This window comes from Luteitalea sp., from assembly GCA_009377605.1.
Lineage (GTDB): Bacteria > Acidobacteriota > Vicinamibacteria > Vicinamibacterales > Vicinamibacteraceae > WHTT01.
In genome coordinates, this window is record WHTT01000048.1 from 1 (window position 1) to 50,352 (window position 50,352).

The 50,352-nt window shown below is 65.7% G+C and carries 37 protein-coding genes; 27 read left to right on the top strand and 10 right to left on the bottom strand.

What is annotated here, in order from left to right; all coding sequences use genetic code 11:
* The 5 genes from GEV06_16365 to GEV06_16385 all read left to right on the top strand — a co-directional run.
* Positions 1-1,359 (top strand): AcrB/AcrD/AcrF family protein (locus tag GEV06_16365; GenBank protein ID MPZ19471.1); only part of this gene is annotated, 1,359 nt, incomplete at its 5' end.
* Between the two features lie 62 nt (positions 1,360-1,421).
* A complete protein-coding gene (locus tag GEV06_16370; protein MPZ19472.1) occupies positions 1,422-1,610 on the top strand; it encodes a DUF2892 domain-containing protein in 189 nt (62 codons plus the stop codon).
* 139 nt (positions 1,611-1,749) lie between these two features.
* Positions 1,750-1,977, top strand: coding sequence for a hypothetical protein (locus tag GEV06_16375; protein ID MPZ19473.1), 228 nt, complete (start codon positions 1,750-1,752; stop codon positions 1,975-1,977).
* Positions 1,904-2,389, top strand: coding sequence for a hypothetical protein (locus GEV06_16380; GenBank protein ID MPZ19474.1), 486 nt, complete (start codon positions 1,904-1,906; stop codon positions 2,387-2,389). The genes GEV06_16375 and GEV06_16380 overlap by 74 nt, the downstream gene beginning before the upstream one ends.
* A gap of 464 nt (positions 2,390-2,853) precedes the next feature.
* Complete coding sequence (locus GEV06_16385; protein MPZ19475.1) at positions 2,854-3,684, top strand: helix-turn-helix domain-containing protein; 831 nt, start codon at positions 2,854-2,856, stop codon at positions 3,682-3,684.
* Between the two features lie 151 nt (positions 3,685-3,835).
* Here the strand turns inward: GEV06_16385 and GEV06_16390 are convergent, their stop codons facing one another.
* The 3 genes from GEV06_16390 to GEV06_16400 form a co-directional block, all read right to left on the bottom strand.
* Complete coding sequence (locus GEV06_16390) at positions 3,836-4,462, bottom strand: hypothetical protein (GenBank protein MPZ19476.1); 627 nt, start codon at positions 4,460-4,462, stop codon at positions 3,836-3,838.
* Positions 4,463-4,609: 147 nt separating this feature from the next.
* Positions 4,610-5,902, bottom strand: coding sequence for a hypothetical protein (locus GEV06_16395; protein MPZ19477.1), 1,293 nt, complete (start codon positions 5,900-5,902; stop codon positions 4,610-4,612).
* 132 nt (positions 5,903-6,034) lie between these two features.
* Positions 6,035-6,247 carry a hypothetical protein gene (locus tag GEV06_16400; GenBank protein ID MPZ19478.1) on the bottom strand — a complete coding sequence of 71 codons (213 nt, stop codon included), beginning with the start codon at positions 6,245-6,247 and terminating at the stop codon, positions 6,035-6,037.
* Positions 6,248-6,552: 305 nt separating this feature from the next.
* On the opposite strand from GEV06_16400, the gene GEV06_16405 reads away from it, so the two are divergent.
* The 6 genes from GEV06_16405 to GEV06_16430 all read left to right on the top strand — a co-directional run bounded on the left by GEV06_16405 (position 6,553) and on the right by GEV06_16430 (position 12,134).
* Complete coding sequence (locus GEV06_16405; protein MPZ19479.1) at positions 6,553-7,056, top strand: hypothetical protein; 504 nt, start codon at positions 6,553-6,555, stop codon at positions 7,054-7,056.
* Between the two features lie 607 nt (positions 7,057-7,663).
* Positions 7,664-7,990, top strand: coding sequence for a hypothetical protein (locus tag GEV06_16410; protein ID MPZ19480.1), 327 nt, complete (start codon positions 7,664-7,666; stop codon positions 7,988-7,990).
* A gap of 653 nt (positions 7,991-8,643) precedes the next feature.
* Positions 8,644-10,002: a hypothetical protein gene (locus GEV06_16415; protein MPZ19481.1), complete on the top strand. Its 1,359-nt coding sequence runs from the start codon at positions 8,644-8,646 to the stop codon at positions 10,000-10,002.
* Between the two features lies 1 nt (position 10,003).
* Complete coding sequence (locus GEV06_16420; protein MPZ19482.1) at positions 10,004-10,549, top strand: FMN-binding protein; 546 nt, start codon at positions 10,004-10,006, stop codon at positions 10,547-10,549.
* Positions 10,550-10,594: 45 nt separating this feature from the next.
* Complete coding sequence (locus GEV06_16425; GenBank protein MPZ19483.1) at positions 10,595-11,080, top strand: hypothetical protein; 486 nt, start codon at positions 10,595-10,597, stop codon at positions 11,078-11,080.
* A 1-nt stretch (position 11,081) separates the two neighbouring features.
* Positions 11,082-12,134 carry a hypothetical protein gene (locus tag GEV06_16430; protein MPZ19484.1) on the top strand — a complete coding sequence of 351 codons (1,053 nt, stop codon included), beginning with the start codon at positions 11,082-11,084 and terminating at the stop codon, positions 12,132-12,134.
* Between the two features lie 494 nt (positions 12,135-12,628).
* Here GEV06_16430 and GEV06_16435 read toward each other — a convergent pair whose 3' ends face one another.
* From GEV06_16435 to GEV06_16450, 4 genes are all read right to left on the bottom strand, one after another.
* The gene (locus GEV06_16435) at positions 12,629-15,841 is read right to left on the bottom strand and encodes a TonB-dependent receptor plug domain-containing protein (protein ID MPZ19485.1); all 3,213 of its coding nucleotides are present in this window, start codon (positions 15,839-15,841) and stop codon (positions 12,629-12,631) included.
* Positions 15,842-15,924: 83 nt separating this feature from the next.
* Entirely contained in the window at positions 15,925-17,235 is a 1,311-nt protein-coding gene (locus tag GEV06_16440) for an aminotransferase class I/II-fold pyridoxal phosphate-dependent enzyme (protein MPZ19486.1), read from the bottom strand.
* A 39-nt stretch (positions 17,236-17,274) separates the two neighbouring features.
* On the bottom strand, positions 17,275-18,078 hold the full coding sequence (locus GEV06_16445) for a hypothetical protein (GenBank protein ID MPZ19487.1): 804 nt from the start codon (positions 18,076-18,078) through the stop codon (positions 17,275-17,277).
* 75 nt (positions 18,079-18,153) lie between these two features.
* Entirely contained in the window at positions 18,154-21,465 is a 3,312-nt protein-coding gene (locus GEV06_16450) for a hypothetical protein (protein MPZ19488.1), read from the bottom strand.
* Positions 21,466-21,542: 77 nt separating this feature from the next.
* On the opposite strand from GEV06_16450, the gene GEV06_16455 reads away from it, so the two are divergent.
* The 16 genes from GEV06_16455 (at position 21,543) to GEV06_16530 (ending at position 45,481) form a co-directional block, all read left to right on the top strand.
* The gene (locus GEV06_16455; protein ID MPZ19489.1) at positions 21,543-22,397 is read left to right on the top strand and encodes a hypothetical protein; all 855 of its coding nucleotides are present in this window, start codon (positions 21,543-21,545) and stop codon (positions 22,395-22,397) included.
* Positions 22,398-22,403: 6 nt separating this feature from the next.
* Positions 22,404-23,906: a sodium:solute symporter family protein gene (locus GEV06_16460; protein ID MPZ19490.1), complete on the top strand. Its 1,503-nt coding sequence runs from the start codon at positions 22,404-22,406 to the stop codon at positions 23,904-23,906.
* Entirely contained in the window at positions 23,903-24,178 is a 276-nt protein-coding gene (locus GEV06_16465; protein ID MPZ19491.1) for a hypothetical protein, read from the top strand. Before GEV06_16460 ends, GEV06_16465 begins: the two co-directional genes overlap by 4 nt.
* Positions 24,175-25,503: a hypothetical protein gene (locus GEV06_16470; protein ID MPZ19492.1), complete on the top strand. Its 1,329-nt coding sequence runs from the start codon at positions 24,175-24,177 to the stop codon at positions 25,501-25,503. Before GEV06_16465 ends, GEV06_16470 begins: the two co-directional genes overlap by 4 nt.
* A 162-nt stretch (positions 25,504-25,665) precedes the next feature.
* Positions 25,666-26,685: a hypothetical protein gene (locus tag GEV06_16475; GenBank protein MPZ19493.1), complete on the top strand. Its 1,020-nt coding sequence runs from the start codon at positions 25,666-25,668 to the stop codon at positions 26,683-26,685.
* 89 nt (positions 26,686-26,774) lie between these two features.
* Positions 26,775-27,653 (top strand): SIS domain-containing protein, encoded by an 879-nt coding sequence (locus GEV06_16480; GenBank protein MPZ19494.1) that lies wholly within the window; start codon positions 26,775-26,777, stop codon positions 27,651-27,653.
* Positions 27,548-31,255 carry a hypothetical protein gene (locus tag GEV06_16485; GenBank protein ID MPZ19495.1) on the top strand — a complete coding sequence of 1,236 codons (3,708 nt, stop codon included), beginning with the start codon at positions 27,548-27,550 and terminating at the stop codon, positions 31,253-31,255. Before GEV06_16480 ends, GEV06_16485 begins: the two co-directional genes overlap by 106 nt.
* 76 nt (positions 31,256-31,331) lie before the next feature.
* The gene (locus GEV06_16490; protein MPZ19496.1) at positions 31,332-32,654 is read left to right on the top strand and encodes a hypothetical protein; all 1,323 of its coding nucleotides are present in this window, start codon (positions 31,332-31,334) and stop codon (positions 32,652-32,654) included.
* Positions 32,651-33,745, top strand: coding sequence for a gfo/Idh/MocA family oxidoreductase (locus tag GEV06_16495; protein MPZ19497.1), 1,095 nt, complete (start codon positions 32,651-32,653; stop codon positions 33,743-33,745). Before GEV06_16490 ends, GEV06_16495 begins: the two co-directional genes overlap by 4 nt.
* 40 nt (positions 33,746-33,785) lie before the next feature.
* Positions 33,786-35,537: a sodium/solute symporter gene (locus tag GEV06_16500; GenBank protein MPZ19498.1), complete on the top strand. Its 1,752-nt coding sequence runs from the start codon at positions 33,786-33,788 to the stop codon at positions 35,535-35,537.
* Between the two features lie 171 nt (positions 35,538-35,708).
* Positions 35,709-37,487: a hypothetical protein gene (locus GEV06_16505; GenBank protein MPZ19499.1), complete on the top strand. Its 1,779-nt coding sequence runs from the start codon at positions 35,709-35,711 to the stop codon at positions 37,485-37,487.
* 103 nt (positions 37,488-37,590) lie between these two features.
* Positions 37,591-39,255, top strand: coding sequence for a family 10 glycosylhydrolase (locus tag GEV06_16510; GenBank protein MPZ19500.1), 1,665 nt, complete (start codon positions 37,591-37,593; stop codon positions 39,253-39,255).
* Positions 39,252-42,491 carry a hypothetical protein gene (locus tag GEV06_16515; GenBank protein MPZ19501.1) on the top strand — a complete coding sequence of 1,080 codons (3,240 nt, stop codon included), beginning with the start codon at positions 39,252-39,254 and terminating at the stop codon, positions 42,489-42,491. Before GEV06_16510 ends, GEV06_16515 begins: the two co-directional genes overlap by 4 nt.
* Positions 42,488-43,714, top strand: a complete 1,227-nt coding sequence (locus GEV06_16520) for a prolyl oligopeptidase family serine peptidase (GenBank protein MPZ19502.1) — start codon at positions 42,488-42,490, stop codon at positions 43,712-43,714. Before GEV06_16515 ends, GEV06_16520 begins: the two co-directional genes overlap by 4 nt.
* Positions 43,711-44,712, top strand: a complete 1,002-nt coding sequence (locus tag GEV06_16525; protein ID MPZ19503.1) for a hypothetical protein — start codon at positions 43,711-43,713, stop codon at positions 44,710-44,712. The genes GEV06_16520 and GEV06_16525 overlap by 4 nt, the downstream gene beginning before the upstream one ends.
* The gene (locus GEV06_16530) at positions 44,552-45,481 is read left to right on the top strand and encodes a sugar isomerase domain-containing protein (protein MPZ19504.1); all 930 of its coding nucleotides are present in this window, start codon (positions 44,552-44,554) and stop codon (positions 45,479-45,481) included. The genes GEV06_16525 and GEV06_16530 overlap by 161 nt, the downstream gene beginning before the upstream one ends.
* A gap of 147 nt (positions 45,482-45,628) precedes the next feature.
* Here the strand turns inward: GEV06_16530 and GEV06_16535 are convergent, their stop codons facing one another.
* From GEV06_16535 to GEV06_16545, 3 genes are all read right to left on the bottom strand, one after another.
* Entirely contained in the window at positions 45,629-46,378 is a 750-nt protein-coding gene (locus tag GEV06_16535) for an FAD-dependent oxidoreductase (GenBank protein ID MPZ19505.1), read from the bottom strand.
* Positions 46,379-46,469: 91 nt separating this feature from the next.
* The gene (locus tag GEV06_16540) at positions 46,470-46,979 is read right to left on the bottom strand and encodes a hypothetical protein (GenBank protein ID MPZ19506.1); all 510 of its coding nucleotides are present in this window, start codon (positions 46,977-46,979) and stop codon (positions 46,470-46,472) included.
* Entirely contained in the window at positions 46,975-47,448 is a 474-nt protein-coding gene (locus GEV06_16545; protein ID MPZ19507.1) for a hypothetical protein, read from the bottom strand. Before GEV06_16545 ends, GEV06_16540 begins: the two co-directional genes overlap by 5 nt.
* Positions 47,449-50,352 lie beyond the last annotated feature (2,904 nt).

Sequence of the window (50,352 nt, forward strand, 5' to 3'; positions counted from 1 at the left end):
CGCCAAGCGCCGCACATGGCCGACCTGCAGGTAAACCTGAGGCCGAAGTCGGATCGCCGCACGCAAAGTCACGCCATCGCTGGGCGCGTCCGTGAGCGCATCACGCCGATGGCAAGGCAGCTCGGCGCGCGGATCCAGGTGGCCGAGGTCCCGCCCGGTCCGCCGGTCCTCCAAACGCTGGTGGCCGAGGTCTACGGACCGGATCCCGATCAGCGCGTGGCACTGGCCAATACCGTGCGACAGACCTTCGAGACGACGCCGGGCGTCGTCGATGTCGATTGGTACGTCGAGGAAGAACCACCGAAGTCGATCTTGCGCGTCGACGAGGAGAAGGCCGCCGCGGCAGGCGTCAGTGCGGGAGCCGTCGCATCCGTCGTCAACATGGCAGCGAGCGGCGAGGTCGCGGGCCTACTGCATGACGAGCGGTCGCGGGAAGACGTTCCGATCGTCCTGCGTCTGCCCCGCGCACTGCGGGACTCGGTCGACACCATTCGCGCGGTTCGGCTGGCCGGCTTAGCGCCCGCTGGCCCAACACTGGCTGGCCCAGAACCAGCTGGCCCAGATCCAGCTGGCACTGGGCAGGTGGCCGTGGGTGAGCTCACGGCACTCGTCGCAGGCCGTGAGGCGCGCAGCATCTACCACAAGAATCTCCGCCCGGTCACGTATGTCACGGGCGACGTCGCGGGCGGCCACGAGAGCCCCGTATACGCAATTCTGCAAATGAACCGTTCGCTTGCCACGGTAAGCACGCCAGACGGGTCCACCTTCGAGATCTACAACACACGCCAGCCAGAGGACAGCGCCTGCTACGCGATGAAGTGGGACGGCGAATGGCACATCACCTACGAGGTGTTTCGTGATCTCGGCCTCGCATTTGCCGTGGTGCTCATCCTCATCTACATCCTCGTGGTGGGCTGGTTCCAGTCCTTCACCACACCGCTCGTTATCATGGCGGCCATCCCGTTCTCGCTCGTGGGGATTCTTCCGGCGCACGCGGCGATGGGCGCCTTCTTCACCGCCACGTCGATGATCGGGTTCATCGCGGGCGCAGGCATCGTCGTACGAAACTCGATCATCCTGGTGGACTTCATCGAGCTGCGCCTGCGCGACGGAATGCCGCTGGCGGACGCCGTTGTCGACGCCGGCGCCGTTCGCTTTCGGCCGATGGCCCTGACCGCCGCCGCCGTCATCGTCGCGGCCACGGTCATCCTGTTCGATCCGATCTTTCAGGGCCTCGCCATCTCGCTGATGGCCGGCGAGGTGGCCTCGCTGCTGCTGTCACGGATGACCGTGCCCGTCATCTACTACCTGGTGAACCGGCGGCACCTCGTCCAGCAACCAGCCACGACCGCTGCGTAAGGTCGCGAAATTCTTACCGTGCTGAAACACAGACGGAACCCAAGGAGGGCGTGATGGAGAATATGAACATCGAACGGATGCTGCGGCTCATTGCGGGCTTCTTCGTCGCGGCCAGCGTGCTCGCCGGTATCTACGTGCACCCGTACTTTTTCTGGTTCACCCTGTTTGTCGGCTCGAACCTGTTCCAGTCGGCCTTCACCAACTGGTGCCCGATGATGGCCCTGTTGAGGCGGGCTGGCGTTCGGGGCTAGTCCCAATGCTGTTCACTTAGCGCCCGACCTAAAGGTCGGGCCTACACAAGTCAGCGGCAGATCGGGCAAATGTAGGCCCGACCTTTAGGTCGGGCGTCTGCGTCAGTACCTAAAATGAACAGCATTGCGGTTAGGGGAGATGGCCGCGGTCGTGGCCCACGAGGTCAAGAACCCGCTCGCGGGTGTTCTGGGGTCCCTGCAGATTGTGCGGACGCATCTGGTCTCTGAGGGATCGGATGCGCAGGTGGTCGAGCTGATGGCCGCGCGCCTGCGGGCGCTCAACGCGATGGTGGATGAACGTCCTGAAGTGTGCGCGCCCGAAACCGCCCACGTTCGCGAGCGTCTGCGTGCACAGGCTGCTGCGTGATACCGCGTGGTTGTTGCGAAGCGAAGAGCGCCTCTCCGGTGTGACCGTCGATATCCAGGGCCACGATGACGTGGTGCTGCCCGCAGATTCAGAGCAGCTCCAGCAAGCGTTTCTCAACCTGTTCATGAATGCTGCGCAAGCCATGGGCAACAGCGGAGTGATTCGAGTCACGGTTCAGGCAAAGGGCGACCGGTGCGAGGTCGCGATTGCGGACCACGGCCACGGTGTGCCCCGCGATCTGCGCGACAGGATCTTCGAGCCGTTCTTCACCACCAAGACCCGCGGCACCGGCCTTGGGCTCGCCATCGTCAAGCGAATCGTGGAGCGCCACGGCGGCAGCGTCGATCTCGCCTCCTCGTCCGAGCGCGGCACCACGGTCGTCGTGACACTTCCTCTGGCGCCCTCCGTCTGAGCACCTTGCACCGTGCACCGATTCGACAGCACGGTCGACCTTCAGGTGGGTGCGACGCCCGCGCGCTCGTTGTTCCGGTGTCAGGGTCATGGTCGCATGCTTGCGGTGCCCGGCCGAACAGGACTGCTGATCGAAGGCTGCCTTCCAGGTCCGCGTTACGATCAGCACGTCGGTCGGGTCCAAAACAATATGGATGTCGACGTCCGGAGGGAGCATCCACCGGCGATGCGATGTGTTCTGTATAAGACAAGCAAACAGCGGAAATACGTTCTATTATGTGAGATTAGTACTGTACAACAGAACGGCCTCCGTACCGGCCGAGGTACAGAGCATGAGCGGGCAGGCGGCATCGTCTGCGGTGTAGCGACATCAGTCCCGATGGTCCGGCGTTTCAATATGGGTCGCGGGCAGGCCGCGCCGCGAGTGCGCACCGGCTCCGACTCCAATGGTATGTTGACCGTCACATGCGTTCCTCCAGGCAGAATCATCAGCCGCTCGGCTACAACATTGAAGTCATCGACAAGCTCGTCCGCGTTCTAGAGATCCTTCGCGACGCGCCCGGCGGCCTGACGCTGCAGGACATCACCCTGCAAACGGGCTATGTGAAGAGCTCGATTCACCGGACGCTCGGCAGTCTCAAGTGGCACGGCTACGTCGAGCAGCCGATCCCTGGCGGGCCGTACCAGCTGGGCATCAAGTGCCTCCTGCTGGCGCGCGGCTTCACGGCCAACGTGGAGCTGCTGCCGTTTGCGAGGCCGTATCTGCGCGAGATCGTCGATGCATTCGACGAAAGCGCGTACCTCGCGATTCTGCGGGCTGGTCGCGGCATCTTCGTGGACGTGTGTGAGCCCCGGCGCCGCAATCTCCGGCTCGTGGGCCCGCTGGGCGCCGACGTGCACTTCCACGCGACGGCCGCCGGGAAAGTGCTCGCCGCCTATCTTCCGGCGTCGGTGCGGGCCCGACTGCTCTCGCAGATTCAGCTCGACCCGCTCACGCCACGGACCCTGACAAGGCGTGCCGAAGTCGAGAACGAATGGGAGAACGTGGCGCGGCGGGGCGTTGCCTTCAACCAGGAGGAGACGATCATTGGAGCGATCTTCTTAGCCGGCCCGATCTTCGACGCTGAGCGCGCCGTCTGCGGCTGCATCAGTGTGGGGATTCCGAAAGTCCGCTACTCGCGTGCGCTCGGACAACAGGTCGCAAAGGTGCTCAAGGACTCCTGCCGGCGTCTGTCCGACATGCTCGGCGCGGCCGCCTACGTCCACGAGGATCGCCAACTCCACGAGTTGCACTGACCGGAGCGCAGCCACCGAAAGGCCTGGCCGCATTTCGGCTTCAGAAGGCAGCTCCAAGGCTGTCTGCGTGAGCCGGTCTGCTGCTGCCTGCAGGCCGCCCGTCGGAACGTGTCTGACATCCCCGCGGCGTACACGCACTCCCCGCCCACCGTTACCAAGGGACGAGATACCCGTAAATCTCGATCCAGTCGAGTCGCGAGCTCGCCGGTGTGCCGCCCCCGCGCATCACGTCGGTGAAACCGGTGGCAGCGATACGCTCGAGCGGTGGACGTTTGACTGGCCGTCCTTCGCTGATTGTCGCTGCGTCGAGTGTCCGCCACGTCAGGTCGGCCACGTCGAGCTCACGCACACGCCAGTCATCCGAGGCGGGCTCTGACTGGTCGCTGACCAGCCACCCGCCATCCGCGAGTTGGACGATCAGGTGCAAGTTGCGAAAGCCACTCTGCCGGCTGCGCCACCGGATCGATCCGCCCCGGCTGAGATCGACAAGTCCGGCCCGGTGTCGCAGCCCGACCGCCCACGTGTCTAAGGCTTCGCCGGACCAGACGTAGTACGGGTCATCGGCTGGCTGGTCGTGATGGCTCTTCTTGATCCTGGCGTTGCCCGGTCCGAACAGCAGGAGCCTGAGGTCGGGATGCGCGACGTGTGCCTGCGTGACCGGCCGTGCAGCGGGCGTCTCCCGCCAATCTTCGCGCGCGAGTAGCGGCGCCCGCTGGATCCCGTCGGTGTGGGCAGGTAGAAACAGGGCTAGTAAAACGCCAATCAGGCGAGGGGACACAGGACCTCCTCCGGCGCCTCTCCAGCAGCGTGATACGCGAGCCATCGCGCCCAGCGCATGAGATCACCTACCGCATCCTGCCTTCTGTGCGATGGGCCAGACGACATCGTTCGGTGGCCTCCTCAGTCGCGCGGCCCCCTGCGCCGGTCAGGTCGCTGTCGCGACCGGAACGCGCGTACCCGACGCGATCGCCTGGTTGGCGGCCAGGCACGCTGCGGCGATGTGCGACGCCATGTCCACGCCACAGCGAAGATCTGTTCCCACCCGGATGGCCGAACAGAACGTCTGGATCTCGAGCCGATAGGGCAACAGGCGGTCTTCATCGCCGCCGTTGCCGACCTGGGCTCGTTCGACGGTCTCGCCGCGCGCGTCGGCAAGACGGCTCTCGGATGCCTCCACGACGGCGTTGTCGTCGCGTGGTGTCGTCTTGAAGCTCGTCGGCTCGTCGTCGTCGGTGAACAGCATCGCGTCGCCTTCCCGGCCGAAGATGAGCGTCCCCTTCGTCCCCATGAACTGCTCGGTGATGTGGTCGAAGTCGTTGGATTCGATCGACGAGAACGTGACCGTCCGCCCACCGGGATACTCGAAGATCACGTACACGTGATCGTTCACTTCGCGATCCGTGAAGCGGTGGATGCCGCCGCTTCCCAAGGCGGCCGTCGGCACGCTGTCGAGGAACTGGCATGTTGTGCCGATTTGATGGCCACCGAGCTCGGCGACGAGTCCCTGGGAGTACGTGCGGTACAGTCGCCAATTCGCGAGGTGGTCCCAGGTTGGATAGCCCCACCGCGCGGGACTGTAGTCCGGGGAGGGCGGCTTGATGTCGCGTCGCCACGATCGGTTGCGATGGTACATCAGCCGGACGTGATAGATATCGCCGATCAGGCCAGGCTTGATCACGTGCCCATAAGCCGCCTGATAATGCGGCGCGTAGAAGCGGTTGTACCCGATCTCGAGCACGCGCCGCTGCCGCCGCGCCTCCTCCGCCATGCGCCAGCAGCCTTCCAGGTCGTACGCCATCATTTTCTCGACGAGCACGTGATGTCCTGTCGCAAGGGCCCCCACGGCGATCTCCGCGTGCGACCAGAGGGGCGTCGCGATGAGCACCGCTTCGAGATCCTCCTTCGCCAGCATCTCGCGCCAGTCCTCGTACAGCGCGGGGCGGGGCCAGCCGAGCGTGACGAGCGCATCAGCCGCTTCCTGCCGATGGTGAGGGTTGATATCGCAGATGGCGCGCAGATCGACGAAGTTGGGCCGGCATTGACCGAGGAGCACTTTGCCCTGCCGGCCAGGGCCGATGATGCCCGTGCGCACTGGTCCGCCCCTGAGCGGGCCCCGCAAAGCGGCCGTCGCGCCCAAGGTCGCGAGCGCGGGCACTCCGGCCATCGCCTTCAGGAAGTTGCGACGCCCGCGCGCTCTCTGTTCCGGTGTCAGTGTCATGGTCACGCTCCCTTCCGGTGTTCGTCCGCGTAGGCTTCCCGGCGCAGGGCAAGCCTCCAGCGCCTGCGTTTCACGGCCTCGACGAAGTCGAGGTGGAGCAGAAGTCGGACGGCCCCTTGCCGACTCATGTGCCTATCCAAGCTCCGGTCCCATGATCACGAACAGGCAATTGCTGTGGCGCGGCCAGCTCCACGCGCCGCGGTACAGGCGAATGAACGGACGCCGTATCCTGAAGCCTGCGGATTGCAGCCAGGCTTGGAGCTCGGTGGCGGTATCCGGCACGTCGACGTCGCGCGTCTGCACGCGACGGGGCGATTGGCCACGGACCGACGCGCGCATGTTCATGGCAGGCTCCGCGAGTAGAGCGGTCTTGCATTCTGTACCACAGAAAGAATTCTAATAGAGCCCTTGCTGCCACTGTATTGCCGACTACAGTGCGATGTCAAACAATCAAATACCGGGGAGACTGGGTTGGAACCGACGTCAACCAACCTGGATTGTTTTGTGTTGATAGGAGAAATATTATAGACAGAAAGTCAGACGCGTCGGTATTCGTTCTGTCAAACAGAATGATTGCTGTTAAATAGAATTTGTGCTTGACGCGGCGCCGGGCCGGTGCGACATGGGGCCTATTGAGACATCGGTCTGGGGTGAACCGCAGTGCACGGGTCGATCCGGCGCTCGCCGTCGGCACGGCGGTCGAGAGCGTCGAGGTCGTCGGCGATGCGCCGCTGGTCGACACGCGCCACGTGGCGCTTGGACGCACGGTGACGCAGACGGAGATCCTGAATCTTCCACTCGTCGACCGTGACGTGTATGCGCTGCTCGATCTCACCGCCGGTGTCGACGATTCGACCTCGAATAACCTGTTCGGGATTCCCGGTCAGGAGACGCTCGTCAACGGATCCGCCAACGCGGGGACGGGTGCGGTGAACTACAACCTGGACGGCGGCGCGAACACGAGTGGCCTGCGCCAGACCGGCAACATCGCGCCGAACCCGGACGCGGTGCGCGAGTTCCGCGTGCAGACCAACAACTATTCGGCCGAACACGGCCGGTCGGAACAACTTCGGGGGAAGCCTCGGCGGGCCCGTCGTTCGGAATCGCACGTTCTTCTTTGCCAGCTACAACGGCATTCGACAGACCACCGGTGAGTTCGAGAACGGCGCGCGCGTTCCCACCGCGCTGGAACGGCAAGGGGATTTCTCCCAGAGCCTCGACGACGGTGCGCTCGTGGTGATCCGGGATCCGCTGACGGCTCAACCTCGGGTTGCGCTACGACCTGCAGCTCGCGCTCACAGACCCGCAGAACCGCAAGTTGACCTTCGTACCCGGCCGGATCGATGACGAGCGTCCGCGTCGCCGGGTCGTACGTGTTTGCTCGCATCATCTGCGTCAGCCGCTCGCGCAGTGGTGCCTGCGCTTCAGGCACGAGCTGCGCATAGCCCCGCCCGTGCGCTGTCTGTGCCCACCGATCGAGCGCGAATGTCACCTCACGATGGAGCCAGTCGGCGGTCCAGTCGGGCGCGACATAGCTCCCGTGTCCCCACACAGAGCCGAGCTCCATCCCGCCCAACGACTGCCAGACGTTCTGACCCTCGTGAATCTCTCCCGGGCCTAGGACGATTCGACCGTCGCTTGTGACAACGCGCTCGGGCACCGGCGGGGCCTGCTGGTAGATGCGGACGCCGACGGCGCCCAGCACCGTGAACGACACGACAATCACAGCGGTGAACGCGAACCATAACTTGCGCATACGCCATGTCTCTCACGATTCCCGCCATCCCCCACGCCGGGAAGAAGCTGGGCGAACTGCCGAAATTTCGACGGCTCGATGAGGGAATAGCTCGCTCTCCGCAGGACGCTTGCGACGGGCAAACGCGGGGGACGCAGCCAGCGGAGCAGGCACGGGTCTTGCGGTACCTCGCACGGGGCACAGATTACCTAGGGCTGGAGACATGGGAGACGACCACGACCGAGCAAAAGGCTCGCCTGATGGCCTCCACGGAGTCGCTCATGCCTGCCCGTATGGAATGGGGCCCCATGCCAGTCCCGCCCGTGGCGATACCGGGACAAGCCACGCCGTAATGGCGTCCAGATTGCTGGACGCAATCGTTCTTCGTTGCGTTCGAATGATTGACAGCGGTTTCGTCACGCTAGATAATTCAATATCCTCTCCACTTCCAGGCCCCGCCGTCGGTAGCCGACCGACAGCGGGGCCTCTCCTTTCCTCCTTGCGATGTTGTTCTCCCCGAGTGTTTCCCTCCCTCGGCTGCTGGGTGCGGCACTGGCTGCACCCAGTCCCATCACGCCGAACTGCCAACGAAAGTGTCCACGATCCTGGAACAAGAGGCCTCGACCGCAGGTCATCCGCTTGCGGGGGCGGTTCAGCCCACACTAGCCTTTTACACATGGCGGTTTGACGGTGGACGCGTTGCAGCCGCCGCCGCTAGCGTGTCGTTCGGAAGCCGCCAATGTTATGGGAAACGAGAAGCGCTGCAAGAGGCGAGGTGCCCGATTGGTTCTCGCAACCGCTCTAGTCTGAACGCCGAGCCTAACGCTGCGCCCTATCCTCAAGCGCTCATGATGTGAGGGACTTCACCCCTGGCAGACCGGTCGCCTGCGTCGTCGTCGGTAGATGGACCTTGACCGACCAAACCGGTCGCATATAGAGTTCTGGAGGTGGAATTGAGACTCAGTTTCATTTTGTCGTTATCCCGTCGCGGATGAAGAGCCCGCTCATGACGAATGCCTCACACCTTCGGGCTGGTTCCGTGGCACCCTCTGGCGTCTGCCATCTGTGCCTTGCTGCGGCCATTGCCTGTGTCCTCACTTGGCCTGGTAGCGTACCGTGCGTGTACGCCGCCGCCTCTGACCAGTCCGCGGATGCACCATCGAATACCAACTCGCAGTCAGCCGACCAGCGCACCGAAGACATCGAGGAGCTGAAACGGCGGCTCGAGGTGTTGGCGCAAGAGGTGGAGAGGTTCCGCAGTGGCGAAGAGGAGCGCGAGCTGACCGCCGAGGAAACGCGCGCGCTGGGGTTGGCGCCCTCCGCGGCTTCGGCGTACACCAAGCGGCAAGGCATCTCCGTCGCCGGCTATGGCGAGGCGCTGTACGAGAACTTCGAGGGCGATCGCACCTCTCAATTCGACTTCGTGCGCGCCGTGATCTACACGGGCTACCGCTTCAGCGATCGGTTCGTGTTCAACTCCGAGATCGAATTCGAGCATGGTGGTGATGAACTGGGCGTCGAGTTCGCGTACGTCGACTACATCGTCAACCCCAGGGTGACCGTGCGCGGCGGGCTGCTCCTCATGCCGTTGGGGCTTGTCAACGAGTTTCACGAGCCCAACGTGTTTCTCGGCGCACGGCGTCCTGCCACGGAGTCGCAGATCATTCCCTCGACATGGCGCGAGAACGGCGTGGGTGTGCTCGGCACCGTTGGTCGGTTCAGCTATCGTGGCTACCTCGTGAACGGATTCGATGGCTCTGGCTTCACGGCGGACGGGCTGCGCGGTGGCCGCCAGAACGGCGGCGAGGCGAAAGCGGATGATTTGGGTGTGGTTGGTCGTCTCGATTACGCACCGGGCCCTGGAGTGTTCGTGGGCGTTGGCGCGTACAGAGGCGGCGCGGACCAATCGGCACCCACGACCGGCGGCGGCGAGCTTCATGTGACGACGACGATCGTGGAGCTGCATGGGCAGGCACAGTTGCGCGGCTTCGATGTGCGTGGCCTGTTCGCACACGCGGAGGTAGATGGCGCGGAGGCCCTCAGCGTGGCCAACGATCTGCCGAGAGACGAGGCGGTGGCCAGCACGATGCGCGGCGTCTATCTGCAGCTTGGCTACAACGTGCTTGCCACCGTCACGGAGCGCCTCCGTCTCACGCCGTACTACCGCTTCGAGGTCGTGGATACGCAGCGGGACGTGCCAGCAGGCTTCATTCGCGACCCGGCTCGCGACGTGACGGGTCACGTGATCGGTGCCGAGCTCCGTCCCATCTACAACATCGTCGTGAAGGCCGACTACCAAGTGACGGACAACGATGCCGGCACGGGACGCGACCAGTTCAACATCGCCCTCGGCTATGCGTTTTAACGTGGGAAAGCTGGTTGCGATTGTCGGCCTGCTCGCGATGGTTGGAGCGATCGCACGGGTCACGGCGCAGCGCATGATCAGCCGAGATGAAGCGCTGCAGCTCACCTTTCCCGGCGCCGCGATTACCTCGTCGACCGTGTTTCTGACGGAGGCGCAGCAGGCGCGCGCCGCGAAGCTCGCCGGCGAGGCGCTACCCAGCCCCCTCATCGCGCGCTATGTTGCGCGCGTTGATGGTCGTATCATTGGCCGCGCCTACGTGGACACACACGTGGTTCGCAGGAAGCGCGAGAGCTTGTTGATCTCGCTCGACAGCCGTGGTCGCGTGAAGCGCATCGACGCGACCGCGTTTCTCGAGCCGCCGGAGTACCAAGCACCTGATCGCTGGCTGGAGCAATACGACAACCGCGCGCTTGGCCCTGAGCTGAGCCTGCAACGGAGCATTCGCGGCATCACCGGTGCGACACTGACAGCCATGGCGACCAATGCCGCCGTGCGCCGAGTCCTTGCGCTCGACCAGGTGCTCGAAGCCGCGGCAGACCAGCGCTAGGACGACAGGACGACGGCCCTCATGGAGGGTCGCCAACGAGTCACCATGCCAGCTTGGGAACGACGGTCACTCCACGTGCTGACGGTCTTGGTCACGCTCACCGGCGTCGTCTATCTTTGGATGAAGTACGCCATGGCGACCGACGACCCCTTCGCCGTCGTCAACCATCCACTCCAACCGCTCGTCCTTGCTGCACACATTCTGGCATCCCCTGCATTACTCTTGGTCTTTGGCCTGGTGTTGCAATCCCACGTGCTTTGGCAGATTCGCACCGGTGGAACGCCGAACCGGAAGAGCGGCTACGTGATGCTGAGCAGCTTCGGTGCCATGGCGCTCTCTGGTTACCTGCTGCAGGTCGTCACGGCTCCGGCGATTCTCGAGACGATGATCGCGGTTCACGTCATCGCGGGCGTGCTGTTTGCCGTGGCGTACCTGGTCCACCTGATCATCAGTGCTCGTCTCACACGAGAGCGGCGCACAGCGGTGCCGCGGCGCTCACGCGACGCAACGGCGGTTGTGGCGGGGAAATAGCATGGGCCCGTGGCGCCGAACGATCATCGCGACACTCCTCGTAGTGGTCTCGCCTCCCGCACTCAGCAGCTCCACGAAGGTCAGCCACGTACTGGTGCAACGCCACGCGTATCTGATGGGCACGTCCTGTCGTCTTGTGACCTACGCACCCAACCGAAGCGTGGGGCTCGCGCGGCTCGAAGGCATGCTTCGCGCGCTGGAGACGAGCGAAGAGCAGCTCAGCACATGGCGTAACGACACAACGCTCGCGCGATTGAATCGCCAACCGGTGGGACACCCTGTCCAGATCGGCCCTGACGCCTGCGGTCTCTTGCGGACGCTGAGACGTTGGTGGGACCAGACAGGCGGCGCGTTCGATCCAGCGATTGGGAGTCTCATCGATGCATGGGGCCTTCGCGCCGGCGGCCGCACGCCCCGGGCCGCCACACTCACACAGGCGCGTGCGCGTGCGGGGTTCAAGCACATCGCCGTCGACGCAGGCTGCCGTCTCACACGCAGGCGACCGGTCACGCTGGAGGAGGGGGCATTCGGCAAAGGCGTTGGGCTGGACCGCGCAGCGGCCGTAGCGACAGGTGCGTCTTGGCTCATTGATCTCGGCGGGCAGGTCATGGTGGGAAGCTCGCCGCCAGACGCGGCGGGCTGGGATGTTGCGCTGGCGCACCCGCTGGCACGCGAACGCCCGGCCCTCGTCGTCTCGCTCGCGTCTGGCTCACTTTCGACCAGCGGTGGTTCGGAACGTGACGTAAGCGGGGATGGCCGGCGCATCGGCCATATATTGGATCCACGCACAGGGCGACCTGCCACGTTCACAGGATCGGTCACGGTGTGGCATTCACAGGCGCTGGCCGCCGACATCCTGTCCACCGCGCTTTACGTGATGGGAACGGAGGCCGGCCTCAGGTGGGCCGAGGCGCACGATGTTGCCGCGTGCTTTCTTGTCCCGCGGCGCGGGGGCTCGGTGCAGGTTGTGAAGAGCGCAGCATTCAAGGGGCGCTTCGATCGAGGTTCGGTCGGAACAGCCGGGCTGGTCACCCAAGGTGAGGTCTGTCACTGAGATGCCACCCGCCATTCGCGCCGGTCAGGCCAGCAGAAGATCGGTCGGTCGATCAAGGGTTGGCCAAGTCGCTTCAACTCGATGTCCGAAACGCCGCGGCACACATGATCCTCGGACGCAGTCTGATGGTCATCGGGAGATTCGAAGCGGCGCGGGTCGAGTTCGCTCACGCTATACCAGCCGGACCCCGCGGAGACTCACAAGGACCTGGGCAAGCTCCATTCGATTCAGGACCTCGGTGACGAGCAGCTCGCCAACGTGTTGACGTACATCCGCCGCGAGTGGGGCGCGGCTAGCACTCCGGTTGGCGCAGCGACGGTCGAGGCGGTTCGGGCGCTGAAGGCGGGCTGTACGCGCCCATGGACCGATGATGAGTTGCTGGCGTTGGCAGTAGCGGGCCGAAGTGGGCGGCGACACTGCCCCTGACCGCTGCTCCTGACTATCTGAGGCTCAATCTCGCAGAACCGCCTCGAACAGTTCGTACGCGGCTTGGCTCAGAAGATGAACTTCAGCCCGAGCTGAATGTCGCGCGCGGTGGACGCGGAGGTCAGCGCTCCGAACGTTGCGCTATCGACCACGTTGCCAGGAATGCCGAAATTGGTGTGGTTGAACAGGTTGAAGAGCTCCGCTCGGAGCTCGAGTTGTCTGGTCGCGCCAAGGTTGACGCTCTTGATGATCGACAGGTCGACGTTCTTGAACGATGGGCCGATCATCGTGTTACGGCCGAGGTCGCCGAAGTCGCCGACGGGGTTCGCAAACGCGTCGGTGTTGAAGAACCGCTCGAGGGTTCGATCGGCGATCGTGGGATCGCCCACGAGGTTTGCACGGATTCGACCACTGCCGACGTTGGCTGGATCTCCCAAGGCGAACACGGTGAAAGGATAGCCGGATCGCAGCGTCGCGATGCTCGCCACCCGCCACCCTCCAATCAGGTGACCGAGCAGCCCGGTGGCGCCGCTGCCGAACGCCTGGCCCGGCCCAAAGGGCAGCTCGTACACGAGGCTCCCGGTGAAGCGGTGGCGCACGTCCTGGTTGCACGGTCCGTAGTCTGAGCGGAGATCGCGCGCGTGTTGAAAGCCGGCGCCCGCTTCGGCAATGAAGGTGCCTGGTGTATCGTCGAGGCAACGGGCGAAGGTATACGCCGTCAGGAAAGCTAGGCCGTTCGAGTAGCGTTGCTCGGCCTGCAGCTCGAGGCCGTGATAGCTCGCGCGACCTCCCGTGTCGAGCATGTTGATCGTGCCGAAGTTCGCAAACGGGCGCCGGCTCTGAACAGAGCCCGGTCCTGGCGCGGCCTGGTTGATGTCGTAGGCCCGGGCCATGTCCGTCCCTTTGTTCCCCACATAGGCAGCCTGCAGGACGAGGTTGGGAGCGAGCTGAAATTCGGTCGTGAGATGCCACTGCTGCACGTAGCTGTCGCGCCACTGGCGGTCGATGGCAAACACGAGCAACGGGATGTCCTCGACGTCGGCGAACGCGCGCCGGAGCTCGAAGCCAGGCACATCATCCGGCTCCAGGATACGAAGCGTCTGGCGTACGAACGGTGGATTGATCGCAATGTCAATCCAGGTGTTGGCCGACTCCTTCTGATAGAAGACGCCGTAGCCACTGCGAATGACCAGCCGCCTGGTCGGGTTCCAGGCCAGGCCGATCCGCGGCGCCACATTGTTCCAGTCCTCCTCGACGAGCGCCCGAGGGTACCCGAACTGTTCGTGCTCGGTCGCGGGCACCAGCGTCGCCTGTTCGCCGGAGAAGTCCACGGTCGAGATCGTGTTGGTCTTGGAAGCGGGCCGCTGATGAAACTCGTACCGCACACCCAGGTTCAGCGTGAGGGATCCACTGATCCGCCAGTCATCCTGGATCCAGGGGAACAATGCCCAGCTTCGAAAGTCTGGCGCGAAGATATCGATGCTCCGCTGGCTCGTCCGCGGAATGCCCAGCAGGAAGTCGGCCATGGACGTCTCGATGTTCGGTTGACCACTGGGATGGGTAAAACGGCCATCGAACGTGAACACGCCCCGGGGAAAGATCGCCTCCGGGAAGTCGTCGAATAGCCGCTGCACCCTGGCGCCGAATTTCAGGTGATGGCTGCCCCGGACATACGACATGCTGTCGCTCAGCTCGTAGATCTGGTTCACCCATCCTCGCGGGCCGGACACGACCTGGCCCTGCCCGTGCTCGCCGAAGCTCGCGAAGCCGGTCGCGCTCATTTGAGGCAGGCCCCAGCAAGCGGGGTCCTCGGTGCAGAGGCCTTCCAGGGCCAGCTCGGAGACGACATCCCGCTCGAAGGCCCGGGACACGAGCTCGTCCTGGACGAACCGGTTGTAACTGAACCTGAGCTCGTTCAGGAGATGGCCGCCGAGGGTGCGCGTCCATCCCACGGTCGCGTTCTGCCCGCGACCGTCCTGGCTGAACCCGTCGGTGGGGAAGGTCTTGGCGCTGAGATTGTGAAAGTCCTCGACAATGTAGCGCGCAAACAATTGGTCGGTGCCCGAGGGGTTGTAGTCCACGCGCGGAAGCAACTGGTGAGTCTTGATCGTGGCCGTGTCATTGCGCTGCCAATTGAGCGCCTCATCCGGGCGATTCGGCAGGGGCACGAACTCTTCCAGCAGGGCGCGTGCCACCGGGTTGATCCGATGGCCCGGAATCACGTTGCCAGGAAAGGGGTGGCCGGTCAGCGGGTCGACGATTTGCAGGCCCTGTCCGAGCAGGTCGGAGAAGTCGCCCGCGCGCATCTCGGCGTCGGGCACACGCTCGTTGAACGTCACCCCTCTCCCGATGCGCCCGCCTTCGTAACTGGCGAAGAAGAACAGCTGATTGCGCACGATGGGCCCGCCGAGCGTGCCGCCGAACTGGTGGCGCTGGAAGTCCGGTTTGTCGGACGCAAAGAAGTTGCGGGCGCTGAGCTGGTGCCCGCGATAGAACTCGTGCATCGAGCCACGGAAGTCGTTCGTGCCAGACTTGGTGACGATGTTGACGTGCGCCCCAGCTTCGATCCCGAACTCAGCGCTGTAGTTACTGGTCTCCACCCGAAATTCCTCGATGGCGTCGATCGAGGGGCTGAGGGCCGGGCTTTCGTGTTGGTACTCCTTGACCGTCGCGCCGTCGATGATGTAGCCGTTGTAGTTGGACCGTTGCCCGTGAACGCTAAAAGCAAGGCCCGATCCGCGATCACCACCGAGATGAGATCCCGCCGCATTCCCCGGCGATTCCGCGACGCCAGCCACCTGCACGGCCAGCTGCGTGAAGTTCCGGCCGTTGAGCGGCAAGTTCACGACCTGGACATTTTCGATGAGCGTGCCGATCTGCGAGTCGTCGGTGTGTAACAACGCAGGGATCCCCGAGACGACCACCGTATCCGTGATGTCGCCTACTTGCAACACGAAGTCCACACGGACCGTTCGGTTGACCGCGAGGCTGAGCGGCTCGGTGACTTGCGTGCCGAACCCGTCGAGCTCCGCCGAGACCGTGTACGTCCCGACGGGCAGCGAGGCGACTGCATAGCTTCCCTGGTCGTTGGTGACCGTGGAGCGAGTCAGCCCGGTTTCGCGGCTTGTCACCGTGATGCTGGCGCCCGGCATCGTCCCGCCTGTCGCGTCGGTCACCGTGCCCACGACGGCGGCCGTCTGTTGGCCGTACACGAGACCCGGCAGCAAGGTGAGTAGGGCCAATCCCAAGGGCACGGGTCCCGCAATCCGTTGACGTGTCATGGTCACACTCCTCTCGTGGCGGTACGCGAGCTCTCCGTCGCTGCGAAGAGCCTGTGCAGCTCTCCGGCAAGCAGGAAGGTCAGCTACGCTGTGGCCAGACGGGCCGCGTGCCGCTGAACCTTGCGGATGGCCTCCGCAATCTGATCCATGTCGCCGCGCGATCCGAGCAGCATGTTCTGCGTGAGCCACACCGCCTCGTCGCACAGGCGGTCGTTCTTCGGGCACCGATTGCGCTCCTCGAGCTCGGCGATCTGCTCGGCCGAATAGATCACCCGATAGCCACGCCCGGTCAGCGTCGCTTCGAGAAACGGCTCCTTGTTCAGCGGTGCGTACCCCCCCGACGCCGGGACGCCTTCAGCCGCCAGTGCCTCGAGAAACGCAGTGCGCGGCAGGCCAGCGAACTGCTCCGCCTCGTACCGAAACATGTACAGGTGGTACCCGTTTCGCGTGCAACCCTCGTACATCCGCGCCGTGGTGATCCCGGGAATATCCTTCAGGAGGCGAGTCAGATACACGGCATTCTCGTCGCGGACACGCGCTTGGGCCTCCAACCTCGTCATCTGGGCCATCAGCAGGGCCGCCTGGAACTCGGTGAGGCGGAGATTGGCCCCCGCGCTTCGGTACGAGAAGTCGTACCCGCTGGTCTTCCGCCCGCGGCTGTTGTTGTGGAACGCATAGCAGGCCTCCATGAGCTCGCCATCGTCGCTCAGCACGGCGCCACCCTCGCCTGCCGTGAGGTTCTTGCTCGCCTGAAAGCTAAAGCAGCCGGCGCGGCCGTACGTGCCAACCTTACGGCCTTTCCACTCGGCAAGGTGCGCCTGGCAGGCATCCTCGACGACCGGGATGTGACGTGCGCGCGCGACCGCGAGAATCGTGTCCAGATCGGCAGCCGCACCGCCAAGGTGAACCGGGATGATGGCGCGCGTGCGATCGGTGATGGCAGCGTCGACCTCCGTTGCGTCGATTTGGAAGGTCTCGATGTCGGTGTCCACGAACACCGGCAGCGCGTGCGCCAAGAGCACCACGTTGACGGTCGCAATGAACGTATACGGCGGGACGATCACCTCGTCGCCAGGGCCGACGCCGAGCGCTTGAAGCGCGGTCATCAGGGCGCTGGTCCCGTTGGCCGTGGCCAGGCAGTGTCGCGCTCCGGTCAACTTGGCGTACGCCGCCTCGAAGCGATTCACCTCCTCACCGCTGCCGCGGAACCAGTGGCCGCTCTGAACCACCCTCGCGAGCGCCTCCGTCTCACGCGTGTCTGCGACGGGCCACGTCGGAAACGGCTCCCGGCGCACGGGCGTTCCACCGAGCAGTGCGGGCGCCGACGTGTCGCCTCCTGCGGCGCGACGGCTGAAGAGCACCGCGCTGCCCGCGGTGATCGCGCCCATGAACATCCGACGGTTGAGATCGCCCTTCACCGCTGTCCTCCGTTCTCACCCGGTTGCGCGGGTGACGGTCCGCATGAGATCGCCGACCTTGTCGTAGATGCGCTCTTCGACCGACGCGGCGAAGGCGCTTGGCTTGCCGTAGTAGATCATCGCTCCGCCCCCCTCGTAGCCGCCCTCCTCGAGCACACGTCGGGAGGGGACGTAGGCGAAGACGTCATTGCTGTACCCGGCGACCCACATCCGCGCTGGCCCGTATGTCCTCTTCAGCCGCAGCGCGTAGTCGACCACCACTTCTCCACCGAGTGCCACGAGGGTGACGTCGTCACCCAAGCGCCAGATCTGGACCGGCTCTGGCTGGGCCGCGGGAAGCGGAGCTCCAGCGTGCCGCGCGGCTTGGGGTTCGCACCGGTACCGCCGCTCGAGCGCCGCCTGCGCAACCCCGGCGTCGTCTCCGTGAAACTGAACGAAGTCGTGGCCGAGCGTCGTCCACAACCGGGCCACAATGCGTATGGCTGGCGTTGAGCAACAGGCGCGCCCGCGGCAGGCCGTAGCGTCGCTCGGCGGCTGCGGCCACACGCTCGGCAATCCGGTCGTAAACCCGAGGATGTCGGCTGTGACCAGCACCGCGCGCGTACCATGCTCGTCTTCAAGCGCGAGCGCCTTGGCATGAAGCGGCATGGCCACGCCCTGCGATGGCAGCGTTCGCGCCGCATACCCGGCCATCCAGATCTTCGCCGCAGGCGTGATGTCCACAGCGGCTACCGCCGCGCTCCATGCCGGCCGTCGGCTACACGCAAGCGCCGCGCCCACCGATCCGCCGATGAGCGTCAGGAGAGTTCGCCGGTTCATCACCGCCTCTTTGCGCCTTCATTCGGGGTGCCGCGCCACTACCTGCAGCGCGTGCGTCCGGTCAAAGCTCCGCGCTCAAAAGAGGACCTTCACGCCGAGCTGCACCTGCCGCGGGTCGCCGGCGCCGAAGATCCGGCCGACGGTCGAGGGCACCGAAATGTTGGCCGCCGGGTTTCCGACGTTCGCGTGGTTCGGCAGGTTGAAGAACTCCGCCCGGAACTGCACCGTCACATCGTCGCCAATCCTCGTGTTCTTGATCACGCTCAGGTCGACCACGACGTCGCCGGGGCCGAACAGCACGTTGCGCGGCGAGTTGCCGTAGGTGAAGGGCGCCGGCACGGCGAACGCCGCAGGATTGAACCAGCCGTCGATCGAGCGATCCCTGCCCGGGAGCGTCGGGTCGCTCGCGAGATCGGCGCGCCCCGAGAACCAGCCGGGCTGCGTCGCACCGAACGTCACGGAGAAGGGGGTGCCGGAGCGCACGTAGGTGACGCCCGCGAGCTCCCAGCCCCCAATGAGCTGGCCGACGAAGCCGGTGACGTTCCGCCCAAACGACTTCCCCGGACCGAACGGCAGCTCGTAGCTGTAGGCCAGCGTGAAGATGTGCCGCCGGACCTGATCGGAGTTGCCCCAGTCGGCCCCCGGATCGTACGGATTCTGGGGACCGCCGACGATCGGCGCGTTGTCGCGCGATCGGGTCCAGGAGTATTCCGCCTGGAACGCGAGCCCGCTCGAGTAGCGCTTGATCGCCTCGAGCTGCAATTGATGGAGGGTCGATCGTCCGTCGCTCGAGAGCACCAGGATGTTCGACCACGGCTGGAACGGCCGGTGCGGCTGCACGGCCCCGGGCGCCTGTTCCCGCGGCACGTTGATCGAGTTGTTGAACCAGGGCAGATGCGTGGTCTCGTTGCCGACGTACGAGACCCTGACCCCCAGATTCCGTCCCAGGTCGCGCTCGACGGTCACGTTCCACTGCAGCGAACGGGCGTTCTGGATGTCGCGCTGGACCGCGTTGATCGCCGGGTTGGGTGAGATCTCTCCATCGCCGGGGAACGGCCGCGCCAGCGTCAGCGACGGCGTGGCACCAGGCGCGGCCTCGAAGGTTTCGGCCAGCAGGAAGGGCGGGTTGCTGAATCCCAGTTGGCGGAAGCCGATGTAGAGCGGCAGCGTGTTGTAGAAGAGGCCGACGCCACCACGAACCACCGTCTGATCGTTCTCGAAGGGGCGGAACGCTACGCCAGCACGAGGGCCGAGGTTGTTCCAGTCCGTCTCGATCGCCCGGTCGGGGGCGCCAGCCTGCCCGGACGTGACAATCGGATACGCCTGGACGAGGCGCGCCTGCGCCTCGGGCGGCAGGCGATCGCCGGGGATCACGAGCTGATTCGAGGCGGAGTCGAAGTTGGCGACGTTGCCGTCCCGCTCCGTCCACGGTGTCTGCACCAGGTAGCGCAGCCCGAGGTTCACCGTGAGCCGCGGCGTTACCTGCCAGTCGTCCTGCGCATAGAAGCTGGCGCGCGTCTGCTTGAAGACGAGCCCCGGGCTGGGCGTGGACCGGTAGGTGAAGACCGGGTACCCCAAGAGGAAGTCGGCGAAGGCGTGCGCGGGCTGCGCCGCCGCCGACGGATCATGGTTCGTATAGCGTCCGTTGAAGTCGAAGCGTCCAAGGCCGGCGTTCTGCGCCAGCCCCGACAGCATGCCGAAGGTCTGCGGCGGTGAGTCGACGCTGTAGAACCCGGCGTCGACGCCCGTCTTCACGGTGTGCCGGCCGAACACGTAGGTGAAGTTGTCGATGAGTTGGTGCGTGAACTGACCCCCGCCGCGAAAGCCACCGTAATCGCCGATCGAGACGTGGCCGGCGACGTTGACGTTCGGCAGCCCGCCGATGGCAAGCGGCCCATGGAGATCGGGGAAGATCGACCGCGGGTCGAAGTCCGTGTTCATGCCCGTCCGCACGCTCGTGTGCCCGAACCACCCGTAGCGCAGCTCGTTCACCGCGCGGGGAGACAAGGTCCGCGTGTAGGTGAGGTTGACATTCCGCGTCTCGTAGCCCCCATCGCTCCAGCTCCCGTACGCCGGCGGAAAGTTCTGCGCGATGAAGTAGGGCGAGCCCTTCGAGTAGTTGACGCTGCCCCAGAGGGTATCGCGCGCGCTCAGCTTCTGGTCTACCCGTCCGCCGAAGCGGTTGATGTCGGACACGTTCTCCACGGTGACCCTGTAGTTGTTGAGGGTGCCCGCAGGACCCGCGCCCGGCTCGTTCGGGAGCGGAACGTGCTCGAGGAGCGCCTGGGTGCGCGAGTCGATCCGGGCGGTGGGGATGCGGTTGTCCGGGAAGCGACGACCGGTCTCCGGATCGATGATCGTTGGCAGCCCCGAAAAATCGCCCTGTCGCATGGCCGCGGTCGCTACCGACAGGCTGTTGACGCGGGGAAAGCGCTCGCGCAGACCCTCGTAGCTTCCGAAGAAGAACGTCCGATCGCGGCGGACGGGGCCGCCCAGCGTGAAGCCGAACTCGTTGCGGTTGAAGGGCGGCTTCGGCAGGTGGGTCGCAAAGAAGTTCTTCGCGGCGAGCGCCTTGTTGCGGTTGAACAGGAAGGCCGAGCCATGCAGCTCGTTGCTGCCGGATTTGGTGACGACGGTCACCGACGCGGAGCCCTCGAACTCCGCTTTCTGGCTATTGGAGTCGATCTTGAACTCGGCGACCGTGTCGATCGAGGGCAGTGTCGCGGCGCCGTTCCGGAACGAATAGGCCGCGCCGCCGTTGCCGGTGTCGTTGTAGCCGACCCCGTCGACGTTGAAGTGAATTCCGCCCCAGTAGGCGCTGCCCGCCACACGCGGGTTCGACGCGCTGTCGGTCGTCACCCCGGCCGAGATCCGGATGAGGCGGTCGATGGTGCGGCCGTTCAGCGGAAGCGCGGTGATCGTCTGGCTTTCCAGGACGTTGCCGATCGTCGCGCTCTCGGTGTTGATGACCGGCGCCCCCGCCGATACCTCGACCGCCTCGGTGACCGCGCCGGGCTCCAGGACGAGATCGAGGCGGACGGTGCGGTTGGCGAGCAGCCGGAGCCCTTCGACGACCTTCTGCTTGAAGCCGTCGACCTCCGCCTGCACGGTATAGGGACCTGGCGGCAAGCTCGGGGCGAGGTAGGTGCCGGTGTCGTCGGCATGCACGACGCGCTGCGCGTTGGTCTCGACATGGGTCAGGCGCACGATGGCGCCCGGGAGGATGCCGCCGGCGCTGTCGGTAACGAGGCCCACGAAGCCGCCAGTCGTGGTCTGCGCGGCTCCGACGGCGGCGGTCGCAAGCGCCGTCAGGACGAACAGGGTTCGGATGAGGGGCGTGTGTGCGCGCTGCCCGTGTGGGCGCGGCGAGCGAGGATGAGCGGTCATCTGACACCTCCCCAGGGTCGGGGCAATGCGGCCGACGAACGCGCGCGAGGCGGTGCGATACGTTCTTAACTTGACGAATGGTGGATAACTACTCCAAACTAGCGGCGCTTGTCAAGCGGCCGCGACACCATCTCTGGAGGGCCATGACCCGGGCGCCGCGCATCTGGCACGTCGGCAACTGGTGCATCCATCTCGGCGCCAAGTACGTCGAGTCGCCCTTCGAATCGCCGAGCAAGGATGTCGAGCTGCTCAACTATGCCCAGCCCTTCGTCGACGCGCTCCGGACCCTGTCCGGCGCCGAGGTGGTCTCGCAGCCGTCCTGGGAGCTCTACCACCTGTCGCCCGAGGCCTTCGACGCGCGGCTCGCCTGGGCGACGACGATCGTCTTCGCCGACGTCGAGACGAAGTGCGTGATGCTGCATCCCGATTTCTTCGATCGCACGCGGTGGGGGCACGCGCCACTGGTCTTCCCCGATCGCTTCGACCTGCTGCGCGACTGGGTGAGGCGTGGCGGCCACTTTCACATGAACGGCGGGTGGCTGAGCTTCGGCGGCGAGCTGGGCAAGGGCGGGTGGGGACGGTCACGCTTCCAAGGCGTGCTGCCCGTCGAGTGTCTGCCGCACGACGACCTGGTGGAGTCGACGGCGGGGTACCAGGTCCGCTGCAGCCATCCAGAACACCCGATGATGCGCGGCCTCGAGTGGTCCACCGCCCCGCCACTGCTGGGGTTCAACGAGTGCCGGCTCCGCGCGGACGCGACCTCTCTGGTCGAGATCCATGATCAGGGGCGCTGGCATCCGCTGCTGGCCCTCCGCCCTTTCGGCGACGGGCGGGTCTCGTGCTGGATGAGCGGCGCGAGCCCCCACTGGGGCATCAACTTCATGCGCTGGCGGCAGTACGACCAGTTCTGGCGCCAGGTCTTCACGCCTTGACGCGCCGTGGCCTCGTCCAACTTCACCGCGCTCGACTGGGGCATCGTCGTTGCCTACCTCGCGTTCTCGCTTGGCGTCGGGTTTCGAGTGAAACGTCACGTCGAAGACCTTCCCGACTACCTGGTGGCGGGCCGTCGCGTACGCCTCGCGCTCGGCGTGGCGACGTTCGTGGCGACCGAGATCGGGACGGTCAGCTTCGTCTACCTGGCCGAGCTCGGCTACGTTGCGGGCTTCGCGTGCTTCGTAATCGGGCTGCTGCAGATGGCAGCCTACGCGCTCGTCGGAGGAACCGGCTTCATCGTCGCAGGGCTGCGGCGCGCCGGCGTGATGACGATCCCGGAGTACTACGAGCGGCGCTTCGGGCGCGGCGTGCGGCTGCTCGGCGGCACGATCCTGTTCGCGGGCGGCGTGCTGAACATGGGGATCTTCCTGAAGTTCGACGGCATCCTGCTCTCCGAGGTGATGGGGTTCGGTCCGGAGGCCATCGCCCGCATCATGGCGGTGATGCTCGTCATCGTCATTTCGTATACGGTGCTGGGCGGGATGTTCTCCGTCGTGGTGACCGACTTTCTCCAGTTCGTCGTCCTCGCGGTCGGCATGCTCGCGGCGACGGTGGCCGTGCTCATGGCGTTGCCGCCGGCCCAGCTCTCGGCAGCCGTGGCTGACGGCCTAGGAACCGCCGGCGTGAACGCGCTCGTCAATCCGCGGTTCGGCTGGGTCTTTCTCGTCTGGGTGTTCGTGAGCAACGTCGCGGCCGCGGCCATCTGGCAGCCTGCCACGTCGAAGGCGCTTGCTTCGGAGAGCCCGGAGGTCGCCCGCAAGATGTATCTCTTCACGGGGCTCGCCTTCGCCGGCCGCGCGATGATTCCCATGCTGTGGGGCGTGGCGGCCCTGGCCTACTTCGGCAGCGACCTGCCGACGACGGCCGCGATGCCGCGGCTGCTGGCCACGGTGGTGCCAAGCGGCCTGCTCGGGCTGCTCGTGGCAGGGATGCTCGCCGCGTCGATGTCCACCTACAGCGCGTACATGCTCGCCTGGAGCTCCGTGCTCGCGCGCGACGTGATCGGCTGCGTCCGGCCGACCGCCCTGCCCGAACGGACAACGATGTGGATCGCCCGCTGCGCGACCGGGTTCATCGGCGTCTTCCTCCTGGTGTTCGGACTCTGGTATGAGATTCCTGCGACCGCCTACCAGTACCTGTTCATCACGGGCGCGATGTACACGTCCGGTGCCATTGGGTGCGTTGCGGCAGGGCTGTACTGGCCGCGCGCGAACGTTGCAGGCGCGTATGGCGCGTTGCTCTGCGGGGCCGCTGCCCCGGCGGGCTTCCTGCTGCTCGAGCGCATGCGCGACGACCTGCCCTCCTGGCTTGGCTTCATCACCGACGTGAACGTGTCGGGCCTGCTGGGATTCGGACTCGCCGCGTTCGGCATGCTGGCCGGGTCGCTGCTCACGACGACGCCAAGCGCGCCGCCCACTCCCGTGACGCCTGTGAGCAAGGGGCCATGACGAGTGGTGCGGCGGCGTGGCTCGTCGTGTTCACAATCGCGGCGCTGGTGTTCTTCGGCATCGCCGGCTGGGTGACCGTGGCGGGGCTGCGCGATCTGCGCCATCTGCTGCGCCGGCCGCATCGGACGGCCATTCCCGCGCCGTCGACGCCAGAGGACGGGACAGACTCGGCGGGCAGTTCTTCCCTTTGCTCTTCGACCCCGAGGCGGTCGCGCTGTAGAGAAGGCGGTACGCGCGTGGAGCTCCGCCGCGAGAACGGAGAACGTCAGTGAACAGCGGTTTCGTGTCGAGACGCGCGTTTCTCGGTGCCGCGACGTCGGTGCCGGCCGGACTCCCGGCGCTGCTTCCTGCGCTCGAATCGGCTGGCGGAATCCAGCCGGACGGGATGGAGCTGCAGCTGGCCGGCCATTCGATCGCGCAACTCCGGGACGTGTATTGGCGCGATCTCTTCGACGACTACCTGCCCTTCGTGGAGCGCCATGTCTTCGATCATGCGCGCGGCGGATTCATGTGCGAGGTGGATCTCGATGGGCGGCGCGTCTCGACCGACAAGAGCAGCTGGTTCGATGGACGCGGCCTGTGGGTGCTCGCGTTCCTCTACCACCACTTCGGGCGAGACGCTCGATGGCTCGAGATGGCGAGGAAGACGGCCGAGCTCCTGCTCCACACCCGTCCGGCGGGTCGGGATGACCTCTGGCCGAGGACGTACACACGCGACGGGCAGCCGCTGCTGCCGGCCGACGGCGAAATCTATGGTGACCTCTTCGTGGCCGAAGGGCTCGCGGAGTACGCGGCGGCGACGGGCGATCAGAGGCATGCGGCGGTTGCACGGGAGCTGATCCTCAAGTGCGTCCGCCTGTACGACCGCGAGGACTACCGGCCGCAGATCGGCCAAACCTACCTCGGGCCGGACGCGCGTCCCTTTCCCGGTGCCCGCATTCTCGGCGTATGGATGGTCCTCTTGCGCGTGTGCACCCAGATCCTCGAGCGACGAGACGACTCGGAGATCGAGGCCGTGGCGCGGCGAACGGTCGACGCGATCATGCACGCGCACTTCAATCCCGATTTCGAGCTGTTCAACGAGCTGGTGAACCACGATCTCTCGCGTCCGGACAACGAGTACGCGCAGCTCGTCTACACGGGACATTGCGTCGAGGTGCTCTGGATGGTGCTGCTCGAAGCGCGCCGGCGGCGCGATACCGCGCTCTTCGAGCTTGCGGCCGCACGGTACCGACGGCACATCGCCGTCGCGTGGGACGACGTGTTCGGGGGCGTGTTTCGCAACCTGCAGGACGTCGAGCGGAATGTGTGGCTGACTGACAAGGTCCTGTGGGCGCAGGAGGAGGTCTTGATCGGGACGCTGCTGCTGGTGGAAGCCGGGATCGAGTGGGCAGCGGAGCAGTTCTCGCGGATGTATCGGTACGTGAGAGCCACCTTTCCGCTGGCCGACCGCGGCAGGCCGATCTGGATGTACGCGGGCAATCGCCGCATGGAGTACGCGTCGTTTCTGGCGATGCCCAGGCGGTTGGAGAACTACCATCACCCCCGGCACCTCATGCTGAATCTCCTCGTGCTCAACCGCATGCGTGACGGGTAGCTTATTCCCGGCGCTCACTTGAGTTGTCAGTCGCGCTGGCTGTAGTTATCAGCTATCAGCTATCAGCTTAGGCGCGAGCGGCTGATTCAGGTGAGACGCCCGACCCTGGAGCCGATCGCACGCGACCGCGCGCGTGGCATCGAAGACTGGAGCGAGTTCGCTATGAAGAGGCGTGAGTTTCTCGAAAAGGCCCTCGTCGGCGGTGCCGTGGTGCAGGCAGACGCCTCCGCTTCCACGGAGCGCGAGGTGGAGGCACAGGGCGCCGCGGGGGCGCCGGCGGAGATGCTCCGCCAGGGAGAGGTCATCATCGAGCGACCGGTGCCCGGTAGGCCTCACGAGGGCAAGGTGCTGGCCGCCATCCAACCGCACTCTGACGACATTCCGCTATTCGCCGGCGGCACGGTCGCCAAGCTCGTCAACGAAGGCTATTCGGGATACCTGATCCGCATGACCAACGACGAGAAGGCGGGCCGTGGCACCACCGTCGGAGCCGTGGTGCTGAACAACGAACGCGACAACGATGCCGTCGCCAAGACGCTCGGCCTGACGAAGGTCTTCAACCTGAACTACCGCAACCACCGCATGGACAACGAGTCTCGCCAGGAAATACGCGGACGGCTCATCCACCTGTTCCGCCTCCTGCGCGTGGACACGATCCTCGGCTACGACCCGTGGGGGCACTACGAAGAGAATCCGGACCACTACGTGACGGCGCAGGTCGTCGAAGCCGCGTGCTGGATGGCGGGATCGAGCCGAGACTACGTGGAGCAGCTGGAGGCCGGCCTCGAGCCCCACGGCGTCGGTGAGAAGTACTATTTTGCGAGGGGCCCGCAGCTGGTCAACCGTATCGTGGACATCAGCGCGACCATCGATCGAAAGGTGGACGCCAACCGCGTCAACGTCACCCAGGGGCCTGCCGGGGAGAACGGCGCTCGCCTGAGGGCCCTGCTCGCGGCCAAGCAACAGCGGTTGCCCCTCCTGGGGAATGACGACGAGACCGCCAATCGCCAGTACATCAAGCACATCGTGCTCGATCTGGACTCCATGCGGCTTCGTGCCGTGCCCTCGGACAGGGAGATAGGTCGGCGCTACGGGCTCGAGTGGGCCGAAGCGTTCCACTACATCGGTCCGGCGGAGAACAGGCTGGCGCGATACATCGCGGAGAACGCGGTGCCGATCTGAGCGGCGCGGCCGTCTTCACGGAAAGCACTTGACATTTCGTCGTGTGGAGTAATACTACACCATAAGCTCCAATTGAGGAGGCAAACTTCATGATGCCGACCCGCGTGACCGACGTTGCTCCGGCCCGCGCCGGCTGTTTGCTCCGCATCACCAGCGCCAGCGGGCTGTTCAAGCCCGCCGAGGCCGCGGTCGCGGAGTTCGTGCTCGCCAACGCCGACCGGGTGCTGCACATGTCGGTGTCGGAAGCGGCGCGCGACGTCGGCGTGGGCGAGTCGACCGTGATCCGCTTCTGCCGCACGCTCGGCTACAAGGGGTACCAGGAATTCAAGATCCGGCTGGCCCAAGACCTCGTGCAGCCGGTCGAATTCATCCACAGCAACATCACGTTCCAGGACAGCGCCGCGGAGCTCTGTCAGAAGGTCTTCGAAACCAACCGGCAGGCGGTCGAGAACACGATGCGCGCCCTGGATCCGGCGATGGTCGAGATCGCCGCCAAGTCGATCGTGCAGGCGCGCCGGATCGACATCTTCGGTGTCGGCTATTCGTACTTTTCAGGCCTCGACGCCAAGCTGAAGCTCGTGAGGTTCGGCCTGACGGCTGACGCGTATGGCGATCCGCACCTGCAGGTCATGGCCGCCGTGTCGCTCAAACCTGGCGATGTCGCGATTGGGATCTCCCACTCCGGGAGCACACGGGACGTCGTCGACGCCCTCGGTCCGGCGCGCAAGGCCGGCGCCACGACCATCGCCATTACCAATTACAGCCCATCGCCGCTTACACGTCTGTCCGACATCGTGCTGCTCACCGCCGCAACGGAATCGCCGCTGGGCGGTGAGGTGCTGACCTCGCGCATCGCGCAGCTGTGCGTGATCGATGCCTTGTCGGTCGCGGTCGCCGTGACGATGGGGGAGAGCTGTCTGGATCTGATCAAAAAGACATCGCAGGCCGTTCGGAAGAAGCGCTACTGATCGTGGTTCGCGCTGGCGGTGGTGACACAGAGCACGCAGCAGTCCGCGTTCGGGGCCCCAGCACCCGGAGGTGTCATGTGAGAAGACGGCATTCGCGAATCGTCGTCATCGTGATCGGTCTGGTCGTCGGTGGTGTGGGTCTCAGCGACGCTCAGACCGAGAAGGGATCCATCACCGGCGTGGTCCAGGACAGTTCCGGTGGAGTGCTGCCTGGTGCGACCGTCACGGTGACGAACCTCGGGACCCAGCTGTCGGCCGAGTATGTCAGCAATGATGCCGGCCGGTACGAAGCGCCATTCCTGACTCCGGGCAGATACCGGATCGCCGCCTCACTGGCAGGGTTCGCGACGGCGATCATCGAGGAGGTCGAGCTCAACGTTGGCGGGAGGGCCACGGCGAACCTGACGCTGCCTCCCGCCTCTGTGACGACGGACGTCACGGTCCGGGCGCAGCCCACGCTGGTGCAGACCGAAACGGCCACCATCGGCCAGGTGGTCGACGCCGCCCGCCTCACGCAGTTGCCGACCCTCGATCGCAACATCTATGACTTCATGCTCTTGACCTCGAATGTCACCGGGCCGCCTGGCGGCAATGCCCCGGCCTTCCGGCTCGAGAGCGGTGGCTCCTTCGCGATCTCCGGCACGCGCCCCTCGTCTATCACCTTCCGCATCGACGGGCTGTCGAACACCGATCCCGGCTTCGGCACGCCGACGATCACGCCGATGCTCGATTCGGTCCAGGAGTTCCAAGTGCACAACAACGCGTACTCGGCGGAGTACGAGGGGATCGGCCAGGTCAACGTCGCCACCAAGTCCGGCACGAGCCAGTATCACGGAGCCTTCACGGAGTTCTATCGCAGCGAGGATCTTCAGCCCACGCATCCGCTGCTGGACGAGAAGACGCCGCTGAACTTCGACCAGTTCGGCGGCACACTCGGCGGGCCGGTCCCATTCAGCGGCCGGACGTTCTTCTTCTTCGCCTACGAAGGCCGCCGGCACGACAACCTCAACATCGGGCGCACGGCCGTTCCCACGGACGCCGAGCGATCCGGCGATTTCTCGGCCAGCCTTGGGGGGTGTCTCGTCTCCGACGGGCAAACGGTCCCGCTGCTAGGGAGCGACGGACAGCCAACTGGCGGATGCGTGCGCGAGGGCCAGATCTTCAACCCGTTCACGACCAGCGCCAATCCGTCGTTCGACCCAGGCCAGCCGGCCTCGGCGTTCAATCCACAGTTGATCCGCCAGCCGTTCCCGGGCAACGCGATTCCAAGCAGCCTCGTGGGCTCGACCGCGCAAGCGCTCTTCGAGGCGCAGGTCCCGCTTCCGAATCAGAATCAGTTGGGCGACGATCTGTCGAACTACCAGGGGCTCACCGGCGCGGACATCAACTACGACCAGTGGTCGGTTCGGGTCGACCACAATTTGACCGACTCCGATCGCGTCTACGGGCGAGTGGCCATCCAAGATAACGTTCGGATGAACCAGCCGCTCGTGCCCTTCACGACGAAGAATCTCCAGGGCAAGGGCCGTGTGGCTTCGGGAACCTGGGCGCGGGTGCTGGGGGCGAACGCCGTCAACGAGCTCCGCGTCGGCTACGTCCGCGGCATCTACGGGGACTTCATCGACGAGATCGATCCGTCGCAGTTTGGCATCGAGAATACGACGCTGCCCACGCTCCCGCGCTTCTTCCTCAGCGGGGCCGCACTCAGCTACGGCGGCTTCTCGGGGTCGGTGCTCAACGAGACGCAGGATACATTCCAGGTGGCCGACAACTTCTCGTGGCTGCGCGGCAAGCACGCGCTCAAGGCTGGGTTCGAGCTGAGCTACAACACGTTCCACAACGCAGAGCGGTTCGGGGCGAATGGCACGGCCAACGTCACTGGTCTCTATACGGTCGCGTATAACGCCGGCATGACCGCCGGGCGCGCCCACTCGCTTGCCGATTTCGTGCTGGGCCTTGCCGAGAGCACCTCGCTCAACCGGCCGGCGCAGGTCGAGGTGCAGAACATGCCCTGGGCCGTCTACGTGCAGGACGACTGGAATCTCAACGATCGCATCACCATCAGCGCCGGGCTCCGATACGAGTACCACCACCCCTGGAAAGAGGAGAATCTCGGCGGCGCGGCGCTCGACCTCTCGAATGGAGGCCAGCTGTTCGTCGTCGATCCAGAAGTCGCGACGCTCTCCGACACGCCGCTGGTCGTGTGCTGCGCACCGCGCCGCGCCGTCGAGGCCGACCGCAACGATTTCGCGCCCCGCGTGAGTGCCGTATACCGTCCATTCGCCAGCGACGAGTTGGCTATACGGGCGGGGTACGGACTCTATTACTCGGACACCACACAGTTCTTCACATGGCGCAGCTACGAGCCGCTGCGCGGCGCGATCTATGACGGCGTCGCCGGCGACTTCCGGAATCCCGGCAGCCGCCTCGAGAACCTGTTCCCCGTGTCGAGCTTCGTCCAGGGCGGCGGTGTCGAGCCGTTCTTCCCGAGCGGCGTGGCCGGGCTGACCACACCCGTCATCAGCGCGGGCGGCGTGCTCGCGAGCCACCTCAACCGGACGCCCATGTCCCATCAGTGGAGTGTGAGCGTCCAGCGCGAGATTCTCCCGCGCATGCTGCTGGACGTCACCTACCAAGGCTCGATCGGCCGCAACCTGCCGACGCAATGGATTTTCAACCAGCCGCCGCCGAGCCCGGTTCCCGTCGATTTCAGCAGCACGGATGCGGCGGCGAATCCCTACCTGCGCCGCCCGTACGAGTGCTGTTCGACCGGATCGTTCTTCTACAACGGCAACATCGAGGAATCGCAGTACAATGCGCTCACGATCAAGGTCGACAAGCGCTTCGCGAACGACTACCAGTTCCTCGCAAGCTACACGTACTCGGCGAGCTACGACCATGGCAGCGACGTGTTCGCCGTCGGCAATACCTTCAACATCTTGTCCAACAGCCGAGATATCGAGCAGGATTGGGGCCGTTCGTCCTACGACGTGCCGCACCGGGTCGTCGCCAGTGGCAGTGTGATTCTGCCGTTCGGCCAAGGCCGGCGCTTCCTCGATCAGGGCGGCGTTGTGAATGCGCTCGTCGGCGGCTGGCGGGCGTCAACCAACGTCGTCATTCAGAGCGGATTCCCGTTCACTCCGCTCATCCGCAACCGCAGGGCGAACACCGGGTACGCGCTGTCGACCGAGCGCGGCGATCTCATCGGGAACCCGTACTGGTCCGACGACGAGTGGAATCGGCTTGTCGACGAGTGGAAGCGCGCCGACGATACACGCCTCTTCATCATCAACCCCGACGCCATCAGCCTCGATTACGCGCCGGGAACGTTCGGCAGCATCCCGCGCAACTTCTTCCGCGCGCCGTACGGCTATCGGCTCGACCTGTCGTTCGCGAAGGTGTCCGACCTGCCGGGCCGCGTGCAGCTCGAGGTGCGGGCCGATATCATCAACGCGACCGGCGAGCGGCTGCACCGGCTCGATCTGTCGCAACTCGTCCGCGCCAATAATCTGCTCACGCACCCGACCATGGGCAGCGTCGGCACGTACAACGAGCTATTCAATCCCCGCGTGATTCAGCTCGGGATGCGGCTGACCTTCTGATGTGCGTCATTCCGAGCCGACGTGCCGTGGACGGGGCGCCCGAGCGGCGCCCGGACCGCTGCCTCTGGGGCGTCCTGTGCTGACAGCCGGATTCGACAGGTCGTGCATCTCGCCGGCGCCGGGCATGCCGCTCGCCGGATACGCCGCCCGCGAGGGCGTGTGCCTCGGCGTGCACGACGATCTATTCGCCCGCGCGCTCGTGCTCGAGGAAGAGGGGGAGGCGCTCGTCCTTGTCAGCGTCGATCTGCTCGCCCTATCCGACGTCTTCGTGCAGCGCGTGCGGCAGAACATCTACGCCAGGACCGGCATCCCGCGGCGCGGCATCATGGTGTCGGCGACGCACACGCATGCCGGTCCTGTCACCATCTCGACGTTCTTCAATCCAGGCGAGACCCTCGATGCCGGATACATGGACCATCTCGCAAGGGTGATCGAGGACGGCGTTGTGCGCGCCTGGCGCTCGCGGCGGCCAGCACGGATCGGTGTCGGTGTCACCAGCGTGGACGGGTTGGGGGCGAACCGACGAAGTGTGAATCGCCGTCCGATCGATCCAGACGTCGGCGTGATTCGCGTAGAGGAGTCCAGCGGTCGCCCGATGACCGTCGTCGTGAACTACGCCTGCCACCCTACGGTCCTCGGGCCGGACAATCTCCTGGCGTCCGGCGACTTTCCGGCCTTCGCCGTCGCGCGGGTGGAGGCGGGGCCCGGCCAGGGAGCCCGTGCGATGTTCGTCAACGGCGCGCAGGGCGACGTCAGCGTCGGGCATTCCTCGGAGCTGAGCGCCATCGGGGTGATCACACCCGGACGGACCTTCGAACGTGCCGAAGAAATCGGCAATCGCCTCGCGGATGCCGTGCTCGCGACATTGCCGTCGATCTCGACGACACCCCGCGCGTCGATCGCCGCGCGATCCGAGCCCGTGGAGCTGGCCTGGAGGCAGTTCCCGCCGCCCGACCAGACGAGGGCGACGCTCGAGGCCGCCACCGAGCGGCTCAACCACATGCTGGCGGGGGGGGCCTCGCCCGACGAGGTCGCCCGCGCGCGCACCGAGCGCCTGTATGCGTCGATCACGCACTTCTACGGAGGCGAGGCTCACGCCGCCCAGGGCCCTCTGACGATCGAGGTGCAGGCCTTTCGCATCGACGGCGCAGCGCTGATTGCCGTGCCGGCTGAGGTCTTCGTGTCAATCGGTCTCCGGGTCAAGCGTGCCGCGCCTCGGCCGATCCTGCTGGCGGGCGTGACCAACGGGTACATCGCGTACCTGCCGGATAGCGGCGCCTATGCCGTGGGCGGGTACGAAGTCGTCTCCTCCAAGTGCGCGGAGGACTCAGAGGCTCGGCTCGTCGATGGGATCCTCGCACTCCAGCGGCGGCTGTTCGACGGAGCGGCAACGGCATGACGTCGCCCATCGCCGGACCCGGATTCTCCGCCGCGGCGCCAGACCCGTCGCGGTCCGTGCGGGTCGGCGTCATCGGCCTTGGGATCATGGGCGAGCAATACGTTCGCATCTACCAGGCGCATCCCGCGGCGCGGGTCACCGCGATCAGCACGCGCCGCGAGGATCGACTGGCGGAGGTCGGCGCTCGATATGACGTGGCGGGCCGGCACACCGACTTCCGCGACCTGCTCGCGCGCGACGACGTGGATGCGGTCTGTGTCGCCACGCCTGACGACGTGCACCACGCGCCCGTTCGCGCCGCGATCGAGGCCGGAAAGCACGTGCTCTGCGAAAAGCCGTTTACGACGGATCTGGCCGAGGCGGACGACATTCTGGCCATGCTGCGCACGCGCCCCCGACAGAAGCTGCAGGTCGCGTTCAACCATCGCTGGCTCTCTTCCTACCATCACGGCGCCGCCGCGATTCGGAGAGGGGACATCGGCCGCCCGGTGTCAGGCTTTGCGCGGAAGAACGACACGATCTACGTGCCGACGGAGATGCTCCCATGGGCTGCCCGGACGACCCCGATTCACTTCCTCGGGGCGCACGACATCGATCTGATGCGCTGGTTCTTGGCGGCCGAGCCGGTCACGGCCTACGCCCGCGGCGTCAGAGGCGTGCTGGCCAGTCGAGGCGTGGAGACGTGGGACGTGGTGCACGCCCTCGTGTCGTTCGAAGGGGGCGCGGTGGCGGCGTTCGAGGCCGCATGGATCTATCCGAACGCGTTTCCGACGCTGACCGATTCGTTCCTCGAAGTCATCGGCACCGAGGGCCATCTGCATTTCGACCGGAAGCGCGAGTCGATCGAGATGAGCACCGCGACGGCTTTCACGTTTCCGAAGACGTTCCTGCTGTCCGACGTGTTCGGCCGGATGCGTGGAGCGTTCGTGGAATGCCTCTCGGACTTCGTCGCGGCCGTCACGGAGGATACCGAGCCGCGCGTGACCGCGTTCGATGGCCGGCAGGTGACGGCGGTGCTCGACGCCGTCACGCGATCACTCGTCAGCGGCCGGCCCGAAGGGGTCGTCAGGAAACAGACGTCGAGGGATTAGCCAGCGCCCGTCCCCTGCCGGGGCGGCAGCGGAGCACCGGATGCCGAGTCGTCTCGAGACCGCCGATCACATCGTCATCTTCGGCTACTTCGCGCTGCTCACGCTGATTGGACTCTACTTCTGGCGACGGATGCGTCACGTCCGCGACCTGTTCGCGGCCGGACGGAGCGTGCCGTGGTGGCTCACCGGCATCTCGTTCTACCTGACCGGCTTCAGCGCCTTCACGTTCGTCGCCTACTCCGAGATGGCGTATCGATACGGGCTCGTGGCGATCACGCTTGCTTGGAGCGCGGCAGCGGCCATGCTGGCGGGCAGCGTGTTCCTTGCCGCGCGATGGCAGCGCGCGCGGATCATCAGCCCCGTCGAGTTCCTCGAGGCGCGCTTCAGCCCGGCGCTGCGGCAGGTGCTGGCCTGGACCGGTATCCCCCTGAAGGTGATCGACGACGGGCTCAAGATCTACGCGACCGGCATCTTCGTCTCGGTCGGGATGGGCTACGACCTTCGCACGAGCATCCTGGTCAGTGGACTCGTGATGCTGCTCTACACGTTCATGGGCGGTCTGTGGGCCGTCATGGTGACCGACTACGTCCAGTTCATCGTGCTGACGCTCGGCGTCGTGGTGCTCTTTCCGCTGGTCGTCAGCCGTCTCAACGGGTTCGAGGCGATGTTTCGAGGCGCGCCGGCGGACTTCGGCGCGCCGGTGGGAGGGCCGATCACCCCTCTGTACGTATTCGCGTTCTACCTGCTGGTGATGCTCAGCTACAACGGGAACTGGGCCTACGCACAGCGGTTCTACAGCGTACGTGACGAGCGTGCGGCACGGAAGGCCGGACTGCTCGCCACGGCGTTGATGATCGTGGGACCACCGCTCTTCATCCTGCCGGCCGTTGCGGCGCGCACACTGATGCCCGAGCTGATGGTTCCGCCCAACTCGCCCCAATACACGTATGCGGCGCTCGCCCTCGAGCTCCTGCCGGCCGGACTGATGGGCCTCATGATTGCGGCCATGTTCTCCGCGACCATGTCGACGTTGAGCGCGGACTACAACGTCATCGCGAGCGTCATCACGGAGGATGTCTACCGCCGCCTGATCGATCCGGAGGCCTCACAGCGCAAGCTGGTGCTCGTCGGACGGATCGCGACGCTCGCCGTGGGCCTGCTCACGATCGCCACCGGCATCATGCTCGTCACCACCGCGCAGCGGGGACTCTTCGAGGTGATGGTCACGGTGTTCGGCCTCTTCGTCGGGCCGATGTTGCTGCCGATGCTCGCGGGCCTCGTGAGCCGGCGGCTGACGTTTCGCGGCGCCGTGGCCGGCATTGCCGCGGGGCTGATCTCGGGCGTGTCGCTCTTCGTCTACAAGACATGGTGGCTGGCCGGGAGGCCCGACATCGACCCGAATTGGCTGCGCTACGACTACGAAGCGATCACCATTCTGACCAACATCGCCGTGACGGCCGGCGCGATGGCGATCGTGAGTGCGCTGGGAAGCGTGAGTCCAGGGGAGCGCCGCCGGATCGCCGACTTCTTCGCGCGCCTCGCCCGGCCGATCGACGAGGACGCACCCGCCGAATCGGTGGGCGGCGAAACGTTCACGCCGCTGATGATCATCGCGCAGGTGACCGCCGGCACGGGCGTGCTCCTGCTGATCGCCGCCGCCGCGCAGTCCGCGGGGGCGGGCCAGCTGATCAACGCGGGCGCGGGCGCGGTCGTGCTGATGATTTCGGCGGGGTGTTATCTGTCCGGCCGCTCCATAGCCGGGAGGACGGTTCGCGCCGTCGATCAGGACTAGACGTTCCATGCGCTGGCTGAATCTTGCGGATGACGGTCGTTGGATCTCCGGCGCGGCGCCCGGCGACGGCGCGGTCGTAGATCTCGCCGAGGCGTGCCGGAGCGCCGGCGATCAGATTGTCTGCGAAATCGATCGCATCGGCGCCTTGCGAACGAAGATTGGGAGGCAGCCGTGATCGCGGTCGATTGGGTCGTGGTTGCGCTGTACTTCGTGTTCATGCTGGCCGTCGGCTTGTATTTCGTGCGGCGGGGCGGCCGGAGCGTGGCGGACTATTTCATCGCCGGCCGCGACCTGCCATGGTGGGTCATCGCGCTGTCGGCCGTTGGCACGTACACGGACGCGGGCCTGGCTCCCGCGGTGACGATGCTGACGTATCAAAACGGGCTCCTCGGCAACGCCGTCTGGTGGATCCCGTACGTCGTCTGGATGCCGCTCGGCGCGGTGCTGTGGTCGAAGTACTGGAGGCGGCTGGGCACCATGACGTCTGCCGAGTTGCTGACGGTGCGATACAGCGGCCGTTTCGCGTCCGGCTACCGCGCCGTCTATGCGTGCTTCATGAGCTTCGGCTTCATCGTCGTCCTCATGGGGTACGTGTCCGCGTGGCTGGGCGCGGCGCTCGGTCCGATCCTGGGATGGGACCCCCTTCATCTGATGCTGGTCGCCGGCCTGATCACGGCTTGCTACACCACCACGTCCGGTCTCTACGGCGTGGCGTATACCGATGCGCTCCAGTTCGGGATCTTCCTGGTTGGCAACATCGTCCTGGTGCCCATCGTGATGGCGCACGCCGGCGGGATGGACGCGATTTACCGGACCGTGGCCTCATCGCGCGGCGAATCGTTCTTCGATCTGAGCCTGCCCACTCCCGGGCTCGACACGTTGACGATCGCGGCGTTCGTCGTGCAGGGACTTTTCTTCGCGGCGTCGCCAACGGGCGGTGAGGGATTCACCGCACAGCGCTTCATGGCTGCGCGCAACGAGCTCCACGCGCAGGTCGGGCAGCTTCTCAACACGATGCTCACCCTGATCGTTCGGGTGATGCCGTTCCTGTTCCTGGGCCTGACCGCCGCTGCGCTCTATCCAGCGGGATCGCTGGCGGAACCAGCCGAGGCGTGGGCTCGCATGGTGGGCGCCTACGCCCCCGCGGGGCTCCTCGGTGTGCTCGTGGCAGGAGTGCTTGCCGCCTACATGTCCACGGTCAGCACGGAGATGAACTGGGGCGCCTCGTACATCGTGAACGATCTGTATCGGCCGGTGCTAAGGCCCGACCGGACCGAGCGTCACTATGTGTGGGCGGGCCGGGTCGGGTCGTTGCTCCTGTTCGCGCTCGCGTTGATCGTCGCGTACTACTTCGTGCAGGGGCTGCGGGCGTGGTTCCTGTTCATCAACTCGGTCGTGTTCGCTTTCATTCTGCCGCTGTCGTGGCTGCGGTTCTTCTGGTGGCGCCTCAACATCTATGGCGAGGCCGCCACGCTCGTGATCGGTCTCCCGCTCAGCTATGTCGTGTGGTTCCCGCTGGGGTTCTCGAACGAGCAGGTGTATCCGTTCTGGAAGGGATTCCTGCTGCTCTTCGGTCTGGGTGCCATGACCAGCATCGTCGTGAGCCTGCTGACGCGGCCAGAGCGCATCGACACGCTGCGAGCTTTCTACGATCGCTGCCGGCCGCCGGGATTCTGGGGACCCGTGGTCGGCGCGCTCTCGACCGGAGAGCGGATTGCCATCCGTCGAGAGACGATGCGCGATCTGATCGACTGCGCGCTCGGCATCGCGTTCGCCACGGCGTGTATCGTCGCCGTCATCGCGCCGCTCGGCAAGCACCTGGCGATCGCCGCGTCGAGCCTGACGATCATGTTCGCCAGCGGCGGCCTGTTCATCGCCCGCTGGGCGCGCCGGGGGGTGTTCCGCGGGCTCGGGGCCTGTCAATCGGGATCGCGTGTGGAGCTGTTGTGAGCCGGCCGCGTCGAATCTGGCACGTGGGAAGCCGGTGCATCCACGGACGTCGACGTGGTCAACGACGCCCAGCCGTTTGCGGAAGCCTAGGAGGCAGTGCACGATGCGATTACGAAGACGGCTCTTCACGTGGCTGACGGGTGCCCTCGTCCTCGTGACCGCCGCCGCGGTGCTGGCCGCCCGTGGGCCAGCCCAGGGCGGCGCGCCGGAGCGACACAGCATTTGGGTGCATCCTCCGGAAGTCGGCCGAACGCCGGCAGCAGTTCGCGCGTTCGTCGAGCAGTGCCGCCGGGCGCACATCGAGACGGTCATCCTGCTCGTGAAGGGGATGAACGGGGAGATTTACTGGCCCAGCCGGCGCTTCGCCGACGCCGTCGTCAAGGGCTACGAGTCGTTCGACCTGCTCCGCGAGCTGCGTGCGGCGGCCCGTCCGCATGGCATCAAGGTGCATGCGTGGCTGGTGGACTTCGTCGAAGGCGTCAACGGCGCCGCGGTGCGTGCCCACCCGGAGTGGGCGCAGCTCAATCCGGCGGGCGGAACGACCGCGACCGAGACACTCGGGACGCGGCGGCGTCCGTACCCCTATATCTGGATGTGTCCGGCGCGCCGGCCGGGATACACGGACCAGTGGCTGCTGCCCATGATCGAGGAGCTCGCCAGGCATCCCGCCGTGGACGGAATCCATCATGACTACGTCCGGTATCCCGGAGACGTGGCCCCCGACAGTTTCTGCTTCTGCGATTACTGTCTCGCACACGTTCCGCGGTACGCGATGCTGGCGTACGAGACACGGCCTGCCGAGCGGTACGACGTCGACGTGCGTCAGGAGCGCGTGGAGGCGAACTGGTGGACGGATCCGACGATGCTGCCACGAACCTACAGCGAGGCGGAGCGACGCGCGCGCGCCGATTTCCTGCTGAACGGTCGGACGATTCCCGGTGGCTCGCCCGACGTGCGCTACTTCTTTTATGACTACCGCGTGCAGCAGATCAACAACTTCGTGCGCGAGGTCCACGAGCTCGTGAAGAGAAGCAATCCGAAGCTCGAGATCTCGGCTGCCGTCTTCAAGAACCCCGTGCAGAGCGCCCGTTTCATCGGCCAGCAATGGCATCGCTGGAACGAGTGGATCGATATCTACACGCCGATGACGTACCGCAGCCACTTCGCCGGCAGCTTCGAGGCCTATTTGGATCATCTCGAAGAAACCACGCGCCGGCAGCTCGAGTGGACGCGGCACGGCCGGCCGCTGGAGGCGGGCATCGCGACGACATACCTGTACCGGGAGGAGCTGCAGCCGTTCGACGACATGAACGATGCAATCGACGCGTTGAGAGATCTGCCGGGAAAGGTAGACGACGCTCGGGTCGTCCAGCGTCAGCTCAATACCGCCGTCTACGTTTTGGAGGGCGCCTCCGGCGACGTCGATGCGGCGCGGCAGGCGATGATGAAGCAGCTGGTCGCCGCCCACGACCGGTTGCAGAAGCGCCTCGCGCCGCTCGCCCCTGACGTCGCAAGGCATCTCGATCAGCTGGCCGGATCCGCGGAGCGCGCGACGCCCGAGCAGCTTCCCGCTGCGCTCGCCAGCCTGTCCTCAGCGCTCGCGAAAGTGCGTGCGGATCTGCCGCCGGGATTCTGTCCCCCAGAGAAGCTGATTCGCGCGATTGATGCCGCGCGTCGCGCACAGCCGGACGGCATCGTCATCTTCGCGGCCAGCAGTCTCACGCGAGAGAAGCTCTGGCCGGCGCTCGAGAAGGCATTCACGAGATGAAGCGGCTGGGAATCGCGGCCGGCCTGGTCTGCGCACTGTGCCTGCGGCACGGCGGAAGCGGTGCACAGGGTGGCAGTGTTCTGGCTGTCCTCGAGCCGGTCGTCCTCGCGGAGTCCTTCGACGGCGACGATCTGGGACAGTGGGCGAGCTATCCGCCAGCACAGGACGTCGGGTACGAGCCGTCGCTGAGCCCGACGACCGCCTTCGACGCACCCGGCGGTCGCGCGCTGATGCGAGTCGTGACGCCCGTCGTGTCTGGCCCGATCACCATTGGTTTCATCAAGGAAGTCGGCCTCGTGGCGTCGCAGGGAGCCGACCTTGCGTTCGCGTACCGACTCGAGCCGCGCGCCCTCGCCGCTGAGCTCGAAGTGGGGCTGGCGGGAGCCGACGGACGGCGATACACCTGGCGCCTGCTGGCGTCGGCCGGTGCCTGGACCAGCGCCGCGGGGCGGTTCTCGCAGTTCCGCGATGGAGCCGGCCGGGGGCTGGTGGCTGGTACGCGGATCGAAGCGGTCTACGTCGTGGCGCACATCGTGCACGCGGCCCCGGATATCACGTCCCGCCTTCTGCTGGACGACGTGCGGATCGCCGCGTCGCGACAGGTGTCGTTCGACGTGCGGCAGCCAGCCAGCACGCGAATCGAGCCGTGGCGCGACGGTGTATCCTCGGGGGTGCTCCGTACGGGCAGCACCCTATCGATTGAAGCACGCGCGCCGGTTCCGCTGAAGCGGGCGATCTGGTCCCTGGCGGGGCGTGCGGGTCAGTCGATCGCCCGTGGCGCGTTGGACGACGATAACGGGTCCGACGATGGAAAGGCCGCCGGCAACAGGTGGAGCGACGCGACAGCCTACAGGGTCCGTGCCGAAGATCCGCGGGGCATCTGGCGCTTGCGCCTCGACGGCACGACGGCCGACGGCCGCCGGATCGAGACGACCGTGCGACTGCTTGTCCTGCCGCCTCTCTCCGCACGTCATCCCCGTCTCTATTTCGATCCACAGGCTGTCGGCACGATTCGCGGAAGGCGGCAGCATCCTCGCCTGACCACGCTGTGGACGACGCTAGAGAAGGCGGCCCGCGCCTCGCGCGAGACGGGGCCCATCGCGCACGGTGGCGAGGTCTTCACCCGGCTGGACGCGGCGTACTTGCTTCCATCGCTCCCTGGATACTTCGACGTGCTGAATCGCGCGCGCAGCCGAATAACCAGCAACGCGGCTGTCGGCTTCGTCAACCGCGACCGCGAGGCGCGTGCCGCCGCTCGGACGGCCCTCCTCGAGGTCAGCAGGTGGGAGACGTGGGCGCCGCCCTGGTTCGAAGCCCATGGGCAGCACACGTACTACCCGGCCGGCCAGCTCGCGTCGGCCGTCGCACTCGCGTACGACCTGCTGTATGCGGACCTGTCGGGCGACGAGCGACGGCTCGTCCGACGGGCGCTGCTGGAGCGATCGATTCTTCCGACGTGGCGTGAGTACGTGCTCGACAACCGCGTGATGGCCGACACGAGCAACTGGATCGCCCACACCGTCGGCGGAGCGATCATTGCCGCTGCTGCGATCGTCGGCGACGGCTCCGCAGAGGAGGACAACGAGCTTTCGCTCCCGCTGAACGGGCTGCTCATGAAGATCGAGGATCACATGGCCGCGTCGTTCCTGGCGGACGGCAGCTACGGCGAGGGCATCAGCTACCTGGAGTTCGATCTGGAAACGCTTGGTCCGATGCTCTGGGCCCTGGAACGAGTGTTCGGGCAGTCCTACTGGGAGAGCACGCACGTCGTCGAGTCGCTACGGTATCCCTTGCACACGCTGGCCGATCCGATCCACGAGAGCCTCGACATGGGAGATACGCATCCCCCCGCTGGGCACTCCATTCGGGCGATCGTCGCCCGGTCCACGGATCCGGTGATTCGCTGGTACGCCAGCCGGTTCGAGCCGCGGACGATCTATGACTTCCTGTTCTTCGACGACCGCGTCGCTCCGCAGCCGCCGGCCGGAGGCGGATCGCGGCTGTTCAGGGAGAAAGGAGACGCGGTGTTCCGCGCCGGCTGGGGTCCCGATGGGGGGCTCGTTCTGTTCCGCGCGGGCCCAACGTTCAACCACAACCACGCCGATCAGGGGTCGTTTCAGTTCCGTGCCCTGGGCGAGACGCTGATCACGGAGGCTGGATGGTCCGACTATTACAAGGATCCGTACTACGACACGTTCTTCACACAGGCCGCGGGCCACAACACGCTCCTCGTCGATGGCAACCCCGCTAGCCAGGACATCGCCGACACGGGTCAGTTCGCAGCCCTGAATCGACACCCGCGCATCACGGATGTCATTCTGAGCCCGTCCTACGATGCGGTGGGAAGTGAGCTTGCCCCGGTTTACCGCGGCCGGCTCGCGAGCTACACGCGCCGGCTCGCCTACATCAAACCGGACTACCTCGTCGTCTTCGATCGCGTCCGCACGAGCGGAGAACCCGCCGGCTTCACCGTGCGGCTGCATGTGCCGGCGAAGCGCGGGCTGACGGTCGCCGGGAGCGGCGTCTCTGCGACGGCGACCTATACCGGTACTAACGCCGCCCTGGCCGTTCGGCCGTTCTCGTCAACCGCAATGCGGCTGATGGCTGGAGAGGGACACCTTCCCTTTCCGGTGTTGTCCGCCCGCACGCCGCCCGACGTCCCGCCGCAGCCAGCCTATCTCGATCTGGTGACGGCCGACCGTGCCGCGGACGCCTGGTTCATGGTCGTCCTGCTCCCCCGTAAGACCAGGGAAGCGGCGAGCGCGGCCGCGGCGGGTCTGGAGCTGCTGTCGGCACCAGGCTGGTCGGGTGTGTCGACCATCGCTCGAGGCGGCGCTCGCGATGTCGTGGCGTTCAGCACGAGCGCCGCGTCAGAGGAGTCGGCCGTCGCAGGCTGGCGCACGGACGCTGCGGCGTGGACGGCACGCATCGCGGGACCTGGCGTCCAGCGGATTGGCGCACAGCAGGTTCGCGGACTGCGGCACGGCGATCGGTCACTGTTCGAGTCCGACCGCGCGGTCAGCGTGGCGCTCGACTATGGATCGGCCGGTCTGACCGGCGTCATCGAGGCGGATGGTCCGACGCACGTCCGCATTCACGTACGGCAGGCGCCCGTCAGGACGACCCGAAACGGCACTGTCGTGGCAGCAGCCTATGATCCGGCGGCAGGCATGCTGTCGCTGCCGGTCGAGGCCGGGGCGAATGCGATCGAGGTTGCAGGGGTGACCGATCGATGATGAACAGGCGCGAGCTGCTGCGCGTGGCCGGCGGGGCGGCAGCGGCTCTGCCTGTCGGCCGGCGCATGTTGCAGCGGCCCTTCCCGAATCGCGAGCTCGATTACGTGGACTGGAGCTGGGCACGCTGGCGCGACATGACGACGAGTGTGCGTCCAGCCTTGAGAACGCCACAGAGCGGGTCCGCCGAGCTGCTCGACCTGCAGCACCCTGAAGCGGCACCGGTGAGGCCTTCGTGGGAGAATCGCCGGCGCGCTATTCAATCGACGTTGGCGGCGTTCATTGGCAAGTCCGTATCGCAACCGGTGGCGCTCCAGGCCGAGACCCTCGAGGAGACCGACGAAGGCTCGCACCTGCGGCGGCACGTGCGGATCATGGCGGCCACCGGCGAGTGGATTCCAGCCTATCTCCTGGTACCCCACGGAGGAGACTTCCCGGCGCCGACGGTCCTGTGCCCCCACCAGACGACACAGGCGGGAAAGCGGGAGCCAGCCGGGTTGTCGGGAGATCCGGAACAGGCCACGGCCCGTCATCTCGTCGATCGAGGGTTCGTGACGCTCACGTGGGACGCCATCTGCTTCGGCGAGCGCCACGATCGGGCCACGGGCCACTACGGCGACGCGATCCCGTTCTACAGGGCGCATCCGCGCTGGTCGCTGCTCGGCAAGATGATCGCGGATCTGAGCCGGGCCATCGACTACCTGAGCACGCTCGAGATCGTCGATCGCACGCGGATCGGATGTGCGGGCCATTCGCACGGCGGCATTACGACCCTGTTCGGTCTGGCGCTCGAGCCGCGTCTCGCTGCCGGCGCGAGCAACTGCGGGTTCGACACATTTCGCATCGACGGCAACGTCTGGCGCTGGTCTCACGCCACTGCGCTGATGCCGAGGCTCGGCTTCTATGTCAGCAGCCCGTATCTGACGATGGATCGCTACCGTGCCATGCCCGATTCCGAAGTGATCCAGGTGCCATTCGATCTTCATGAGATGCTCGCGCTCGCTGCACCGCGTCCGCTCTGGTTATCCACGTCGGACGACGACGTTGTGTTTCCCAATGCCGGGTGGAGCGTGCGCATGGCGATGGCGAGGCTGCAGCCCGTCTATGCTGCACAGGGCGCGGCCGGCCGTCTGCGCGCCATCTACTTCAAGGGCGGCCATCGTCTGCCCGTGTCGGTCGCGCAGCAGATGTACGGCTGGCTGGAAAGGATCCTGAGGGCCGAATGACGCTGCTCCTGGCGATTGACGGCGGCGGAACCGGGACTCGGTGCATCGCGGTTGACCCCGGCGGGCGCACGAGGGGCGACGGTAGGGCCGGTCCGTCCAATCATCTGCACGTGCCGCTGGTGACGGCCACGGAGGCGCTCAGGATGGCGACGAGCGAGGCGCTCTCGAAGGCGGGCGCGACCATTCAAGACGTCGCACTCGTCTCCGCCGGTCTCGCCGGAGTGGATTTCGACGGCACGGGTGCGGACACTGCGGCCGGAATGCTGCGTTCGATCGGGTTCGGTCGGGTAGTCGTCCATGGTGACATGGTCATTGCGCATCGGGGTGCCCTCGCGGGCGATCCGGGCGTCGTCGCGCTCGCCGGCACGGGTTCGGCGGTGCTGGGGATTACGCGCGGAGGCGCGACGATCAAGGCGGGGGGCTGGGGTCCGCTGTATGACGATCAGGGGAGCGCCTATCAGCTTGGCCGCCTCGGCCTCGTCGCAGCCGCCGAAGCGTTCGACGGGAGCGGCCCAGCGACGGCGCTCGTCGAGAGACTGACGGCCGCCCTTGGCGCCTCGAACCTTCCCGACACGGTCGCCCGTCTGTACGGCACGGCGTCCGGGCAGCAGCGCGTTGCGGCGCTCGCGCCCGTGGTGACCGCCTGCGCCGACGAGGGGGACGACGTGGCGGCTGCGATCTGCGGGCGGGCGGGCGCAGCCCTGGCGCGAGCGGTGCTGGCCGTGATTCGGCGTCTGCACGCGCTGGAGGCGCGCGAAGGGCGGGCGGCGGGCGGCGCTCGCGAAGCTCCAGCGTGCCTTGCGTCGTATCAGGGCGCCGTCCTCGAACGATCCGGCCTTGTGCGTGCGGCCTTTCTCGAAACCGTTCGCGCTGGCGAACCCCAAGTCGAGGTGCGGCCGCCGCGCTTCGCGCCGATCGTCGGAGCGGTACTGCTCGGCATGTGCGACGCGAAGTGGGACCTTCGGCTCGAGAGCCTGGAGACGGCGAGTGGCGTTTGAGCTCTACCTCGAGCAGGTCTTGCAAGCACTCGAGCGTCTGCGGCGCGACCAGCACGCATCGATCGGTGCGGCGGCGTCTCTGGTTGCGACCGCCCTCGCGTCGGAGGGTGTGCTCCATGTCTTCGGCTCAGGACATTCGCGTTTGCTGGCGGAGGAGGCGTTCTATCGCGCCGGCGGCCTGGCGGCCGTCAACCCGATTCTCGATCGCCGGCTGATGTTCTTCGATGGCGTTCTCGCGAGTACGAACGCGGAGCGTGAAGAGGGGTACGCCGCCCGCATCCTTGCGCGCGAGGACATCCGCGCGGTCGACGCGGCGATCGTGGCGTCGAATTCCGGGCGCAATGCGGTACCTGTCGAGATGGCACTTGGCCTGCGCGCCCGGGGCGTCAAGGTAATCGCGGTTACGAGCCTGACCCACTCTCGGGCGGTTGCAGCACGACACGCCTCGGGGCGCAAGCTGTACGAGCTGGTGGACGTCGTGATCGACACTGGCGTTCCCACGGGCGACGCGGCAACGAAGTTACCCGACCGTGCGCTCCGGATGGGACCGCTCTCGACCATCATCGGTGCTGCGATCGTGCACGCGGTCACGATCGAAGCGTCCGTCCTGCTGCTGCAACAAGGCCACTTGCCGCCGGTGCTCGCGAGCGCGAACCTGGATGCAACCTCGCCGGATGATCTCCGTCGGACGCTCGCCAGGTATGCCGGCCGGATCCGGTATCTGGACGTCGAGCGGCCACGGGCGGCGGAAGGCTCTCCCGCAGGTTAGTCATGAGACCCAGTCAGTGTATTTACATATGGGTCAACCCGGTCAAGGAACATTCGGCTGACACTATAAGTCAATCAGTTACTGCGTTTGTCAACCAGGGCTGCTGCTCATAGCCATGTTGACGGAGCGCTATTGAAGCCGTCCTGGTCATTGACGGTGTGCTGCCTTGGCAGCCGGCATCTCACCGGCCCCGCACAATCGTGCCGGCGAGACCTCCGCGAGATCCAGCCAGTCTGCCGGCTTTCCTGCCATCGCGAGCACCGCCACCTCCGCGATCGCGGCGCTGGTCGTCACGCCGAACCCGCCTAACGCCGCGACGTGATACAAACCGGTCAGGGTAGGATCGGGTCCCACGACTGGACGACGATCTGGCGCAAATGTGCGCAAGCACGCCCAGGACCGTCGGAGCGTGAGATGCCCGAGACCAGGCGCGTGACGAGCAAGCGTCACGGCCAACAACTCGGCCGCCGTTGGATCCGCCGGCGGACAACCGGGAGGGTGAGCGGTCTCATCGCACGGCGAGAGCAGCAGCGCGTCGCCCTCCCGGCGCGCATAGAGCTCGTCGCGCCACACCCAGACGAAGGGGGCCTCACGCGGCCACGGGTTGGCGAGAGGACCACTGACAAAGAGGTGGCGGCGGAAGGGTTGCAGCGGCAACGGAACGGACGCCGGACGCAGCCTGCCCGCCCAGGCACCGGTCGCATCAATGACGGCGTCGGCACGGATCGTTCGCGCACCCACGCGGACGCCCGTGACGCGGCCGCCTTCGACCAGCAGCTCGTCGACCGCGCAGCCTGTGCAGAGCCTGAACCCGCGATCACGCGCGAATCGCAGGTAGGGCGGATGCCGCTCGCCCGAGCGCCCACGCCGTGGATGCACCCGCGAATCCGGCACCAATGACGACCCATCGGGTGTGCGTGGGCAGCGCGTTCATAGCCGGTGACACCATAGCGTGACGGCGGACTCGTCGCCCTGCTCTCCCCCAGCGTCACCGCCGTGCGCGAGTGCCGCCGTGCCTCAATGCGATCTCGGTTCGCAGGCGCTCGATCATGTGCTCGGCATCACGTTTGACCAGTCTGGTGAACAGAAACGGCGGCACGGTAAAGGCGGGCTGCACGGTCAGCTCGTACGTGACCGTCGTGCCAGCGTCGTGTTCGTGCACACGCCAGAGGCCCTCGTAGCGCGTGAAGCTGTCGGCCGCCGTGTCGCAAAAGTGAATCACGTCGCCCTGCTCGTGCACCTCCAGGACGAGGTGCAGGCGTTTCGAGAACAGCAGGATGCGCGCCACCGCCTCCTGCTCGACGAGCGCCCGGGACGCGCTATGCTCGCGGACAATGCTCCTACGAACCTCCGGCATGAACTGCGGAATCTGTTCGTAGTCGGTGAGCACGTTCCATACGGTGGCCGCCGGTTGGGCGACCTGGAATGCCGCTGTGACGCGGTAGGTGCCACGATCGCGCGTAGACCGTCGGGAACGAAATCGACCCTGTCGATCAATAGGTCAGAGGGGGCCTCGTAGCCGAAGCGGTGATAACCGTAGCCGCTAGTGTAGCGCGCGGTTGGGATGTCGGCCCCCAGCCAACGACCGTCGATGGCGACCAGATCCCGTCGAGCAACTTGATTGGCGGGCTCCAGAAGCCACCCATCTCGCCCCTGATGTGCCAGCCACAGGCGGGATAGAGGCCGGCGGTGTCACCCATCATGTAGCCGCGGTCACCGGTCACCAGCGCCCTGCGGTCGTCGAGGCGAGTGCTTTCCGACAGCTCTTCACGCCGTGAGCCGTTGAAAACAGCCGCGATATCATCGGCTTGGGTAACAGCGCTGCGTGTGACGAGCGGCTCGTTTGCCAACCCCGTTGTGTCGCCTGGGCACCACGCACCGCGCGTGGGCAGAGCGGCACCGCACGGTGAGGCCGTGAGACCCGCCACAGTGGTGGCAACCGCCAGCACGAGCCCCAGAATCCTCAACTCATCAACTCTCTGAATCGTGGTCCGTAGGAACGTAGCGAGAGGACGTGTGCACGTAGTAGGTAGCAAGGGGTCTTTAACCCCTCGCTACCCATAGAAGAAACTAGAACCGACCGACCACCGTCAACTGGAATGCACGTGCGGGCTGGCGGTTCCGCATCTCCAGGAAGTTCGGGCTCCAGCTCTGATTCGCGCTGCTGTAGGTGAACTGGGTGAAATCGCCGCCGTTCAGCAGGTTGAAGATGCTGCCCGCCACCTCGAACTGGTAGCGGTCGAGTCTGAAGAGCTTCCCAATCCTCAGGCCAACCGCGGTGATCGGGGGCGCCTGAACCTGGCCCTCGCCCCGCGTGCTGTAGACGTAGCGATTCCGTGTCGAGAGTGGATTCGGCTGCGTCGTTCCATCGGGCAGCGTGAAGCGCTCTGGCCCGTAGCGTGTGATCTCGGGGTCGTCCGCATCGAGCCGTGTGAGAATGGGTCCCGACCATGGGCCGGCCTGGACCGTGAGGTTACCGGCAACGTTGACGCCCCACGGTGCTTGCCACACGGCACCACAGTTGCCGCGATACTTCATCCACGTCGGTCCATAGCTCAGCACGCTGCCAGAGTCCGGCAGCGAATTTTCTTCGTTGTTCCCACGCGGCATGTAGAGATTGCCATCATTCGGAAAGGCGTCTGGGTGGATGAAGCCCGCCCTGTCGGTCGGATTCCAGGTGCCGGCGATCTTGTGCCACTGCCGGTTGAATCCCGCCATGAACTGGACCCCGTTGGACATGTTCTTCGTCACGGTGAGCTCCATGGCCTGATACTTCAACTGGCTCCACGAGTTGTTCGTCTGCTGATCGGTGGCGCCGCGGTTCGGATCGATGCGACCCCAGCCGCCAAACGGTTGACCAGGCGCATCCGGCCAGAAGCCGTTGATCTCCAGCTCCGCCCAGGTATCGTTGTACACACGGTTGATGTACGCCACGTCGATACCGATCTGCCAGGGGAGCTGCGTCCGATATCCCACGATCAGCTCGTCGACATATGGCTGGTGAAGGTCCTCGTCGATTTGCTCGCCCGCAATCGTCGTGGTCGACGCAGCGTCGAATTCCTCGGTCTCGAACTCGCCGTCGAGATCGTTGTCGTACAACGTGCGCACAGACACGGTGTTGTCCGCGCCAAACGTCGTTACCGCGTCACGCCCCATCACCTGCTCACCGACGAGCACCCAGCTCGCGCGCAGCACATTTCTCGCGTCCTCCGTGAGGAGATACGTCGCGCCGACGCGCGGTTGGACGGTCCACGACCGCTGACGGGTGATGTCGAAGACCTGGTCCACACGCTTCACGTAATCGAAGCGCATCCCGACGTTCGCTGTCAGTCGCGCCGTCGGCTTCCAATCGTCCTGCAGGTAGAACGCGTAGTTGCTGTCGCGCGCTTGGCGGGTCGTGATCTCGATTGGATCGGCGTAGTCGCGTCGGAAGGCTATCGTTCCTAGCGACGGATTGCTCGAGTCGACCGGCGTACGGAACTCCTGGAAGAACCCGTCGTTCGAGTACACGCGTGTCTGGTCGTACGTGTTTCGCGGCTCCAGGAAGAACCCGGTCTGGATCTCGTGTGATCCGCCCACGCCTTGGGTGTAGTAGGTCAAGTCGCCACGGATCAGCCAGAGTGACGCTGGGGAGTAGGTCCTGTAGTCGACGTTACCACCTTCGAGAATCCGCCCGTTGCCGGTGATGACGCCCTCCGAGATTTCTGTTCCTTCGTAGATCTCGATGTTGGGGCCGCTTCCCTCGAATCCAAACGTCGTGTACGTGCTCTCGTCGTTCCCGCTCTTGTCGTTGTACCCGACGGAGAACGTGGTCGTGAGACTATCGCCCCACGCTGAGGTCAACTTGACGTTGTACAGGTTGCCACCGTTGGAGTACGCGCCAATGGGCTCATAGAGGTACTCCCAGTTGTTCTGTCCCGACGTGCGGTCACGTTGGAAGACGCCAACGAGCTCGTGTGCCGGGCCGAGCCGGGTGGTCACCTTGGCATAAGGTTGGAACCCTTTGATCTTGTTCGGAAACAGCTCGGTGCCAGGGAAGTAACCCTGAATGTCGTTGACTTGCTTGTCGATGCGGCCGATACCGCTTTCTACGCGAGAGAAGCGTGCCGAGCCGAAGAACCAGGCGCGATCACGCTGGATGGGCCCGCCGAGGCTGCCATCGAACTGACTCACCTTGGCCTGCACGGGGCTCCCGCCGGTGGAGATCCGCTCACCGCCACCGAGCTCAGAAGCCAGATCGAACACCGTACTGGCGCTCGTGTTGTCCGCGTTCCAGTCGAACGGCTGATACGCAAAGCCAGCCGAGCCCCTGAGGTCGTTCCCACCGCTCTTGGTAATGACATTGACCGCGAGCCCCGTCCCCATGGGCGTCGCGGCGTCCACACCGCCGGTCTTCACCTGCGTGTCCTGGATCATGTCGGAATCCATCTGCACGTAGGTGACCTGAAAGTCGTTGTAGTTGCCGGCCTGCATTCCTTCGAGCTGGACGACGTGCGCGAAGTGCTCGGTGGCATGACCGAAATACACCATCCGACCGCTGCCATCGTCGAACGGCCGCGAGTGCACACCTGGGGTTTGCTCGAGGAAGTCCGTCCAGTTCTTTCGTGCCGCGATCGGGAGGCTCTTCTGGAACTCGCCATCGATGTTGAGCACGTTGCCCGGCTTGGAGACTTCGAGCATCGGCGACTCACCCGAGACGGTGACGGTCTCCTCCAACGCGCCCACGTTCATCGTGACGTCGACGGCAAACGTCGCACCGGTGCGGAGAAGGATGCCGTCCCGCTTGAATGTCGAGAAGCCTGTGAGCTCCGCGGTGATGGTGTACGTGCCAGGTGCGAGATTGATGAGACGATAGTAGCCCTCACCATCGG

Excerpts from the sequence above, each read along its gene's own strand:
- GEV06_16510 (MPZ19500.1), top strand. The coding sequence starts at position 37,591 with ATGCGATTACGAAGACGGCTCTTCACGTGGCTGACGGGTGCCCTCGTC.
- GEV06_16415 (MPZ19481.1), top strand. The coding sequence starts at position 8,644 with ATGACGAATGCCTCACACCTTCGGGCTGGTTCCGTGGCACCCTCTGGC.
- GEV06_16395 (MPZ19477.1), bottom strand. The coding sequence starts at position 5,902 with ATGACACTGACACCGGAACAGAGAGCGCGCGGGCGTCGCAACTTCCTG.
- GEV06_16430 (MPZ19484.1), top strand. The coding sequence starts at position 11,082 with ATGGGCCCGTGGCGCCGAACGATCATCGCGACACTCCTCGTAGTGGTC.
- GEV06_16450 (MPZ19488.1), bottom strand. The coding sequence starts at position 21,465 with ATGACCGCTCATCCTCGCTCGCCGCGCCCACACGGGCAGCGCGCACAC.
- GEV06_16440 (MPZ19486.1), bottom strand. The coding sequence starts at position 17,235 with ATGTTCATGGGCGCGATCACCGCGGGCAGCGCGGTGCTCTTCAGCCGT.
- GEV06_16520 (MPZ19502.1), top strand. The coding sequence starts at position 42,488 with ATGATGAACAGGCGCGAGCTGCTGCGCGTGGCCGGCGGGGCGGCAGCG.
- GEV06_16525 (MPZ19503.1), top strand. The coding sequence starts at position 43,711 with ATGACGCTGCTCCTGGCGATTGACGGCGGCGGAACCGGGACTCGGTGC.
- GEV06_16445 (MPZ19487.1), bottom strand. The coding sequence starts at position 18,078 with ATGAACCGGCGAACTCTCCTGACGCTCATCGGCGGATCGGTGGGCGCG.
- GEV06_16385 (MPZ19475.1), top strand. The coding sequence starts at position 2,854 with ATGCGTTCCTCCAGGCAGAATCATCAGCCGCTCGGCTACAACATTGAA.
- GEV06_16410 (MPZ19480.1), top strand. The coding sequence starts at position 7,664 with ATGTCTCTCACGATTCCCGCCATCCCCCACGCCGGGAAGAAGCTGGGC.
- GEV06_16455 (MPZ19489.1), top strand. The coding sequence starts at position 21,543 with ATGGTGGATAACTACTCCAAACTAGCGGCGCTTGTCAAGCGGCCGCGA.
- GEV06_16380 (MPZ19474.1), top strand. The coding sequence starts at position 1,904 with ATGAACGTCCTGAAGTGTGCGCGCCCGAAACCGCCCACGTTCGCGAGC.
- GEV06_16500 (MPZ19498.1), top strand. The coding sequence starts at position 33,786 with ATGCCGAGTCGTCTCGAGACCGCCGATCACATCGTCATCTTCGGCTAC.
- GEV06_16425 (MPZ19483.1), top strand. The coding sequence starts at position 10,595 with ATGCCAGCTTGGGAACGACGGTCACTCCACGTGCTGACGGTCTTGGTC.
- GEV06_16370 (MPZ19472.1), top strand. The coding sequence starts at position 1,422 with ATGAACATCGAACGGATGCTGCGGCTCATTGCGGGCTTCTTCGTCGCG.
- GEV06_16475 (MPZ19493.1), top strand. The coding sequence starts at position 25,666 with ATGAAGAGGCGTGAGTTTCTCGAAAAGGCCCTCGTCGGCGGTGCCGTG.
- GEV06_16465 (MPZ19491.1), top strand. The coding sequence starts at position 23,903 with ATGACGAGTGGTGCGGCGGCGTGGCTCGTCGTGTTCACAATCGCGGCG.
- GEV06_16495 (MPZ19497.1), top strand. The coding sequence starts at position 32,651 with ATGACGTCGCCCATCGCCGGACCCGGATTCTCCGCCGCGGCGCCAGAC.
- GEV06_16375 (MPZ19473.1), top strand. The coding sequence starts at position 1,750 with ATGGCCGCGGTCGTGGCCCACGAGGTCAAGAACCCGCTCGCGGGTGTT.
- GEV06_16435 (MPZ19485.1), bottom strand. The coding sequence starts at position 15,841 with ATGACACGTCAACGGATTGCGGGACCCGTGCCCTTGGGATTGGCCCTA.
- GEV06_16480 (MPZ19494.1), top strand. The coding sequence starts at position 26,775 with ATGATGCCGACCCGCGTGACCGACGTTGCTCCGGCCCGCGCCGGCTGT.
- GEV06_16400 (MPZ19478.1), bottom strand. The coding sequence starts at position 6,247 with ATGAACATGCGCGCGTCGGTCCGTGGCCAATCGCCCCGTCGCGTGCAG.
- GEV06_16515 (MPZ19501.1), top strand. The coding sequence starts at position 39,252 with ATGAAGCGGCTGGGAATCGCGGCCGGCCTGGTCTGCGCACTGTGCCTG.